The organism is Sphingomonas sp. BAUL-RG-20F-R05-02, assembly GCF_022662305.1.
Lineage (GTDB): Bacteria > Pseudomonadota > Alphaproteobacteria > Sphingomonadales > Sphingomonadaceae > Sphingomonas.
The window spans coordinates 912,886-968,113 of the sequence record NZ_JAKNQH010000001.1; the positions used below are offsets into that span (position 1 = coordinate 912,886).

Consider the following 55,228-nt stretch of genomic DNA (forward strand, 5'->3'; position numbering starts at 1 on the left):
TTCGCCGACCGGCTGACGCTTCGTCCAGGCACCACGCCGCTCAATCTGCTGGCGGGCGATACGCTGACCGGAGCGACCACGCCGCGAATCGCGGGCTATGGCTACGGCGGTCTGAATTATCTCGGCAATGGCGGCACGTTCGACTTTGACTGCCTTGGTGGTGGCCGTGTGCGCGGCGCCGTACCCGCAGCGGACCTGTCGTTTGGCGCATTGTGTCGGTTGAACGTCAGCGGATCGCTTAGCCTCCACCACGTCTTTTCGCACCAGACCTGGACGCGCCATTTCATCGTCAAGCTATCGGTCGATAATCTGTTCGATGCCCACCCGAGCGTTCGCGCCGCCGATAACACAACGCCTTATCGATATCAGGCCGACCTGCTTGATCCGGTCGGCCGGAGGGTCTCGCTTACGCTGCGCAAGGCGCTGTGACCCGCTTCGGGTGATCGCACGTGCCGCCACCGCCGCTTACGGACATCGGAGGATCCGATTTACCGCATGTCGGGCCAGATCCAGGAGCGAAATACGATGTTCGGACGCTGACGTTTTTTGGCTTAGGCGTTCCGACGATTGCCAACGGCCGCGCTGTTGAACGGCAAACCTAATTCGTTGCCCTGAGATTATCCCAGGTCTGCCAATCGATCGCCCGTCCGGGGTAAGCGACTTTCTTGAACGGCCAGGCTGTCTGCATCCAGTTGGTCAGCCAGGCGTAGAGTTCCGCATCCAACCCGGCGTCATACGCCTCCTTGGTCACCCACATTCGCACAACCGCATCATATCCCGCAACGTGACTTGGCGAGATATAGACGCTGCCGATCTCGCGGCTGCCGTCCGTCGTCAGCACGGCATAATCGAAGGATTGGCGCCTGGTGAACCGAGCCTGCTCGTTCTCCATATCCTTCACCGCATCGGCATGGGATATCCCCTCATGCGGCCACGTGGTGCTGCGCGAGAACGTCTTTTGGAGATGCTCGATCGAGGACATATACGCCCTATAGTCCCGGTCCACCACGGCAGGACCAAGCGGCACGATTTTGAACCGCGCTGTTTCGACCAGCTTCGGAGGATCGAAAGCCTCCGGAACGAAGGGCCGTATCTGCTCGGGTTTTACCCTGATCGCTGGTGCCGCCGGCTGCTGTTGAGCGGCAAGCGGAGAAGCAAAAGCTGCGAACGCCAGCACCCACCAAGGAATGAACTTCATCATACAGGCGATCTCCCGTCGCCCACATTCGGGACTCGGATGGCGGTGGCAATAAGGCGTCTGCCCTACCCTTCCGGGGGGATCTCCCGCCTTGCGACGCATCGGATACGCTAACGACTTGGCACGGCGGGCCACCTGCTCTAAGGGGCTGCAAAGTTTTACCCACTCTGAAAGCTACCTCATGCAGATCATCGTCCGTGACAACAATGTCGACCAGGCATTGCGCGCGCTAAAGAAAAAGCTGCAGCGCGAGGGCGTGTACCGCGAGATGAAGCTGCGCCGTCACTACGAGAAGCCGTCCGAACGTCGCGCACGTGAACGCGCAGCGGCGATCAGCCGGGCGCGCAAGGCAGACCGCAAGCGCGCCGAACGGGATCGCTGACCCGCGATTTTCCCTGCGGCGGGCAGAAATCGCCCGCCGCATGCCGAACCGAAGCCGGTTCGTGAGATCAACATGTCAGTAACACGCGCTCGCGTGGACGACATTTGTACTCTGATCCGGGAGGGTGCAGTCTTCTGTTACTGTAGACGCTCTGCGTGCAAGGGGCTGGACCACACGGCCTTGCCCGACCGGCACGCGAGCTGATTCGGCGTGGGCAGTTCAGGCGCCGCCGATACCGTGAATGACCTTGCCGCTGCCGCCGCAATTCGTGCAAGCGGCGTCGCCGATGGTGCCGGTGCCGCCGCAGACCGGACAGATATCCTCTCCGGTGCCAGGGGTGCCGGGGGCAGCGTCATCGCCGGGGTTGAGCGGTTCCTGATTCATTGTGGGTGCCTTTCGCGGTGGTTGTCCGTGTTCAACCCATGAACCGCCGCGCGGGTTCATCGTCCCCTTAGGCAAGTCGCCTACCAGAATTACTGCCGCCGATCTGGCCGTTCTTCAGTGACGGTGCGACCCCGTCGGTCGCGGCATCTTCGACTGCCGCGCGGAACGCTCGTCCTGCAAAGCCTAGGCCGCCACCCTGACCTCTGCGTCCACCCGCGCCAGCGTCAGTACCGCGATCGCGCCGCGCCCCCGGCCCTCGCTCTCCAGCCGTAACGCGCCCTGCATCGCCCCCATCGCATTCGCGCACCAGTGCAGGCCGAGGCCGCCCGATTTGTGCGCGCGCGTCGAAAAGCCGCGCTGAAAGAAGGTCGGCGCGTTCGCGGGGTCAAAGCCCTCGCCGTCGTCGCGGATGGCAATGCGGGTCTCGCCACCCTCTTCGGAAACGGTCGCGCTGATGGTCCCGCTGCGGGTGCCCTTGGCGGCGATCGCCTCCGCCGCGTTGCCGAGCAGATTGCCGATCACCTGGCTCAGGATCACGCGGCTCGCCATCACCAGATGCGCCTCGCCCGGAAAAACGAACGCGATCGACAGGTCGCCCGAATAGCGCGCGATCGTCGCATTGCGCGCCAGGATCTCGCTGACGTCGCACACCTCCAGGTCCGGCCGCTCGTGCGCGGCGCGTTGCTGTGCGCCGATGATCTCGAGCACATGCGCCATCGCCTCGCGGCCGATCTCGAGTTCGCCACGCCGGCGTGTGCGGTCGTTCGTGTCCGCCTCCACCGCCGCGGCCACGAAGGCGACGAGCTTACCGCGTCGTGCCGCCGGAAGATCCTCGCGCGCGAGTTCGGCGACCGCGCGATCGAGCATCGCGCGGTCGACCGGAGGCGCCTGCGCAATGCCCTGCGACAGGATCGTGCTGATCGGATTGAGCGCGTTGCGGACGTTGTGCATTACCGCCACCGCGCTTTCGCTGCGGCCGAGCGCGAAGCTCTGCGCCTCGATCTGTTCGCGCAGGTCCTGCAACTGGCTGAGCATCGCGTTGAAGCTCGCGCCGAGCGAGCCGATTTCGTCCTGCCGCCCATCCTCCGCCAGTTGCCCGAGCGAGCCGGACGCGCGCACCATCTGCATATGCCGTTCCACCCGCGCGAGCGGGCGCAGCACCAGCCGATCCATCATTCGTCGCAGCATCACCAGCACGATCAGCAACAGCACGGTCGACCCGCACACCGCCAGCAGCAGCATGCGCCGGCCCAGTATCGACAGGTCGCGCGGAACGGTGAAGGCGGCGCCCGCCACCGCGTGATGGTCCACGCCGTAGACCGGCACCGCGATTCGCGTCTTCGTCGCGCTGGACGTGATGCGGTCCTGATCCGCCACGTCAGTTAGATTGAGCTTGGCACCAAGCTGAAGCAGTCCGGACAACTGGCCGGAAGTGATCTGCCGCGCCATCAGCACAACCCCGCGCGGCTCGCCGCTGCCGTCACTGCGCCGCACCTCGGCGATGCCAATCGCGGCGACCACCTGCCCGAGTCGCACATAGAAGCTGGCGGAACTGCCCGCCTGCAAGGCCCGCCGAAAATCGACGCGCGCGATCTGTGCCACCAATGCCGCCCGCAACACGGCATCGTCGCCACGCGCTCCGCGCCAGCGCGCGATGACGATATGGCCGTCATTGGCGATATACGCCATGCCGTTGACGCCGAGATTCTCCATCGCCAGGGGCGAGAAGCTTTCCGCCTCGAATGCGCGCGTCGGGTGGCCCATATAGTCGTAGCTGGAGTTCCAGTCGCCGTAATCGCGCACCGCGCTTTCCACCTTGGAGGCGTATTCTTGCAGCGCCGCGCGCGTCCGCTCGATATGGCCGTCGACCGATTTCGCCTCGAGCCGGTTGAAGCTGGGGGTGATGACACTCGCCAGCAGCAGCGTGATCGCGATCGATCCGGCAAGCCCGATCGCGGTGAGGATCAGCAGCAATTTGGCGCCGAGCGAGCGCGGATTGCGCAGCGTGGTGACCTGCGTCTCGATCCGGCCGCGCGCCGCGCGGAACCGGGTGCGCATCAGCCGTGCGTCCCGTTTCCGGCGGTCGTCGCCGCTGCGAGGGTTTCATCGACCATAAAGCGTTGCTGCGCCAGCGCCTGCGCATCCTCGGCCGCCATCGGCCGCGCAAAATAATACCCCTGGAGGTGCGAAGCCCCCGCCAGCCGCAGCGCCTGCACCTGCGCCGCCGTTTCGACGCCCTCCGCGATCACGCCGAGGCCGAGCGAGCGGCCGAGGTGGACAATCGAATGGACGATCGCCGCGCTCTCGCGCTCACGCCCCATGCCGTCGATGAAGCTCTTGTCGATCTTGAGGCAATCGAGCGCGAACTTGCGGATGTTGTACAGGCTCGAATAACCCGTGCCGAAGTCGTCGAGTGCGATGCGGAAGCCCATCTGGCGCAGCTTGTACAGCGTATCCGCGGCGCGATCCGCATCGTCGAAGATCGCGGTTTCGGTAATCTCGATCTGTACGCGGTTAGGCGCGACCCCGGCGCGCTGCACGCATTCGACGACATGACCGACAAAATTATGCCGGCGGAACTGGCGCGGCGAGAAGTTGACCGAGACGTACTGCCCCGGCCAGTCCTTCAACACGCTCAGCGCCTCGTTCAGCACCCAGTCGCCGAGTTCGTGGATAAGATTGGATTCCTCCGCGATCGGGATGAACAGCGCCGGGCTTACGGGTCCGAACTCTGCGGTATGCCAGCGTAGCAGCGCCTCGAAACCAACCACTTCCAGCCCGTCGCGCGCAACGATCGGCTGATAGACCAGCTTCAGTTCATTGCGTGCGATCGACTGGCCGAGCCCGCCTTCAATCTGGCGGCGGAAGCGGATCGATTCGTCCATCGTGTCGTCGTACACCCGTACGGTGCCACGGCCTTTGTGCTTGGCGTCGTTCAGCGCGAGATCGGCGCGGCGGATCAGGTCGACCGACTCGCGGTGGCCATCACCGCGCTCGACGGTGCCGACATGGACAAGACCAACCGACGCGCCGGCCTGCACCGAGTGACCGAACAGCTTGAAGGTGGTCGAACAGTTGCGGATCACGAGATCGCACGCCATCGCGGCAGCTTCCGCGCCGGGCGAATCGAACAACAGGCCGAATTCGTCGCCGCCCAATCGCGCGACCAGCCCGCCTTCTGGCACCGACGCGTGGAGGATGCCACAAATCTGGCGGATCAGCTCGTCGCCGGCAAGATGGCCGAGCGTATCGTTGACGATCTTAAATCGATCGAGATCGACCATCGCCACCGCGAAATCCCCGCCGCTACGCGCACGGTCGGCGAGCGCGCGCATGAAGGCGAGACGGTTGGGCGCGTCGGTGAGCGAATCGTGGTTGGCGATATGGGTCGCCTTGCTTTCGTTGGCGGCGAGTTCGAGACCCTGCTCCTCCAGCTGCACCACTTGCCGCGCGAGCGCGCGGCGCATCTCGGCCATCTCGCGGTCGAGCTGCCAACGGTTCGCAAGCGCGGTCGCCATCTGTGTCACCTCGGCGACCTCGAACGGCTTGGCGATATAGAAGATCTTGTCGGCGGGGCCGGCCGCCCGCGAGATCTCCGCCGGCGAAAAATCCGAAAAGCCAGTGACGATGACGAGCTGGATGTCGGGATCGAGCGCGCGGATGCGAGTCGCGGTCTCCTTCCCATCGATACCCGGCGGCATTCGCACGTCGATGAACGCCACCGCAAACGGGTTGCCCGCCGCCTGCGCCGCCTCGATCTGTGCCACCGCATCCAGCCCCTGCAGCGCGTGCGTCAGCGCGAAATCGGCTGCGGGATCTGCATCGTTCGTCGTCGCATCATCGCCGAACAACTCGACGGCCATGGCATCGAGCGCGTCGCTTTCCGCAGCCGCGCTGCCTGCGAAGCTGCGCCGATAGCTGTCGTGCATTGCCGGTTCGTCGTCGACGATCAGAATCCGCATGTACCGCACCGCCTGAAGCTTGAAAGAAGGGAGCCTTCACTCCGTTGCACGGGCGTAAGCGGACAGGGTTAAAGCGCCGTAAATGCTTGACACCGCTTCGATGAAAACGCTGTCGGCGGTGTCAGGTTGACCCGGAATGGGGTGCGAAATGGCCGCCTCGGAAATATTCGTTACGTGCCCGATGAACTTCCCACCACCTTCGTGGGTTCTCTCCGCAACGCCACCGCTCAAATACAAGGAACCAGTCATGTTTAAGAAACTTGCCATGGCGACGCTGATTGCCACCGTCGCCCTCCCCACCACCGCATTCGCGGGGGTTCAGGATTACGACCACGGCAGCCAGTGGCAGCGTGATCAGGCCGATCGCGATTCGGCCTACAACAACGGCGGACGCCGCTACCGTGGTCGCGATTACCGGGATAACAACTACCGGAACAACAACTATCGCGGAAATGATCGCCGCTATTATCAAGACTGCAAGCGCAGCAGCGGTACCACCGGCACGATCGCCGGAGGCGCGGGCGGTGCGGTACTGGGTAGCGTGCTCGGCGGCGGTACGCTTGGCACGATCGCGGGCGGTGTCGGCGGCGCACTGGTCGGCCGTACGCTCGACAAAAATCATGATCGTGCGCAGAATCGCCGGAACGGCTGCTGATCCGCGAGCGGGAGGCTGTCGACCAGCAACAGCCTCCCGCTTGCTCAAGCTATAAGCGAAATAGCCACGTTACGTAGCGCATTAGCCGCCTCGTAGCGTGGCTGTTTTGTGTCGGTATGCCGCTACTCGACCGTGACGGACTTGGCGAGATTGCGCGGCTGATCGACGTCCGTGCCCTTCGCCACGGCAACATGATACGCCAGCAACTGCACCGGCACGGCGTAGACGAGCGGTGCGATCAGCGGGTGGACCTTGGGCATGGTGATTGTGGCGATGCACCCGTCGCCGGCCGCCTGCACCCCGTCATAATCCGAGATCAGCACAACCTTGCCGCCGCGTGCCTGCACCTCCTGCATGTTGCTGACGGTCTTGTCGAACAACGGCCCTGACGGCGCGATTACGATCACTGGCACAGCATCGTCGATCAGCGCGATGGGCCCGTGTTTCATCTCGCCCGCGGCGTAGCCTTCAGCGTGGATGTAACTGATTTCCTTGAGTTTTAGCGCACCTTCCAGCGCCAGCGGATAGTCCGTGCCACGTCCGAGATACAGCACGTCACGTGCGCTGGCGATGACATGCGCCATCGCCTGGATGGTTTCGTCATAGGCAAGCGCGGCGTTAAGCGCAGCCGGAGCCTCGCCGAGATGCCGTACGATCGCCTTCTCCTCGGCGGCATTGAGTTTACCCTTGGCACGCGCAAGGTTCGCCGCCAGCGCCGCCAGCACTGCGAGTTGGCAGGTGAACGCCTTGGTAGAAGCGACACCGATCTCCGGCCCGGCATGCGTCGGCAACAACAGATCCGCCTCGCGCGCCATCGAACTGGTCGGCACGTTGACGACGGCGGCGATCTTCTGCCCCTCGGCCTTGGCATGACGCAACGCGGCGAGCGTATCCGCCGTCTCGCCCGACTGGCTGATGACGATCATCAGACCGCCCTCCTCCATCACAGGCTGGCGGTAGCGAAACTCGGATGCGACATCGATATCAACCGGCACGCGCGCAAACTGTTCGAACCAGTATTTGGCGACCATGCCCGCATAGAAGCTCGTCCCACATGCGACGATTGTCACGCGCCTGATTGCGCTGAGATCGAAGTCCGGGATCGGCAGCGTGACCTTGTCCTCCATGCGCTGAAGGTATGAGCGCAACGTCTGCGCGACGACGATCGGCTGCTCGTAAATCTCCTTGAGCATATAGTGGCGATGATTGCCCTTGGAGATCAGCTCGCCGGTCACACCGGATATGGTGATCGCCCGCTCGACAGGGTTGTTGTCCTTGTCGAAGATCTGCGCGCCGTCGCGGGTGATGATCACCCAGTCACCTTCGTCGAGATAGGCGATGCGCTGCGTCAGCGGTGCCAGCGCCAGCGCGTCCGAGCCGAGGTAGGTTTCGCCGTCGCCATAACCGACTACCAAAGGCGACCCGAGCCGCGCACCGATGAGCAGATCGGGATGCTGCCGGAACAGGATCGCCAAAGCGAATGCCCCGTGCAGGCGCGGCAACACCTCACGCACCGCGTCGGCGGGAGCGAGCCCAGCCTCGACCTTCTCGCTCACCAGATGCGCGACGACTTCCGTGTCGGTCTCGCTGGTGAAGACGCGGCCGCGCGCGACCAGTTCGTCCCGCAGGGTCTTGAAATTCTCGATGATGCCGTTGTGGACCAGCGCGACCTCGCCGGTGGCATGTGGGTGCGCGTTGTTGGTGGTCGGTCCGCCATGCGTCGCCCAGCGGGTGTGCGCGATGCCGGTGTCGCCCGGCAGCGGATGCTCGGCGAGTTCGCGCGCGAGATTGACGAGCTTGCCCGAGGCGCGCCGCCGCTCGATCGCCCCCTCGAAATCGGTCGCGATGCCGGCCGAATCGTATCCGCGATATTCTAGCCGCCGCAAGCCATCGAGCAGACGATCCGCGACGGGCTCCTTACCGACAATTCCAACGATTCCACACATGGGTAACGTCCTTCAATGCTCAGTTCCGTTCGTGCAAGCAGGTCGCGCTACTTGCCGGCCTTTCTTGCCTTGGCCGCCGCGCGAAACCGTGGCGCCCAATCTTCTCGCGTTTCCTGTCGGCCGCGCGCAATCGCGAAGCCGTCAGCCGGTACGTCGTCGATGATGACCGAACCCGCCGCCACCAGAGCACCATCGCCGATCGACACCGGCGCGACCAGCGCGCTGTTCGAACCGATGAACGCGCCCGCGCCGATCCGCGTCAGCGACTTGTTGTAGCCATCGTAATTGCAGGTGATCGTGCCCGCGCCGATGTTCGCGCCCGCGCCGACCTCGGCATCACCAAGGTAGGTAAGGTGGTTGGCCTTGGCGCCCTTGCCTAGCACCGCCTTCTTCATCTCGACGAAATTGCCTACGTGTGCGTCTTCACGCACCACCGCGCCCGGCCGCAGCCGCGCATAGGGGCCGACGATGGCGCCGGTGGCGACGCTCGCACCCTCGATATGACTGAACGCCCGCAGCGTCACGCCATCGGCAATGGTCGTGCCGGGACCGAACACGACATTTGGTTCGATTACCACATCCCGGCCGATTACCGTGTCGTGCGCGAACCACACCGTTTCCGGTGCGATCAGCGTCGCGCCGTTCGCCATCGCATCAGCACGACGCGCCTGCTGCCAGGCGCCCTCCACCACGGCCAGTTCCGCGCGGCTGTTGACGCCGGCGACCTCGGCCGCGTCCGTTTCGATCACCACCGAGGTGCGGCCATCGGCGGCCGCCAGCATGACGATATCGGGCAGATAATATTCGCCCGCCGCGTTGTCGTTGCCGACGCGGGCGAGCAGCGCGAACAGATCGGCCGAGCGCACCGCCATAAGCCCCGAGTTGCACAGATCGACCGCCCGCTCTGCCGTGGAGGCGTCCTTATACTCGACCATTCTGGCGATGCGCCCCTCGGGCGAGGCGATGATGCGGCCATAGGCGGCGGGATCGGGGGGGCGGAAGCCGAGCACAACGCACGCCGGCGCATCGTCGCCAGCCAATCGGTCGAGCATCCGGCGCATCGTCGCAGTACCGACCAGCGGCACATCGCCATACAGGATCAGCACTGCGCCCTCGAAGCCCGTCAACGCCGCCTGCGCCTGCGCAACCGCATGGCCGGTGCCGAGCTGCTCAGCCTGAAGCGCGGTGACAGCACCAAGCGGCGTGACCGCCGCCTCGACCTGTTCGCGACCGGCACCCGTAACCACCACCACCCGTTCGGGCGCGAGCGCGTCTACGCTGGCGAGCAGGTGGAGCAGCATCGGACGCCCCGCGACCGGGTGCAGCACCTTATGCAGATCGGATTTCATCCGCGTGCCCTTGCCCGCGGCAAGGATAATCGCGGCGACGGCGGCGGCGGGGTTTTTCGCGTCCATGCGCACAGCCCTGCCACGACAGGGTTGCCAATTCCATAGCGCCGGTGCCAGTCGCGCCGACATGACAGATTTTTCCTTCGACCTGGTCGGATTCGATCTCGACGGCACGTTCGTCGACAGCAGCGGCGATCTGGCGGCGGCGGTCAACGTCATGCTGGCAAGCGACGGGCGCCGAACGCTGAGCGTGGCGGAGATCGTGGCGATGACGGGCGGCGGCGTGGCGCGGCTGGTGGCGCTTGCACTGGAGGCGACCGGGGGCGCGACGCCGGCGGAGACAGAGCATCTCAAGGGTGCGATGCTGGCATCCTACGCGGACAATATCGCGGTACTGACGCGGCCGTATCCGGGTGCGGTAGCGGCTATCGAGGGGTTACGGGCGCGCGGGGTGCGTACCGCGATCGTGACCAACAAATTGGCGGATCTGGCCGAAAAGCTCCTCGAATCGCTTGGGCTACAGCATCTTTTCGACACGCTGATCGGTGGCGACACGCTGGCTGGCGCCAGGCAAAAGCCTGATCCGGCGATGCTGTACGAGATGGTTCGGCGGCTGGGCGGCGGTCGCGCCGCGTTCGTCGGCGACACGATGTTCGACGTGACCGCGGCAAAGTCGGCAGGCATGCCGGTCGTCGTAGTGAACTTCGGTCGCGAGCCGGTGGGCGGGTTCGGGGCGGACGCGGTAATCGACCATTTCGACGCCTTGATCCCCGCCCTGGAGCGGCTGGCGTGAGCAAGCAGACGCTCATGCTCAGGTTGCTGTTCTGGGCGGCGTTGCTCTTCGCGGTGACGATGGCGTTGCTGCCGCAACCTCCGCACACCCCAGCGGACCAGTTCGGTGACAAGTTCGAACATATGCTCGCCTTCTCGACCATGGCGGCGCTGGCAGCGGCGGCTTACCCGCGCCTTCCGCTATTCCGCATCGGGGAGCGGCTGTCGTTCCTCGGCGCGATGATCGAGGTGGTGCAATCGATCCCTGAACTGCACCGCGACTGCGACGTCCGCGACTGGGCCGCCGACACGCTGGCGATCACGGTGGTGTTGTTGATCGCGGGGCTGTTCCGGCTGCGTTGGCGGCGGCGTTAGCCCGGTTCGACGCGTGGCGGGGAACATGCGCGGTCGCCGCTGATTATCTGCTGGTAACATCGGGAGATGACGAATGGACGACGACCGCCTGTGGAGCTTCGAGCAGAGCCTGTGGACCGAAGGTCCGGACAATTACCGTGAAAAGGTCGATGCCGAGGTGGTGATGGTGCTGCCGCACCCGCCCTTCGTCTATCGCGGCGACACGGCGATCGACGCCGTAGCCGCCACACCGGTGTGGGCGCAGGCGGACCTGACCGAGCGGCAGGTCTCCCGACCGCAGGAAGGGCTGATCGTGATCGGCTACCGCGTCAAGGCGAGCCGCGACGGCGAAGCCTATGAGGCGCATTGTACCTCCACGATCCGCCGGATCGAGCATGAGGTGTGGCGCGTCGTGCAGCATCAGCAGACGCCGGTTCTGGCCCAGACCGCCAGCAGCTAACCGCTCGGGGCCGGCCACGCGCAGTCGTGGCCGGCTTTAGCGCGCCGCCCCGCGCCACTTGGTCCACAAGTGCCGCGCGAGCATCGCCGACGGCATCCGTATCCAGTGCGAGCGGATGTAAAACCCCAGCCGCGTGAAGGGTCGGGTCGCCCTGCCCCAGCTGTCGCGCGCGGTTACGCGGCGCAGGCAGAGGCGATCGCCGGGCGAGAGCGTGGCACCATCACCGTAGAGCGCCGCGGCAAGACGGACCGCGCGGCTGACCGCGTCGGCGAGGCCGTGATGCTCGGCGCGCTCGACCAGCCCCTCGACCCCATAATCGTCAAGCAGGCAGTGCACGTCCCACAGGTTGCGCATTCCGCCCGCCAAATCGCCGTCGGCGAACAGGTGCGCGGCGGCGTGGACGATGACGTCGGCGCGCGAAAGCATCGCCAGACCCGGCCGCAGCGGCATTGCATCGGCCAGCAGTGCGTCGGCATCCGGGGTGACGAGAGCGGTGAGCGGCAGGATGGTGTGGTGAACGTCGATCATCCGGTCGCGGTCGCGGTGGATCAGCGGCGGCAGTTCGTGCATCCAGCGGCGATAATAGGCATCGTCATACGGGTCGGGCTTGACCCATTCCCACCCGGCGGCGAGCAGCGCCTGTTCGACCACATCCAGATGCGCGTGCGGCACGAGGATATCGAGATCGCCGATCGAGCGCCCCTGCCCGGCGTTAAGCCCGGCGGCGACGAAAGCGGTGCCTTTCAACAGCACCACCGGGATCCTAAGCGGTGCCAGTGCGCGCCGTGCCGCCTCCGCCTCCCACAAGGCGAGCGTGCGGCCGTGATCGTGCGAGGCACGCGCATCGGCGAGGATGCGCGCCACCGCCGGCGGCATTGCCGCGCCCTGCAAGCGCCACGCCAGCGTGCCGATCATCTGTTCCGCCCGCGCGATGGCGAGGAGTGCGGTCCAACCGTCCGCATCGAGCGTCGCCGCCTCAGCAGGTGTGCGCATCACGCGGGCGAGCAGCCAGCCGTCGCTCACCGCGCCGTTCATTGGGCGCGCCATGCGGCCTCGACCTGCGCGAGCGCGGTGGCGGTGTCTGGATAATCGATCGCCTGCGCGGGGATGCTCCGTACCAGCCGGGTAAGCGCATCGAACCCGCGCTCACCCATTGCCACGTAATTGGTCGATGCCTGGGTTAGCCGCACGAAGACCTCGCCTGGCGCGACCGGGCGCACATCCGGCGCGAAGCCGTAGCGCGGGAACAGCAGCAGCGCCGGCGTGCCGGGCGTGTCCATCGCCGCGACCGCGCGCGCATCGGGGACGAGGTGGCGGATCGCGCCCTTCGGCGTGCCCTCCAGCAAGGGGCCGAACCGCGCACCGGGCAGCGCCGCCTCGACCGCCGGGATCGCGGCGTTCTTCAGGCTGACGAGCCGCGGGAAGGCATGGACGGCGCCGGTCACCGGGTCGATCAGCGCGAACTCGTCCCCCATGAAACGCCAGCCGGCCTGCGACAGCAACGCCGCCAGCGTCGATTTGCCCGAGCCGGACTCGCCCGTCATCAGCAGCACGCGCCCGTCACGCTCAACAGCCGATGCGTGGAGCAGCAGATAGCGCCGCTGGCCGAGCGCCATTTGCAGGTTCATCGCCATCTCGGCGGCGAGCAACCCCTGCGCGAGCGGTAGCGGCGCGGCGTCGGGCAGCACGAAGTCGCCCCCCAGCATCACCGCCGGGCGGATCACCCGCCGCCACGGGCGCGCGGCGAACAGCCGCACGGTGAAATCGGGCACGCCGTCGTCGGGCTTCGGGTAGCCGGCATACAGCGTTTCAAGCTGGCGGATAGGCGCGCGCCAGTCCGAACCGACACGAAAGCCGACCGGGCCGATCCGCACCGTGAAGACATGCCTCACGCGGTGCTGACCAATCCGGCGGCGACGAGTTCGTCGAGCCGCGCGGCGAGTGCGTCTTCGTCCGCATCGAGCAGATCGTAGTCCTGCGCGAGCCGCACGATCAGCCCGGTAAGCGTCAGTCCGGCAGGTGCCAGCGCGGCCAGGATTTCGGGTGCCGGCGGTGCGACGAGGTGGGTAATGCCCGACGCGCGGTGATAGATCGCGGTGAAGGCGTCGAGCGGGACGATGCGCAGCACGTCGGGCGACGCGGCGTGGTAGACCGGATCGTGTTCGGCAGGACCAGACACGGCGTCAGCCGCGCGGCATCTGCAACGATGCGAAACAGGTGAAGCCGCTCGTTCCCGAATGAAGGTTGCGGACGTAGTTCATATATGCCTGGCTGCGTTCATACTCCACGCCGGGCAGGTTGCCGCCGGCCAACGCCTGCTTGACGTCCTGACCCTTGAGCGGCCGGGTCGGCGGGGCGAAGGCACCGGCGGTGCCGCTGTTCACCACCGAGCCATCCGCGGCGATCCAGCCGGCACGGCGGCTCGGATCGGGTACGGGGATCGAACAATGCACGATCGACACCGCCGTCGCGGCGAGCGCGGGGCGGATCGACACGATCGCGCTCGCGCCGACCGCGCCGATCATCAGCGCGCGCCGGCTGGTCGCGCCACCGCGCTCCGCGTCTTCGTTCCGCTGTTCCGGCTCTTCGCTCATCCACGATCCTTTATCCCGCAAGCCCTTTCACATTCGCAAAACGCTGGCAAGCAAGGCTATCGCGGTTAACGATGTTTAGACTAGGGCGACGTTCCGGATTGGGGCATGACGGGCGGGTGAGACGGGCAATGATCAACGGCTTCGGTCTCCGCACATTGGCGGCACTCGCGATCGTCCTCGTCGCGGCGTGCGCGGTGTTCCTGCTCGGCGACATACAGGCGACGCTGGTGATGCTGGTCGGCGGGGTTGCCGCCGTGCTCGCCGCCGTCGGCACGGGCGACGACGCGGACGGGGCGGAAGCGCCAGCCCCGCCGCTTGCGCTCGCCGACCCGATCCCGACGGTGATTGGCGCGATCGTCGAGCCGATCCTGATCGTCACCGGCGGTCAGGTCAGCCATGCCAACGATGCGGCGCGCGCGCTGCTGGGCGGGCATATCGTCGGGCAGGACGTGCGGCTGGCGATCCGGCATCCCGGCGCGGCCGAGCGGCTTATGAGCCCGCCCTCAGACGTGCGGCAACCCTCGGTCAATCTCGTCGGGCTTGGCGCGCGCGAACAGCGCTGGGAAATGCGGATCGGCGACACTCCAGACGGGCAGCGCATCGTCCACCTGATCGACCAGACCGGCAGTTACGCGGCGGAGCGGATGCGCGTCGATTTCGTCGCCAACGCAAGCCACGAACTGCGCACCCCGCTCGCCTCGATCCTCGGCTATATCGAGACGTTGGGCGACGAGGCGGGCGACGAGAAGGGCCTGCGCGACCGGTTCCTCAAGATCATGTTCGACGAGGCGCGGCGGATGCAGCGGCTGGTCGAGGATCTCATCTCGCTGTCGCGGATCGAGGCGGAGAAATACCGCCTCCCCGACCGCGCGGTCGATCTCGCCGGGCTGATCGCCGAGGTACGCGGCAGCATCCTCGACGCGCAGGGCGAAGGTGGCGCGCCGATCGTGGCGGAGGTGGCGGCGGACGTGCCGCCGGTGTCCGGCGACCGCGCGCAATTAAGTCAGGTGCTGCATAATCTGGTCGGCAACGCGCGCAAATACGGGCGCAAAGGCGCGTCCGTCACCATCCTGCTTGAACAGCACGCCACCGGCATGGTGCGCCTCGCGGTGCGGGACGAAGGCGACGGGATTGCGCCTGAACATATCCCGCGCCTGACCGAACGCTTCTATCGCGTCGACCCTGGCCGCAGCCGCGCGGCGGGCGGGACCGGGCTCGGCCTTGCGATCGTCAAGCACATCGTCGAGCGGCATCGCGGGCGGCTCGATATCGAAAGCGTACAGGGGCACGGCACGACGGTGACGGTGCTGATCCCGGCGCACGGAAACGCTGTCATAAAACGGTAACCGAACCGTCACACAGACGGGCCTCGCGGGTGCTAGCGCATCCGTTCGGGGACGATCAACGACCCGCTTGGGAGACGTCCTCATGCACGGAAGGGTTGCGATTGTCGCCGCGTCAGCGCTCGCGATCCTGCTGTACGGCTGTACCGACGAGGCCGATGGTGGCGGCATGGGATCGCGCGACCAGATCAAGGTGGTCGGTTCCTCCACTGTGTTCCCCTTCACCACCGTCGTCGCCGAACAGTTCGTGGAGCAGACGCCGGGCGTGAAATCGCCGGTGATCGAGTCGACCGGTACCGGCGGTGGCATGAGATTGTTCTGCGCGGGCATCGGTGCCGCGCATCCCGATCTAGAGGATGCCTCACGCCGGATGACCGCGGCGGAATATGCCCGCTGCAAGGCTAACGGCGTGAACGGCGTGATCGAGGTGCAGGTCGGCGTCGACGGCATCGCCTTTGCCGAAGCGAAGAACGGGCCGGGCCTGCGGCTGACGGTCGCCGATCTGTACCGCGCGATGGGGGCGGCCCCCGATGGCAAACCCAATAGCGCGCGCGTGTGGCACGACGTGAACCCGGCGCTGCCCGCCACGCCGATCCAGATCTACGGCCCGCCCGCCACGAGCGGCACGCGCGACGCGCTCGCCGCGCTGATCCTCGCGCGCGGTTGCGAGGGCGTGCACCCGGAACTGACCGCGTTGAAGCTGCGCGACCCCGATGCTTTCGCGCAACGCTGCACGCGCATCCGCGAGGATGGCGCCTATGTCGACGCGGGCGAGAACGACAATCTCATTGTCCAGAAGCTGCAGGCTAATCCCGATGCGATCGGCATCTTCGGCTATTCGTATCTGGAGCAGAACCGCGACAAGCTGAACGGCATCGCCATCGATGGCGTGGCGCCGACCTATGCGACGATCGCGCAGAACCGCTACCCCGGTTCGCGGCCGCTCTACCTGTACGTCAAGAAGGCGCATCTCGGCGCGATCCGGGGCTTGCGAGAATATCTCAGGCTATACGCCACATTGTGGAACCCGGATGGGCCGTTGATCGCCAAGGGGCTGATCGCCTCGCCTGCCGACGTGCGCGCCCGCGCCGCCGCGATCGTGGCGGGCGAGACGCCGCTCGATCCGCGCCAGTTGCACTGACCGGCCGTGTCGTTCCTCATCCTTTTCTTCTTGATCGCGGGGGTTGGCCTGATCGCCTGGCTGGCGGCGCGGATGCGCGCGACGCGGTTCCGCCGCGCGAGCAAGGCACGCTTCAGTTCGCTGCCGTCGCACCACGGCGGCTTCGTGGCGATCGCGACGGTGCTGCCGGCCGCGATCTTCCTGGCGGTGTGGGCGTCCTGCGCGCCCGGCCTCGTTACCGACCGGGTGGTGCACCAGCCCGCCGCCGTGCACCTGCCGCCACCCGGGTTTGAGCGGGCGGCGATCCTGTCGGAAGCGCGCGAACTGGCGCGTAGCAACGGCTTCGGCACGCCAAGCCCGCTCGCGGTGACGCTCGCCCCCGCCTATGCCGCCGCGCAAACGCGGGCGAACTGGATCGGCGGCAGCGTCGCGTTGCTGCTCGCCATCGCGTTCGGGCTGTGGGCGTTCACCCGCGTCGGCCCGAGGTTCGCCGCGCGCACGCAGATCGAGCGGCTCATCATGGCGCTGCTGCTCGCCGCCGCGCTGGTCGCGATCGTGACGACGATGGGGATTGTCGTTTCGCTGCTGTTCGAATCGGCACGGTTCTTCGGCATGGTGCCGATCGGCGACTTCCTGTTCGGCACGCACTGGAGCCCGCAGGTGGTCGACCCACGCGACCCGGGCGCCTCGCTCGGCGCGGTGCCGTTGTTCTGGGGGACGTTCTTCATCGGTGCGGTGATCGCGATGATCGTGGCGATCCCGCTCGGTCTGATGAGTGCCATCTACCTCACTCAATATGCCACCCCGCACGTGCGGCGCTGGGTCAAGCCGGTGATCGAGGTGCTCGCTGGCGTGCCGACCGTGGTGTACGGCTATTTCGCCGCGCTGACGGTGGCGCCGCTGGTGCGCGATGCCGCCGTCGCGATAGGCATACGCTGGGCGAGTTCGGAAAGCGCGCTCGCCGCCGGCTTGGTGATGGGGATCATGATCATCCCGTTCGTCTCGTCGATGGCGGACGATTCGTTCACCGCCGTGCCACCGGCGATGCGCGACGGCAGCTTGGCGATGGGCGCGACGCAATCCGAGACGATCCGCCGCGTGCTGCTGCCCGCCGCCCTGCCCGGCGTGGTCGGCGGGGTGCTGCTCGCCGTATCCCGCGCGATCGGCGAGACGATGATCGTGGTGATGGCGGCATCGGGCGTGGCGACGCTGACGCTCAACCCGCTGGCACCCGCCACCACCGTCACCAAGCAGATCGTCGACCTGCTCACCGGCGAGGCGGAGTTCGACAGCCCCAAGACGTTGGCCGCCTTCGCGCTCGGCCTCACGCTGTTCGTCATCACCTTCCTGCTCAACATCGTCGCGCTCACCGTGGTGAAGCGCTACCGGGAGGCATATGACTGAGCGCACGCCCCTGCCCGGCGTGCCCGCGCCGACCGACTGGCGTGGCGCGATGCATCAGCGCCGCATGGCGAAACGCTATGCCGCCGAACGGCGCTTCCGCCGGCTCGGGCTGGCGGCGGTGCTGCTGTCCGCCGGGTTCCTCATCATGCTGCTGGTGTCGATGCTGGCCGGCGGGCTGAACGGCTTCGTGCAGACCCAGATCGTGCTGCCGATCGACTTCCCCGCGACGCATCTGGCAGTGGATGCCGCCAAGCTGCGCGGACCCGCTGCCGATCTCGCGCTCGCCGCCGCCGATCTGACCGGCGCGACCGATGCCGCCGCGATCGCCGCTTATGGTCCGGGCGGCGAGACGCTGATCTCGGACGGTGCGTGGACGCGGGTGCGAGACCAGTTGAAGGCGGACCCGTCGCTGCTCGGCAAGCGGGTGCGGCTGTGGGTGCCCGCCGCCGACCGGATCGACATTGCCGCCAAGCGCGAGGGCGCGCCCGCCGACGAGGCGATCGTCGCCAGGCTGACGCACACCCACGCGATCACCACCAGCTTCAACCTGTTCTTCCTCACCGGCTCGGATTCGACCGATCCGACCATGGTCGGCATCTGGGGCGCGCTCAAAGGCTCACTGTTCACGATGCTGGTGACGCTGCTGATCGCCTTTCCGGTCGGGCTGTTCTCCGCATTGTACCTAGAGGAATATGCGCCGCGGAACCGCTGGACCGACCTGATCGAGGTGTCGATCAACAACCTTGCGGCGGTGCCGTCGATCATCTTCGGGCTGCTCGGCCTCGCGGTGTTCCTCAACACCTTCCACCTGCCGCGCTCCGCGCCGATCGTCGGCGGGCTGACGCTCGCGCTGATGACGATGCCGGTGATCGTCATCGCCAGCCGCAACGCGATCAAGGCGGTGCCGCCGTCGATCCGAGAGGCGGCGTTCGGGATCGGCGCGAGCCCGGTGCAGGTGGTGTTCCACCATGTCCTGCCGCTGGCGATGCCCGGCATCCTGACCGGCACGATCATCGGCATGGCGCGGGCGCTGGGCGAAACCGCGCCCCTGCTGATGATCGGCATGCGCGCGTTCATCACTGCGCCGCCGGGTGGCCTGCGTGATCCGGCGACGGTGCTGCCGGTGCAGATCTTCCTGTGGTCCGACCAGATCAACCGTGGCTTCGTCGAGAAGACCAGCGCGGCGATCCTCGTCCTGCTCGTCTTCCTGCTCGCGATGAACGGCGTCGCGATCTACCTCCGCAACCGATTCGAGAGCCGCTCGTGAACGCTGAAACCTCCATTACGCGGCACAAGATCTCCGCGCGCCACGTCAACGTCTTCTACGGCGACGCGCAGGCGATCCGCGACGTGTCGATCGATTTCGATCGCGACGTGGTGACCGCGCTGATCGGCCCGTCCGGCTGTGGCAAATCCACTTTCCTGCGCACCTTGAACCGCATGAACGACACCATTCCGACCGCGCGCGTAGAGGGCGAGATCGACCTCGACGGCGAGGATATCTACGCGCCCGACATGGACGTGGTGCAACTCCGCGCGCGCGTCGGCATGGTGTTCCAGAAGCCCAATCCGTTCCCAAAATCGATCTTCGAAAACGTCGCTTACGGTCCGCGCATCCACGGGCTGGCGGCGAACCACAACCAGCTTGCCGAGATCGTCGAACGATCGCTGAAACGCGCCGGTTTGTGGGACGAGGTGAAGGATCGCCTGTCCGACAGCGGCACCGCCCTCTCCGGCGGTCAGCAGCAGCGGCTGTGCATCGCGCGTGCGATCGCAGTCGACCCGGAGGTGATCCTGATGGACGAGCCGTGCAGCGCGCTCGACCCGATCGCCACCGCCCGCATCGAGGAGCTGATCCACGATTTGAAGGGCCGCTACGCGATCGTGATCGTCACGCACAACATGCAGCAGGCGGCGCGCGTCTCGCAGCGCACCGCCTTCTTCCACCTCGGCGCGCTGATCGAGACGGGCACGACCTCCGACATCTTCACCAATCCACGGCAAGAACGCACCAAGGATTACATCACCGGCCGGTATGGCTGAGGGACGGGCAATGGCGACCTACGAACATACCATCAAGATTTTCGACGACGAGATCGGCCAGTTGCGCGGACTGATCGCGCAGATGGGCGGCATGGCCGAACAGGCGATCGGCGACGCGATCGAGGCGCTGAAGAACCACGACCTTGAAACCGCCGCCGAGATCGTGCGGAACGACAAGAAGCTCGACGCGCTCGAACATCAGGCGGAGGAGCTGGCTGTGCGCATCATCGCGCTGCGCGCGCCGCTCGCCGACGATCTGCGCGAGGTGGTGGCGGCGCTGAAAATCGCCGGCGTGATCGAGCGGATCGGCGATTACGCCAAGAACATCGCCAAGCGCACCCCGCTGATCGATTCGCACGGCGATATCGAGCCGCTGTCGGTGCTGCCGGCGATGGCCGCGCTGGCGATCGAGATGGTGCACGACGTGCTCGACGCGTTCGCCGCGCGCGATGCCGCCGCCGCGCAACAGGTGTGCGCGCGCGACCGCGCGGTGGACGATTTCTACAACAGCCTGTTCCGCGTGCTCGTCACGCACATGATGGAGAATCCGGCGACGATCGGCCAGGTCACGCACCTGCTGTTCATCGCCAAGAACCTGGAACGGATCGGCGATCACGCGACCAACGTCGCCGAGATGGTCTATTTCGCCGCGACCGGCACGCACATGGCCGAGCGCGATCGCGGCGCCTTCGTATTGCAACAAGGGGAGTAAGCACATGGCTCGCGTCAAGATGTTGCTGGTGGAAGACGATGCCGCGCTCGCCGAACTGCTGATCTGGCATTTCAAGCGCGAGGATTTCGACGTGAAGCAGACGCCCGACGGTGAGGAGGCGCTGCTGCTCGCCAAGGAGGCGACGCCGGATATCGTGCTGCTCGACTGGATGGTGGAAAGCCTGTCCGGTATCGAGGTGTGCCGCCGGCTGCGCCGCATGCCGGAGACGGCGAACGTGCCGATCATCATGCTGACTGCGCGGGGCGAGGAGGAGGACCGCGTGCGCGGGCTGGAAACGGGCGCGGACGATTACGTCACCAAGCCGTTCTCGCCGCGTGAACTGGTCGCGCGCGTCGGCGCGGTGCTGCGCCGGGTGCGCCCGGCGCTGGCGGGCGAACAGCTCACCTATGCCGATATCGAGATGGACACGGTGGGGCATAAGGTGCGCCGCGCGGGCGAGGTGATCCCGCTCGGGCCGACCGAGTTCCGCCTGCTCAAGCATTTCCTAGAACATCCCGGCTGGGTGTTCTCGCGCGAACGATTGCTGGACGCGGTGTGGGGACACGACAGCGATATCGAGAGCCGCACCGTCGACGTGCATATCCGGCGGTTGCGGAAAGCGATCAACGGCGACGACCGGCAGGATATCATCCGCACGGTGCGTTCGGCGGGCTACGCGCTCGACTCGGGCGCGTAAGGGGCGCTAAGCGGCAGGGCGATGCATCTGTTTCCGCCCGCCACCTGCCCGCGCCTGATCGTCAAGATCGGATCGGCCTTGCTTGTCGAGAGCGCTGGCGGGGTGCGGCGGGCGTGGCTGGCCGGCATCGCCGCCGATATCGCCGAGCGGACCCGCGCCGGCCAACAGGTCGCGGTCGTGTCCTCGGGCGCGATTGCGCTGGGCGCGCGCCGGCTTGGGCTGGCGAAAGGTGGCCGCGCCAGTCTCGAGGATGCGCAGGCCGCCGCGGCGGTCGGGCAGATCGCGCTTAGCCAGGTGTGGGCGGAGACGTTGGGCGACGAAGGGCTGACTGCCGCGCAGATCCTCGTCACGCTGGACGATCTCGAGGATCGCCGCCGCTATCTCAACGCCGCCGCCACGCTGGACCGGTTGCTGTCGCTCGGGGTGGTGCCGGTGCTCAACGAGAACGACAGCGTGGCGACCGCCGAGATCCGCTTCGGCGACAATGATCGGCTCGCCGCGCGGGTCGCGCAGGCGGCCGGCGCGCAGGGCGTCGTGCTGCTGTCAGATATCGACGGACTCTACGACCGCAACCCTGCCCTGCCCGGCGCCGAGCATATCGCGCGGGTCGAACGGATCGACGATCGTATCGAGGGCATGGCGGATCGCGGCTCTGCCTCGGGCATGGGTTCGGGCGGGATGGTCTCCAAGATCGCCGCCGCCCGGATCGCCAATGCGGCGGGCGCGCACCTTGCCATCGCCAGCGGGCGGATCGAGCGGCCCTTGTCGGTCGAGGCGCGGCATACTGTGTTCGTGGCGGAGAAGTCGGCACCCGCACGAAAAGCGTGGCTGGCGGGCGGGCTGACCGCGCGCGGCACGATCCATGTCGATGCCGGCGCGGCGACTGCGTTGCGCAGCGGCGCGAGTTTGCTTGCCGCCGGAGCGACGCGGGTGGAGGGTCATTTCCGGCGCGGCGACCTGGTGGCGATTTGCGAAGCCGACGGGCGGGCGCTTGCGCGCGGCCTCGCCGAATATGATGCCGAGGAGGCCGGGCTGATTACCGGACGGCGCAGTGGCGAGTTGGCGGAGATCCTCGGTTATGCGCCGCGTGCCGCGCTCGTCCATCGCAATTACATGGCGCTGTTGTGACGCGCGCACCCCGCTCATCCGCTAGCACCTCCGCCCGGGAAGGACGCATCAGGCCATGACCACCCTCGCCATCACCGGCGGCACCGGCTTCGTGGGCAAGCGGCTGATCGAACGCGCGCTTGCCGACGGGCATCGGGTGCGCGCCCTCACCCGTCGTGCGCAACCACCGCGTGAGGGCATCGCGTGGATCGCGGGCGCGCTCGACGATGGCGCCGCGCTGTCGGAACTGGTCGCCGGCGTGGATGCCGTCATCCACGTCGCAGGCGTGGTCAACGCGCCAGACCGCGCGGCGTTCGCCGCCGGTAATATCGCCGGCACGCAAGCGGTGGTGGATGCCGCGCGCACGGCCGGCATAGGCCGTTTCGTCCACGTCTCCTCTCTTGCCGCGCGCGAGCCGCAGCTTTCCGCTTATGGATGGTCCAAGCACGGCGCGGAGGAGGTGGTCGCCGCCTCCGGATTAGACTGGACGATGGTGCGCCCGACCGCCGTGTTCGGTCCCGGCGACATGGAAATGCGCGAGATGTTCCGGGTGGCGAAGCTCGGCCTCGCGCTGTTGCCGCCGCCGGGCAGGCTGGCGGTGATCCACGTCGATGATCTGGTGCGGCTGCTGCTCGCGCTGGTCGCCCATGATCCCGGGCGCGTCATCTACGAGGCGGATGATGGCCGCCCGGGTGGCTGGACGCACAGCGCGTTCGCACGCGCGATCGGCACCGCCGTCGGGCGCAGGGTGCTGGCACTCAGCCTGCCCAAACCGGTGATGCTCGCCGCCGCGCGGATCGACCGGCTGACGCGTGGCACCAAGGCCAAGTTGACGGCGGATCGGGTCGGCTATTTCTGCCACCCCGACTGGACGATCGACCCGGCCCGCGCGCCTGATCCTGCGCTGTGGGTTCCGCAAATCGCCACGCCCGACGGCCTCGCCGCGACGGCGGCATGGTATCGTGCGCACGGCCTGCTATAGAATTGTCCGAATGCCGCCGCATTTGCTTGGCAACACCCGAGCGGCCACACTCCAAAGGATTTTCATGAGCGACCGCGCCCAAGTCTTCGAAACCGTCACCGCCCAGATCGCGCCATTCAACAAGAAGGGCGTCGCGCTGACCGACGCCACGACCTTTCAGGGCGATCTGGAGTGGGACAGCCTGACCGTGATGGACTTCGTGGCGGCGATCGAGGACGAGTTCGACATCATCATCACGATGAACATGCAGGCTGAGATCGAGACCGTTGGCCAGTTGGTCGACGCCGTGATGAGCCTCAAGGCCTGAACCTCTTACCCGTTCGTCCTGCTGGGGCGAACGGCCCGGGAAAGAATGACATGACCGAAGCCGCTGCCACCGCCGAAGCCCTGCCCGTCTCGCCTGCCGCGGTCGCGCCGGAACACGACCTGTTCGCGAAATTCGACGCGCTGATCGCCGAACGCGAGGCGTTGATGGCGACCGGTGTGCGTGACCCGTTCGCGATCGTGATGGACGAGGTGAAATCGCCGACGCAGGCGATCATCAAGGGCAAGGAAACCATCCTGCTCGGCACCTATAATTACATGGGCATGACGTTCGATCCCGACGTGATCGCCGCCGGCAAGGCCGCGCTCGACACGTTCGGCGCGGGCACCACCGGCAGCCGCGTGCTCAACGGCACCTACTCCCCGCACAAGGATTGCGAGGATGCGCTGAAGGAGTTCTACGGCACCGACCACGCCATGGTGTTCTCGACCGGATATCAGGCCAATCTCGGCATCATCTCGACGATCGCCGGCAAGGGTGAGTACATCATCCTCGATGCCGACAGCCATGCCTCGATCTACGATGGCTGCGCGCTCGGCAATGCCGAGATCGTTCGCTTCCGCCACAATTCGGTCGAGGACCTCGACAAGCGGCTCGGCCGTCTGCCGAAGGAGCCGGGCAAGCTGGTCGTGCTGGAGGGCGTCTATTCGATGCTCGGCGATATCGCACCGCTGCCGGAGATGGTCGCGGTCGCCAAGAAGCACGGCGCGATGGTGCTGGTCGACGAGGCGCACGGCATGGGCTTCTTCGGGCCGAACGGACGCGGCGTGTACGAGGAACAGGGCGTCGCTGACGACGTCGATTTCGTGGTGGGCACCTTCTCCAAGTCGGTCGGCACGGTCGGCGGGTTCTGCGTGTCGAACCATCCGAAGTTCGACGTGATGCGGCTGGTGTGCCGCCCCTACGTCTTCACCGCCTCGCTGCCGCCATCGGTGGTGGCGACCGCCGCCACCTCGATCCGCAAGCTGATGCACGCCGGCGAGAAGCGCGCGCACCTGTGGCGCAACTCGAAGCGGCTGCACGGCGGCCTGAAGGATATGGGCTACACGCTCGGCACCGACACGCCACAATCGGCGATCATCGCGGTGATCCTCAAGGACCAGACGCAGGCGGTGGCGTTGTGGCAGTCGCTGCTGGAGGGCGGCCTGTACGTCAACATGGCACGCCCGCCCGCAACGCCGGCCGGCACGTATCTGCTGCGTTGCTCGCTATGCGCGGAACATAGCGCGGAGCAGGTCGAGACGATCCTCACGATGTTCCAGACCGCTGGCCATGCGGTCGGCGCGCTTGCCTAGGGGGAAGTCGTAGCTTTCCCCAGAGCGCGCGACAGGGTAAATACCAACGCCATGAGTGGGACCGAAGCCTATGCGACGCCCGACTTCGGGGTGGAGCAGAGCTCTGCCGCGGCGTGGCGCACCGTCACGCTGGCGGTCATCGCGCTGCTCGGGGTGTCGGTGCTGGTCGGGCTGATCCTCACGCTGTCCAACGCCAACCGCCAGCGCGACGAGGCGCGACAGCGGCAGAGCGACAGTTACGAGGTGATGATCCTCACCCGCACGCTCGCCGGTACCATCGCCGATGCCGAGGCCGCACTTGGCCGCTATGTCATCAGCGGCGATCGCAACTGGGGCGCGAAATATTCCGAACGCTGGCAGGTTGCCGGTTCGCAGATCGAAAAACTGCGCCGCGATACGATCGACAATCCCGATCAGACGCAGACTATCGCTCAACTCGACACCGCATATCAGGCGCGCGGGGCGGAGCTTGATCTTATCGCACTCAGCACGCGCTACAAGAAGAACAATCAGGCGCTCGGCCTGTTCTACCGCGCCGGCACCGCGCCCTCGCTTGCCCAAATCACCGCCTCGCTCGACCAGATCTCCGCGCGCGAACATGCGCTGCTCGACCGGCGGACCACGGGGGCGATGCAGGCAGTCGCACGCTCCAATGACGTCGCCAAGGTGCTCGCAATGTTTGGCGTGCTGATCGTGATCGGGGCCATCGTGCTCGGCTGGCTGATGGTGCAGGCGCTGCGGTTCGAGGCGATGGCGCAGTCCGAGACCGCTGCTGAACGCGCGCGGGCCGAGGAACTGGAGATCGCGGTCGCGGATGCCACCGCCGAGTTGCGTGCGCAGGAGGCGCGGCTGCGGCAGGTCCAGAAAATGGAAGCGATCGGCCAGCTTACCGGTGGAATCGCGCATGATTTCAACAACATGCTCGCGGTCGTTCTTGGCGGGCTGGAACTCGCGCGGCGGCAGATCGCCTGCGATAGTGAGGCCGCCGTCCGCCACATCGACAGCGCAACCGAGGGTGCTCACCGGGCCGCGGCATTGACCAAACGCCTGCTCGCCTTCTCACGCGAGGAGGCGCTGCGGACCGAAGCGGTAGAGCCGGGCGCGCTGGTGGCCGGCATGTCCGACCTGCTCGACCGCACGCTGGGCGATGCGATCAGGGTGGAAGTCATCGACGCGGGCAGCGGCTGGCACACGCGGATCGACCGGCACCAGCTTGAGAATGTGATCCTCAACCTCGCGGTAAACGCGCGCGACGCGATGGACGGCCGCGGGCAACTCACCATCACCACCGCCGGCACCGCACTGTGCGCCGGTGCGGTCGGCGCATGTGCTGCCGGCGAGTATGTCAGCATCGCCGTGTCGGACAGCGGCTCGGGGATGACGCCTGCGGTCATGGAGCGCGTGTTCGAGCCGTTCTTCACGACCAAACCGATCGGCAAGGGTACTGGGCTTGGCCTGAGCCAGGTGTTCGCCTTCGTCCGTCAGGCCGAAGGGGAAGTCGCACTTCGCTCCGCGCCCGGTGAGGGCACGACCGTGACGCTGTACCTCCCGCGCCACGCAGCCGAGCCTGTGCCGGCCGTAGCCGCACCTGCCGCGCAAGATGCGACTCCGGCAGCGACACTGGACATTCTGGTGGTGGAGGACGATCCACGAGTGTTGGCCGCGACGATCGGTGCGCTCGAGGAACTCGGCCACCGCACGATCGCGTGTGACGATCCGCTTGTCGCGCCGGACGTGCTCGCCGGCAACCCTGCGCTCTCGCTGGTCATTTCCGACGTGCTGATGCCGGGCCGCACTGGTCCTGAGATGGTCGCCGGCCTGCTACGGCAACGGCCCGATCTCGCGGTGCTGTTCGTGACCGGCTTCGCGGGAGAGGCGAACGAGGCGGAGTTCGGCGGCCATGGCATGTTGCGCAAACCCTTCACCATCGCGGCACTGGAAGCCGCCATCCATGCCGCCGCCACCGCGACACGTGCAGGCGCGGAGGCGAACGCCGAACAGGACATTGCCGCCGAGTGATTTCGTAGCTGACGCGCACGCGATAGGCCGATATAGCCCGGCGCTTCCGGACCCCTCGGTTCCTCTGCACTCCCTCTTTTTTGCAAAAGGCGTCGCAGCCCGCCCCATGAAGTCCATCGACCGCTACATGGCCCGGCTGATCGCAGTGCCGCTGTTCTCGACGCTCATCATCTCCGCGATGCTGCTCGTGCTCGACCGTATGTTGCGGCTGTTCGATTTCGTCGCGACGGAGGGCGGCCCGATCAGCGTGGTGTGGCGGATGCTCGCCAACCTGCTGCCCGAATATCTGGGCCTCGGCATTCCGATCGGGCTACTGCTCGGCGTGCTGCTCGCATTCCGCCGGCTCGCCACCACGTCCGAACTCGATGTGATGCGGGCAGTCGGCATGAGCTATCCGCGGATGCTGTTTGTGCCGTTCCTCTACGCCATCGCACTGGCGGCGGTGAACTTCGCGATCGTCGGCTTCATTCAGCCGGATGCGCGCTACTCCTACGAAAAGCTGCGGTTCGAGCTGCGCACGGGTGCGCTCGGTGCGTCGATCAAGGTGGGTGAATTCACGCACTTTCCCAACGGCGGCACGGTACGGATCGAGCGTAGCCGGGAGGGTGGACGCAAGCTGTCGGGTATCTTCGTGCAATATGCCGACAAGAAGGGCGCGTGGTATGCGGTCACCGCGAAATCCGGACAGTTCCTCGCCACCGACAACCCGGACGAGATCATATTCCGGCTGACGCAGGGCACGATGGTCAACAAGGCGGCCAATTTCGCAACGCCGCGCGTGCTGACCTTCACCTCGCACGATCTGCCGATCGCGCTGCCGAAAATGGAGAATTTCCGCAGCCAGGGCAGCAGCAACCTGGAGATGACGCTGCCGACCCTGGCGCATAACGGGCACGATCCACGCGCCGACAAGCAGGTACGCGACACCAGTCGAGCCGCGTTCCACTTCCGCATCGTCGAGGTCTTCACGATGTTCCTGCTGCCGCTGCTCGGTCTTGCGCTGGGCGTGCCACCAAAACGGTCGTCCTCCGCGCTCGGTGTGATCCTCGGCATCGTGATGATCGTGGCGTATCACAAGGTGAACGAATACGGCATGGCGGTCGGCGGGCTTGGCAAGATCGACCCGGTGATCGCGTTGTGGGGACCGTTCCTGCTATTCGCCAGCCTCGTGCTCTGGATGTTCTATACGATCGCGTTCGTGCCGGGCGGACAGCCGATCGGCGCGCTTGAGCGTGGCGCGTCCAAAGCGGCCAAGGCGATCCGCCGGCTGCTGCCCAACCGCCGCCGGGGGGCAAAGGCATGAAAGCGTCCTCGCTGTTCCCGTCGCGGACGATCGCGATCTACATGGCGAAGTTGTTCCTGGTACGGACCTTCGCCATCCTCGGCGTGCTGGTGCTGATCCTGCAGTCGCTCGATCTGCTCACCGAATCCGGCAAAATCCTCGCCTACCATGGCAATGGCGATGCCCAGATCTGGCATTATGTCGGGTTGCGTATTCCACAGATCCTCTCGACCTTCCTGCCCTATTCGGTGCTGCTCGGCGCGATCATCACGCTGACGACGCTGAACCAGAACAGCGAGGTCATCGCGTTGAAGGCCTCCGGTTTGTCGGCGCATCAAATCCTCGCGCCGCTGATCGTGGCGAGCTTCGGTGTCGCGATCCTGTCGTTCGGCTTCAACGACCGGATCGTCGTGCGCGCGACCGCCACGCTGGACCAATGGCAGAAGGTCAACTACGGCCCGCTGCCGATCGACCGCGGCGACCGGTCGAACGTATGGGTGCGCGATGGTGACGATCTGATCCAGGTCGGCCAGATCAAGGGGCGCGGCAACGCGGCGATTCTCGGCGATGTTACGCTGTTCGATCGTGAGGGCGGCTCGCTCGAGCGGATCATCAAGGCACCGCATGGCAAGCGCGAGGGTGACGGCTGGCGGGTGTGGCCGGCAACACGGTTCGACATCGCTGCGGACAAGGCGGTCGCGGTCGGCTCGATCGTGATCGGACACGGCGTGCGGCCGGATCAATTCTCGCTCGCCAGCGTCGATGCGGACGGCCTTTCCTTTGCCGATCTGCATTCCGCCATCGACGACCTGAACGCCGCTGGCCGGCCAACGGCATCGCTGGAGGGCACGTTGTGGCACAAGCTGTCGGGACCGCTTTCGGCGATGCTGATGCCGCTGCTCGGTGCGGTGGCGGCGTTCGGCATCGCGCGATCGGGCAAGCTCTTCGTGCGTGCGGTGATCGGCATGGGCCTCGGGTTTCTGTACTTCGTCGCCGATAATTTCGCGCTGGCGATGGGCAATCTCGGCGCCTACCCGCCGTTCCTCGCGGCCTGGGGTGCGTTCCTGCTGTTCCTGATGATCGGCGAGACTGTGCTGATCCGCACCGAGGAATAACGGCAGTGCTGCTCATCATCGGCACGATCCGGCTGCCGGCGGAGAATGTCGCCGCCGCGCGAGGCGCGATGACGGCAATGGCGACGGCGTCACGGCGTGAGGATGGCTGTATCGAATATGGCTATGCCGAGGACGTGCTCGATCCAGGCCTGATCCACGTCAAGGAACGCTGGCGCGACCGCGCCGCACTCGACGCGCACTTTCAGGCGCCACACATCGCGGCGTGGCGCGCAGCCTGGCCGACATTCGGCATCGGTGAGCGGTCGCTGACCTTATACGAAATCGACGCAGGCCGGGCGATCTGACCTGAACGCTCGGACGCTTTAGCGCCGCCGCATCGTGCTGCGCACCAGTCTCGGCACCAGCACGCCGAGCCCTGTGTGGTTCGCGCCGTGATATGGTGATGCCTCGCCAACGACAGCAACCAGGCGCCGATGCGCCTCGCCGAGCGCGTGGTATGGCACGCTCGGCACGAGATGGTGCAGCGCATGGTAGCGCAAGCCGACCGGCGCCCACAGGAACGGCAGGTAGCTGGGCGGCGGCACGTTGACGCTGTCGAGATATTGCGCGGTGACGCTCATCGCCTCGCCATCGTTCTCCCATAGATGGGCAACGAGCGTCCGAACCTGATTGAGCAGGGTCGACATCGCATAAATGCCAAGAAAAATCGCAAACGCACGAAGCGGTATCACCCCCGTTGCCACCATCGCTACCAGCGAGACAGCCCAAACGCTGGCCGCACCCTCCATGCACAGCCAGCGCGTACGCGCATCACCCTCCGCCGGACGACGCCGGAACGCCGGATTGATCGCCAGCGACGATGCCTGTTCGACCAACCACTTGCGCAAGCGCGGTAACACCAGCGCCAGCGGCACCAGTACCGCGTAGCGCAGGACCAGCGCGACCGGCGCGAGCAGCGCGGTCAGCACGAACAGCGGCAGCGTCCAGGGCTTCATCAACGCGAGGGGAAGATATTCGGGATCTTCGACGGTGCCATAGCGCGTGCGCGCGTGATGGAGGTTGTGGACACCCTCGTACATGAACGACGGCACCATCATGGGGATGCCGAACAGCAGGTTCCAACCCAGCCGGAAGCCGGGAACGGCGCTAGCCTTCATGTGCGTAATCTCGTGAACGAAACTGCCCGCGCGGTACAGCGCAAGCACCGCGACGACACCGGCAAGGATCGCCCAAGGCGACACCCACAGGATCGCCACCGCCAGCGCCGCATATCCGACCGCCGCCGAGCCGAGGAAATCGGTCCAGTAAATCGCCGGGTTGGGCGTGTGCAGCTCGCGTGTGAGATCGGCGGCGGCGCGCAGCATCGCCTTGTCGTCCAGCGTGCGGCCGGGAACTGTGCGCATCACGGGTGCCACGTCGGCGGTGTCGCGTGGCGCGAAGGTCGTGCTCGTCATGGGTGTATCCATTGGCCCAACATAGTGGCTTTATGGTGGCAGTGACAGGGGCAGCCGGTAACCGCTTGACGTAGCGCGCGCGCTGCGGCTTGTGCAGCGCGCGCGACGGGAGTGCGCGACGCTGCAGCGAGAGGGACTACCGTGGCTACACGAGATTTCAAGATCCGGCCGATTGACAGCAAGGCCGATCGCAAGAAATTCATCGACCTGCCCTTCCGGCTGTACAAGGACGATCCCAACTGGGTGCCGCCGCTGAAAGGTGAAGCGCTCGGGCTCATCACGCCCGCGAAGAACGGCTGGTTCAGCCACGCCAAGGCGCAACTGTTCCTCGCCGAGCGCGGCGGTACCGTCGTTGGCCGCATCTCCGCGCATATCGACACGCTCGCGCTGGAGATGCCGAGCGATCAGGGCTTCGGCCCGGGCTGCGGTCAGTTCGGCCTGCTCGATGCGGAAGACGAAACGATCGCCGCAGCGCTTATCGAGACGGCGGAGGACTGGTTGCGCGGGCAAGGCATGAACCGCGTGCTGGGACCGATCAGCATGTCGATCTGGGAGGAGCCGGGCCTGCTGATCCAAGGCTACGACCATCCGCCGACGATCATGATGGGCCATGCCAAACCCGAATATCGCGGCTGGATCGAGCGGGCGGGCTATCATTCGGTCAAGCAGTTGCTCACCTACGAGCTGGACATCCGCAAGGAATTCCCGCCGATCGTGCAGCGCATCATCAAATCGGGCGAAAAGAACCCGCGCATCGTCGTGCGCGAGGTGAACAAGAACAAATTCGATGAAGAAGCGGCGATCATCCTCGCCATCCTCAACGATGCATGGTCGGACAATTGGGGGTTCGTTCCCCTCACCCCGCCCGAAATCAAGGACGTCGGCGTCAAGCTGAAGCCAATCGTGTTCAACGACCTGATCCGCATCGCCGAGCTGGATGGCCGGCCAGTGGCGTTCATGATTACGCTGCCGGATCTCAATGAGGCGATCGCCCCGTTCAAGGGCAATCTGTTCCCGTTCAACGTCATCAAGCTGCTGTGGTGGCTGCGCAAACCCAAGGTACGGACGATGCGCGTGCCGCTGATGGGTGTTGTGAAGGAATTGCAGGCATCGCGCATGGCGAGCCAGCTCGCCTTCATGATGATCGAATATATCCGCCGTACATCGGTGGCGAACTATGGATCGACCCGCAGTGAGATCGGCTGGATCCTCGACGACAATCAAGGGATGCGGTCGATCGCCGAGACGATCAACTGCGACATCAACAAGATCTATCAGGTCTACGAAAAGGCTCTGTGAGCCGGGGCGCGGCGCCCGGAGCGAGCCGGGCGCCGCAACAACATCCCTGCGCCCTCAGTTCTTGGCGAGCGGGTCGATGCCGGTGAGGTCGATCCAATCCTTGCGGGTGCGGCATTCCTTGTGCGGAATGATCGAGCCGGTGACCGTCGCGATGATGCAGTAGCGGGTTTCGCGAACGCGCTGCGTGGTTGAAGCAGGGGTCGCCGGAGTGATGACGGGAGCGCCGTCAATCAGGTTCGCACCGGCGCTGACGGGGGCGGCGATCGAGGGTACTGCAGCGAGCGAAGCGACGGCGGCAGCGGCGAGCAAGGTAACTTTGAACATGACGTTTTCCTCCGTGTCGTGGCAAATTGCGCCACGACATGGGATTTGCACGCACCGTGCCAATTTTCTGTATCGAGTAACTTCAGAGACTTAGCTTTGCACACGCTTGTGACTACAGGTGTAGGCGGCGAATCAGTAGCGTTTTTCGCTAAATGTTGGCTGGTCAGCAAATTAGGTTGGCTGCCGTCGTCGTAAGCCTGACACGGTACGATCATAATGCGCTCGGGTCATCTGCGCGGGCCAGCTTGCGGTGCTAGGTTCTAAGGTGAGACGACGGCACTCGACCGAACAGCCGTCGGATCACGAGTTGCGCTAACCATTTTGAAACCCTCGAAGAGCCGGCTTTACGTAGCCCGCTCTCGCGGCTGAAGTATCAACCGCCGTTAGCGAAACCGGACTTTGATGAGATGGCTCGATCCGCCGCGCACGACCGTCAGGATCGTACTGTAACAACGGGTATCTTTTCGGTTTGAACCTGGACAAGATTTGACTTGGTCATGCGCAACGGCAGACCGGATCCCCACGGAACGTGGACTGAAGTATCAAATCTGCGCGCACCGAAGCGCACTCGGCGACGGCACACGAAACGGGATCGCCGCAGGGAATGCGGTGATCCCGTATGCAATTCAGCGAACGCGCGGGCCACCGAACGGCAGCGGCGGCGGGGGGCGGCGATCACGGCGCGGGAGCTGCGCCTGATACGCATGGCCGCAATGCGCCACACAGTACGGAAAACCAGGATTCACCTTGTCACCGCAGAAGTGGAAGTCCGGTTCGCCGGGGTGTCCGAGCGGCCATTTGCAAATTCGGTCGCTGAGATCGAGCAGGCTTGTCTTGCCTGCCATGTCGGCGGAGGGCTTGGCGGGCACCAGCCGGCGCGGCGGCGCGGGCGTGATCGGCGCCTGCTGTTCGCCGGGCGACTGACGTAGGAACCCGCCGGGGCCAACCGACCGTAACACCGGCTGCGGGGCTGCGACGGGCGCTGGTGCGGCAGTGCGCTCCTCGATCTCGTCCTCGTCGTCGGCCTCATCCGTGTCGACCGGCAGCACAGCAGGCTCCGGCGCGACTTCGGCGGGTCGCGGCGGCGGTGGTGGTGGTGCTGGCGGCGCAGCGACGACCGGTTTCGGCGTGGGCGCCTCGGCGGCCGGCTTGGGCGCAGCTTCGACGGCGGCAGCGGCGGGCTCGTTCGGCTTTACCGGCGACGGGCGCGATTGCAGACCAAGGCGATGTGCCTTGCCGATCACCGCATTGCGGCTGACCTGGCCAAGCGCTTCCGCGATCTGGCTGGCGGTCTGGCCGTCTTCCCACATCTTTTTCAGCGTATCGATCCGTTCGTCGGTCCAGGCCATTCAACAATCTTCCCTACGTGCCGGGTTGCGGGCAGTGGCGGCAGCGACTAACCGATCGCGCCATGAGCAGCCAGCCCCCAATCGGTGAAATCCAGTCGGCGGTTCGCAACGCTCCCGGCGTTCCCGTCATCAAGGACGTGAACTGGGGCGGCCTGCGAACGCTCTATATCAAGGAGGTGCGCCGTTTCTTCAAGGTCCACCTCCAGACGATCTGGGCGCCGGCGATCACGTCGCTGCTGTTCCTCATCGTCTTCACCATCGCGACCGGCGCGAAACGACCAGTGCTGGTCGGTGGAGTCACCGTTCCGTTCGCCGATTTCATCGCCCCCGGCCTCATCATCAGCCAGGGAATGATGGGCCCCGCCTTCGCCAACGCGAGCTTCTCGCTGCTCGCGGGCAAGATCCAAGGCACCATCGTCGATTACCTGATGCCGCCGCTGTCGACGCTGGAGGTGCTTGCCGCGCTGCTCGGCGGCGCGATGACGCGGGCGTTCATCGTCGGTTTCGTGGTGTGGTGCGCAATGGCGCTGTATCCAGGTGTGCACGTCACCCCGTCGCACCCGCTGGCGGTGTTGTGGTTCGGCTTTCTTGGCGCCGGCTTCCTCTCGCTGCTCGGCGTGCTGACCTCGATCTGGGCGCAGAAGTTCGACCATGCCGCCGCCGTGACGAACTTTGTGGTGGCGCCGCTGTCGCTGCTGTCTGGCACGTTCTACTCGGTCGACCGGCTCGCCCCAGCCTTCCGCGCGTTCAGCCACGCCAACCCGTTCTTCTACCTCATTTCCGGCTTCCGCTACGGCTTCCTCGGCACCGCTGATTCGCCGGTGTTGATCGGCAGCGTCGTGGTGTTCTGTGTTGACGCTGCGCTGTTCGTGCTGTGCTATCAACTGCTGGCACGCGGCTGGCGGCTGAAGAGCTGAGGCGGTTCACCGGTGTTGACGGCTTGGGGGCATGCCAAGTAAATGCCCTCTCCGGCGGCCCTGTTGGGGCCGCCTTTTTCGTTTCAGGAGGTCGTCGCCATGACAGTCACCCCACTCATGCCCGTGTACCCGCGCTGCGGCGTGCGCCCGGTGCGAGGCGAGGGCTGCTATCTGATTGGCGAGGACGGCACGCGCTATCTCGACATGGCGGCGGGCATCGCGGTCAACGCGCTCGGCCATGGGCACCCGCATCTCGTCAAGACGATCGCGGATCAGGCGGCGACGCTGATGCACGTCTCGAACCTGTACGGTAGCCCGCAGGGCGAACACCTGGCGCAACGCATCGTCGACAACAGCTTTGCCGATACGGTGTTCTTCACCAATTCGGGAACCGAGGCGGTGGAATGCGCGATCAAGACCGCGCGGCGCTACCATTTCGTCAACGGCAATCCTGAGCGCACCACGCTCATCACCTTCAACAACGCGTTCCACGGCCGCACGATGGGCGCGATCTCCGCCACCAACCAGCCGAAGATGCGCGACGGATTCGAGCCGCTGCTGCCAGGCTTCGCCTATGCGCCGTTCAACGATCTCGAAGCAGCGCTCGCGCTGATCGACGAGACCACCGCCGGCTTCATGGTCGAGACGATCCAGGGCGAAGGCGGTGTGTCGGCCGCCACGCCGGAGTTCCTGCAAGGTTTGCGCAAGGCGTGCGACGAACACGGCCTGCTGCTGGTGCTCGACGAAGTGCAGTGCGGATATGGCCGCACTGGCAAAATGTGGGGCTACGAGCATTACGGCATCACCCCCGACATCATGTCGTCGGCCAAGGGGATCGGCGGCGGCTTCCCGCTCGGCGCCTGCCTCGCCACCGAGGAGGCGGCGAAAGGCATGGTATTCGGCACGCACGGCTCGACTTACGGCGGCAACCCGCTGGCGATGGCGGCGGGTGAAGCGGTGCTCGACGTGATGCTCGAACCCGGTTTCCTCGAGAACGTCACCGCGATGGGCGAGCGGCTGCGCGGCGCGCTCGAACAGATGATCCCCAACCACGACGGCGTATTCGACAGCGTGCGCGGCAAGGGGCTGATGCTCGGCCTCAAGCTCAAGGATGCGGTGTTGGCACGCGATTTCGTTGCGCACGCCCGCGATCAGCACGGATTGCTGACGGTGTCGGCGGGCGAGAACGTCGTGCGCGTGCTGCCCCCGCTGGTGATCGAGGAAAGCCACGTTGCGGAGGCGATCGAGAAACTGAGCGAAGCGGCACGCACCTACGTGCCGGCAAGCGACGACTGATCTCCCCCTCGTTCGCCCGGGCGCGGTAGCAGCCCCTGCCCTGAACGGTTCAAGGCCGATAGAAAGCGTGACGCAATGACCATACGCCACTTCCTCAGCCTCTCCGATGCGGGCGCAGATGGTATCGCCGCGATGCTGGCCGACGCGCTCGACCGCAAGGCGGCGCGCTCCGGTTGGCCGAAGGGCAAGGCCGATGCCGACGCCCCGCTCGCCGGCCATACGCTGGCACTGGTGTTCGAGAAGAGTTCGACCCGCACCCGCGTTTCGTTCGATGCTGCCATTCGTCAGCTCGGCGGCGCGCCGGTGGTGCTCGATTCAGGGACTACGCAACTCGGTCGCGGCGAGACGGTGGCCGACACCGCGCGCGTCCTGTCGGGCTACTGCGACGCGATCATGCTGCGTACCGACGACCCCGCCAAACTCGAGGAAATGGCGCAGTATGCCACGGTGCCGGTCATCAACGGCCTCACCGATGGATCACACCCGTGCCAGATCATGGCCGACCTGTTGACGATCATCGAAAGCGGCAAGGCCCTGCCCGGCCTCAAGGTCGCGTGGCTGGGGGACGGCAACAACGTGCTCGCCTCCATCATCGAAGCGGCCGGATTGATGCAGTTCGACCTCGTCGCCGCCTGCCCGCAGGGTTTCATGCCGCCCGAGCGTGATCTCGCGCTGGGGCAAGGTCGTGCCCGCGTGGTCGCCGATCCGCGCGAGGCGGTGGAGAATGCCGACATCATCGTTACCGATACCTGGATCTCGATGGGACAGCTTCACGCCGAGACCAAGCTCGCCGCGATGATGCCGTATCAGGTTACTGCCGCGTTGATGGCGCGCGCCAAACCCGATGCGAAGTTCCTCCATTGTCTACCCGCGCACCGCGGCGAAGAGGTCACGGCAGAGATCATCGACGGTCCACAATCGCTGATCTGGCCAGAGGCGGAGAACCGGCTGCACGCGCAGAAGTCGATCCTGCGCTGGTGCTTCGGGCAGATCGGTTGATCGCAGCGAGCGGCTACCCCACATAGCCGTCCACACAATCGTCACCCCGGCGTCGGTCGGGTCTTCGCGGCCAGGGCACTCACGACTTCGGGGGACCTCAGCTTGCGCTGGGGTGACGCGGTGGCTGGCGGACGGCGTTGTCGCAGCCAGTTCGCCTGCGATGACGAAAGACCATGATGACTGACCAGACCTCCCCCGATCTCGACCTCGCGCTCGGTTTCACCATTCCCGCTCGCCATGCCCGCGGCCGCATCGTGCGGCTCGGGCCGGTGCTGGAGCGTATCCTTTCGGCGCACGCCTACCCCGCGCCCATCGAAGCCCTGCTGGCGGACGCGCTGACGCTGACCGCGCTGATCGGCTCCACCCTGAAGGACGCAGGTGGGCAGCTTACGCTGCAGGCACAGACCGACAACGGTATCGTCAGCCTGCTGGTATGCGATTATCGCGGCGGTGAACTGCGCGGCTACGTGCAATACGACGCCGGCCGGCTGGCCGACGCGCCGGTGGACCCGAGCCTGTTCGCGCTGTTCGGCAGCGGCTACCTCGCGATCACGTTCGATCAGGCGACGACGGGCGAGCGCTACCAGGGCATAGTCCCGCTCGACGGCGATTCGATCGCGGATGCCGCCGCCAACTATTTCGTTCAGTCCGAGCAAATCCCGACGCTGATCCGGCTGGGTCGCGCAGCGAGCGGTCGCGTGACCGGTGGGCTGTTCCTGCAGCATCTGCCCGAGGGCGAGGAAGGCCGCGAGCGGTTGCATGTCCGGCAGGACCATCCCGAATGGGAGCATGTCGCACTGCTCGGCCAGACGATGGGCGCCGACGAGCTTACCGACGCAGCGCTGCCGCTGGAAACCTTGGTGTGGCGGCTGTTCAACGAGGAGCCGGAGGTGCGCACCCTAACCGCGCAGCCGATCGTGCGCGGCTGCCGCTGTTCGCCGGATTACATTGCCCAGGTGCTTGGCAAATTTCCGGTCGAGGAACAGCGCGAAATGGCCGACGAGGCCGGTGTGATCACGGTGGATTGCGCGTTCTGCGCGCAAAAATTCCCGATTATGATCGAAGATCGTTGCGAAAGCTGAACGACATTGAAACCTGCCACACAAAACCCTAAGTTCTGTACCAAGCGGTAGCGCCTGCGGATGCGCAGGGGGTTTTGGGGTTATGACGATGCGAAAGTGGCGGGTTTTGAGCGCAGCCGTGGGCGCGCTGCTGGTGAGCGGCGCCACAATGGCGGCAGCGCCTCAAAGGACAGCATCGACCGCGCTTTCGCGGCTCCAGACCGGTCGGTACGAGTTGAAGGAGGTCGGCTCGCTGGCTGAACCTCGTGTGGTTTGTTTGGCCGACGCGGCCATGCTGATCCAACTTCAGCAACCCGACACGCAATGTTCACGCCTGATCGTCGCGGATGGCGCCGACAGCACCACGATCAACTACACGTGCGTGAGTGGCGGCCATGGCCGCACGGTCGTGACGATCACCACGCCCAGATCCTTCGACCTGCAGACACAGGGAATCTCAAGCGGCGCACCCTTCGACATCGATTATCAGGGGCGGCGGGTTGGCGCGTGTGGGCCGCGGTCTACTGCCGCACGTTAAAGCTTTGGTGACGCGTTTCGTTTAGCAGGGTGCGGTATGCTTCTGGCATGCTTTTTCCCATAGCGCCCGACCTAGGGCACTCCTTGGGCCGCCTTCGGGCGGCCCACTTTTCATGCGCGGCATTGCGCCAAATGGCGCCGTGTCGTAAATCGATGGGATCATGACAGACGGTAAGACTTTGGCGGTCGCCCTGATCTCGGGCGGCCTCGACTCGATGGTATCGGCCGCGCGTGCGCGTGAGGACGGGCACCGGCTGCTGGCATTGTCGATCGATTACAACCAGCGCCATCATATCGAACTCTCGGCTGCCCGGGAGATCGCAAGCGCGCTGGGCGCGGAACGTCACGTCGTGCTGCCGCTCGATCTGTCGGCGTTCGGTGGCTCCGCGCTGACAGCGGATATCGACGTCCCGAAAGACGGCGTCGGCGACGGCATCCCCGTTACCTACGTGCCGGCACGCAACACGATCTTCCTCAGCCTGGCGCTTGGTTGGGCGGAGGCGGCGGGCGCGCGCGACCTGTACATCGGCGTCAACGCGCTGGATTATTCAGGCTATCCGGACTGCCGCCCCGAATTCATCAAGGCGTTCGAGGACATGGCGGAGCTCGCGACCAAGGCCGGGGTCGAAGGCTCGCCGTTCCGCATCCAGGCCCCGCTGCAACACATGACCAAGGCCGATATCGTACGCGAAGCAAACCGGCTCGGGCTGGACGCGGGGATGAGTTGGTCGTGCTACGATCCCGCGCCGGGCGGTTTGCACTGCGGCCGGTGCGACAGTTGCCGGCTGCGCTCGAAGGGGTTCAGCGACGCGGGGCTGCCCGATCCCACCGCCTACGCCGCCTGATGTCCTACGCCGTCAAGGAGATGTTCCTCACGCTGCAAGGCGAAGGGGTCAATGCCGGCCGTCGCGCCGTGTTCGTGCGCTTCGCGGGGTGCAACCTCTGGTCAGGGCGTGAAGAAGACCGGGCGAGCGCGATCTGCAAATTCTGCGATACCGACTTCATCGGGATGAACGGGCTAGGCGGCGGGCGCTTTGCCGATGCGGGTGCGCTCGCGGCGGCGGTTGCCGCGTTCTGGGGAGAGGGTGCGGAGGCGAGGTTCGTGGTACTGACCGGGGGTGAGCCGATGCTTCAGGTCGATGATGCGTTGGTGGCGGCGCTGCACGCGGCCGGTTTCACCATCGCGATCGAGACCAATGGAACACTGCCGGTGCATCCGGGTGTGGATTGGGTCTGCGTCAGCCCCAAGGCCGGTAGCGATGTCGTGCAGCGCTCGGGCGACGAATTGAAATTGGTGTGGCCGCAAGCCGGCAGCGACCCGCTCGCGATGGAAAACTGGAACTTCGCGCATTTCCTCGTCCAGCCGATGGACGACGTGCGTGCGGCGGAAAACCAGGCAGAGGCGATCGCGCTCGCGATGGCCCGCCCGAAGTGGCGCCTTAGTCTCCAGACCCACAAATATCTCGGCCTCCGCTGAGCGTCAGCCGGCGGGTATACTCCGCTCTCCAGCTTCGATTCTGATCGCGTCGTGTCGTGTAGCGTCAGCGCGTCGTGCAATCGGCGCTCGCATGTGCGGCACGGCCTCACGTAATCAATCAATGTCTGGCCACTGATCGCTTTCTTCGATCGTGCCGAATGAACATCCCAATTTCTGCACCGCAGCATCCCGCCCTATATCAGCCGGGTCATTGCAAAGGAGCATGCGTATGTCGATTATCGGCAAGACGATTAAACCGTTCACCGCGACCGCGTACAAAGAAGGCAAGTTCGTCGACGTCACCGATGCCGACGTGAAGGGCAAGTGGTCGGTCTTCTTCTTCTATCCGGCCGATTTCACCTTCGTCTGCCCGACCGAACTCGAAGACCTCGCCGACATTTACCCGACGCTTCAAAAGATGGGCGTTGAGGTTTACTCGGTGTCGACCGACACGCATTTCAGCCACAAGGCATGGCACGACACGTCGCCGGCCATCGGCAAGATCAACTATTACATGCTGGGCGACCAGAACCACACGATCTCGAATAACTTCGACATCCTGCGTGAAGGCGTCGGCCTGGCCGATCGCGGTACGTTCGTCGCCGATCCCGACGGCGTCGTGCAGCTCGTCGAGATCACGCCCGAGGGCGTGGGTCGCAACGCCGCCGAACTGCTCCGCAAGATCAAGGCCGCGCAGTACTGGGCTTCGCATCCCGGCGAAGTGTGCCCGGCCAAGTGGGAAGAGGGTGAGACCACGCTTGCCCCATCGTTCGATCTCGTAGGCAAGATCTAACCAATAGCCCCTCGGGGTCGCATGTGGCCCGGGGTGGATCAACCTCCGCCCCGGGCCATTTTATTGTAAACACTTGAGGATTTCACCCATGCTTGATGCCAATGTGTCCCAGCAGCTCAAGACCTATCTGGTCAACATCACGCAGCCGATCGAACTGGTCGCGTCGCTCGACGACTCGCCCAAGTCGAAGGAAATGGGTGCCCTGCTGGACGATATCGCCGCGCTGTCCGACACGATCACCGTCGTCACCGCCGACAATGCGCGCAAGCCGAGCTTCATGATCCGCCGCACCGGTACCGATATCGGCGTGCGCTTCGCCGGCCTGCCGATGGGGCATGAGTTCACCAGTCTGGTGCTGGCGCTGCTGCAGGTCGGTGGGCATCCGTCGAAGGCCGCCGCAGACGTGATCGAGCAGGTCAAGAACCTAGACGGCGACTTCACCTTCGAGACGTATTTCTCGCTCACCTGCCAGAACTGCCCGGACGTGGTGCAGGCGCTTAACCTGATGGCGGTGCTGAACCCGCGCATCAAGCACACCGCGATCGACGGCGGCCTGTTCAAGGCCGAGGTCGACGAACGCAAGATCATGGCGGTGCCGACCGTGTACCTGAACGGCGAACCGTTCGCGAGCGGCCGCATGGAGCTCGAGCAGATCGTCGCCAAGATCGACTCCGGCGCGGAAAAGCGCGCGGCCGAGAAGATCAAGACCAAGGCACCGTTCGACGTGCTGATCGTTGGCGGCGGTCCCGCCGGCGCGGCGGCAGCGGTCTACACCGCGCGCAAAGGCATTCGCACCGGCATCGCCGCCGAACGCTTTGGTGGTCAGGTGATGGACACGATGGGGATCGAAAACTTCATCTCGGTGCCGCAGACCGAAGGTCCGCGTTTCGCCAACGATCTGGAACGACACGTGCGCGACTATGACGTCGACATCATGAACCTTCAGCGTGCCGAGAAGATCGTTCCCGCCAGCGAAGTCGGTGGCCTGCATGAGGTCCACCTTGCCAACGGGGCGATGCTGAAGACGCGCACGCTGATCCTCTCGACCGGCGCGCGCTGGCGGCAGATGGGCGTGCCGGGCGAGGAGCATTATAAGAACAAGGGCGTGGCCTATTGCCCGCACTGCGACGGCCCGCTGTTCAAGGGCAAGCGCGTCGCGGTGATCGGCGGCGGTAACTCCGGTGTCGAGGCGGCGATCGACCTCGCCGGCATCGTCGGCCATGTCACGCTGATCGAATATGACAGCGATCTGCGCGCGGACGCGGTGTTGCAGCGCAAGCTCGCCAGCCTGCCCAACGTCAAGATCATCACTTCGGCGCTGACCACCGAAGTGATCGGTGACGGCGAGAAGGTTGCAGGCCTGACCTACAAGGATCGCAATCACGACACGCTTCACCAGATCGAGTTGGAAGGCATCTTCGTGCAGATCGGCTTGGTGCCCAACACCGAGTTCCTGCGCGAGACGGTGGCACTTTCCCCGCGCGGCGAGATCGAGGTGGATCATCGCGGCGAGACCTCACGCCCCGGCATCTTCGCGGCGGGTGACGCGACCACTACGCCCTACAAGCAGATCGTGATCGCCGCCGGAGAGGGCGCGAAGGCGGCGCTGTCCGCGTTCGACTTCCTGATCCGCAACGAGCCGGTCGATGCCGCCGAGCAGGAACTGATCGCAGCCGAGTAAGCACCCGACCCGTCGGGGACCGACACCGCCGCGTCGGCTTTGGCTGGCGCGGCGGTTTGCGTTACAAGGGCATACCTGAAACAACGGAGCGAAGCCGCTGGCCGCCACCTACCTTCCTACGCTGAAACAACTGCAATATCTTGTCGCATTGCAGGATCACGGCCATTTCGGCCGGGCGGCGGATGCGTGTTACGTTACCCAGTCGACGTTGTCGGCCGGCATTCGCGAGCTGGAGACGCTGATCGGCGTGGTACTGGTCGAGCGGACGCGGCGGGTGGTGCGCTTCACGCCGCTGGGCGACCGGATCGCTGACAAGGCACGGCGCGTGCTGCGCGAGGCGGAGGAGCTGGGCGACATGGCGCGCGCCGCCGGCCGTCCGCTGTCCGGCGACATGCGGATGAGCGTGATCCCAACGATCGCGCCCTTCATGCTGCCACGCATCCTGCCGCGCCTGCGCCGCGATTATCCCGAACTGCGCCTGTTCCTGCGCGAGGAAGCCAGCGGCCAAGCGTGCGAGGGGCTTAGCCACGGTCGCACCGATTGCGTGCTGTTGGCGCTGCCCTATGCGTGCGGTGAGGTGACCTCGCAGGTGTTGTTCGAGGATCGGCTGTTCCTGGCGGGTCCGGAAAGCGAGATCGGCAAGAGCGGCGTCAGTGTCGGTGCCGACGCAATCGACGAAACACGCCTGCTGTTGCTTGAGGACGGGCATTGCCTGAAAGACCATGCGCTCGCGGCGTGCAACCGACCGGAGTTGCGCGCGGAGGCGACGATGCTCGGCACGTCGCTGCATACGATCGTGCAGATGGTCGACAATGGTCTCGGCGTGACGATGTTACCGGAAATGGCGCTTGCCGCGGGTATTCTCGATCATACCGGGCTGGTCGCGCGGCCTTTGTCTGCGGCCAATCCATCCCGCAAGATCGCGTTGGTCTGGCGGCGTGCTTCACCACGCGAGAAAGACTTCCAGTTGCTTGCCGATGCACTGGCGGAGTCACATTGATCTACATTGCGAAGAAACCATTTCGGCCCTGATCCGTATTTCCTGTGAGCGCCCACAACGGCGCTACCGTTTTTGTATGGAGAAACCGATGATCCGCACCACCACGCTTAGCCTCGCCGCGATCAGCGCACTGATGATGGCCACGAGCGGCACCGCGCAGATGGCGCCCCAGACCGGCGCGCCCGCCACGGGTCAGGCCACCACCGGCACCGCTACCACGGGCACCGCTCAGACCGGCACGGCGATGCCGGCAGCCCCCGCGACCGGCACCGCCCCCGCCGGCCAAACCGCGCCGAACCCGATGGTCGGCGGCGTCGCGATGGACGCGACCAAGACGATCGTTGCGAACGCCAGCGTTGCGCCGAACCTGACCACGCTGGTCAAGGCCGTCACCGCCGCCGGCCTAGTCCAGACGCTGTCCGGGCCGGGTCCGTTCACCGTGTTCGCACCCACGGACGCTGCCTTCGCCCGCCTTGCCCCAGGCACCGTCGACACGCTGATGAAGCCGGCGAACAAGGCCACGCTTACCAAGGTGCTGACCTATCACGTCGTGCCCGGCAAGATCACCATCGCACAGTTGACCGCGCAGGCCACTGCCGCCGGCGGCACCACCACGCTGACCACGGTAGAGGGTGAACCGCTCAAGGTTACCGTCAACGGCAACGTCGTCGAATTGTCCGACGTCAACGGCAACAAGAGCTACATCTCGACCGCCGACGTGATGCAGTCGAATGGTGTTGTCCATGTCGTCAACGGCGTGTTGCTGCCCAAACTGGGCTAATCACCGGACGGGTGACTGGCTAAAGATCGGGGCGCGTGTCGGGTGGCATGCGCCCCGATCTATTTTGGATGAGAGCAACGAACCCCTTTCTGCTCGCGGGGCGGATCGACGTCACGTAAACTGCCCTTTCGAGCCACGTCTCGACACCGGCACCCCGGCACTTCACCCGGAGCGAACGATGTGCTGGCGGTGAGGCTTAACCGATCCACCGCGCCGCGGCCGCATCGTCGCTGCCGCGTGGCTCGACCCATCGTTCTCCGGCAGCGAGCGTTTCTTTCTTCCAGAACGGCGCCTCGGTCTTGAGCCGGTCTATCAGGAACGCGCACGCCTCCAGCGCGGCCGCGCGGTGCCGCGCCGCAGTTCCGACGAACACCACCAGATCGCCAGGCACCATCCATCCAACGCGGTGCGTCACACGCACGCCGGTCAGCTCCCAACGCGCCGCAGCGGCCTCGGCCAACACGTGCAGAGCCGCTTCCGTTGCGCCGGGATAATGTTCAAGCGTCAGCGCCGCCACGCCGTCGTCGGCACGCACGATGCCGGTAAAGGTGGCGATGCCCCCTGCCCCGCTTGCTGCAATCGCGGCATGTTCCGCGCCGATTTCGATCGGCGCGGGATCTACGGTCACGGCGATCATCCGCCCGTCACCGGCGGAAAGATCGCGATTTCGCGCGGCTGGCCGAGTGTTGCCTCAAGCGGGACGAAAACCTGGTCGATCGCCGCACGCAGCCGCGCCGGTTCCGCAAACGCCTCGGCATGGCCATCGCTGCGTCCGGCAAGCCACCCGACCAGGTCGGCAACGGTCGAAAGGCCGTCCGGCAGGTTCAGCGTTTCCGCGCCCACGCCGATCTTCTCGCGAACCCACGCGAAATACAGAATCTCGGTCGCCATGCTCAGTCCATATGCTTCAAACCGACGCGGAGGTAATCCCAGCCGGTGATGAGGGTAAGTGCCGCCGCACCCCACAATGCGACGAGGCTGATAAGGTGCAGCACCGGCCATTCCGGCAGTGCACCCGCCAGGATCAACCCGCCGAGCGCGATCAGTTGCAGCGTCGTCTTCCACTTGGCGAGCCGCGACACCGGCACCGACACCTGCAACTGCGCAAGGAACTCGCGCAGGCCCGAAACGGCGATCTCGCGCAGCAGGATGATGAGGCCCGCGATCAGGTTGCCACCGGCGATGTCGCGATCCGCGACGAGCAACAGGATGACCGCCGCGACCATGATCTTGTCCGCGATCGGATCGAGAAAGATACCGAGCTTCGACACGGCACCCTGCGCACGCGCGAGATAGCCGTCGAAATAATCGGTGATCCCCATCAGGCAGTAGAGCGCGAAACCGATGCCGTAACCCGGCGTCCATGCCGGCCACCAAAGCGCCCAGACGAGCAACGGCACGGCGACGATTCGCGACAAGGTAAGCAGGTTGGGTAGCGTCAGCATCCCCCTCCCTAGCCTTGCCGCGCGCCCTGCGAAAGCCGCCGCGCATGAACGGCACATGACAAGCGGGTTGCCGCTGCCGTGCGCGCTCGGCTATGCGTTGCCATCTTTTCGCTATTCACAGACCACGGACCCCTACATGCTCAACGCGCTCGGCTTACTGAAGGAGCGCCGATTCCTCCCACTTTTCGCAACGCAGTTTCTGGGAGCCTTCAACGATAATCTTTTCAAGACCGCGATGGTCCTGTTCGCGACATACCAGATTTATCACAATCCGTCGGGCGAACAGAATTTCAATGCGCTCGCCACCGCGATCGGCATTATCCCGTTTTTCCTGCTGTCAGCCTTGTCCGGGCAATTGGCGGACACGCACGACAAGGCAACGATCATCCGCATCGTCAAAACGGCGGAGGTCGGCATCATGCTGCTCGGCGCGGGCGGGTTGCTGGTGGCCTATTCCGGGCTGACCACGCTCGGCATGGTGATGATGCTGTCCGCCGTGCTGTGCCTCGGCGTCCACTCCGCGTTTTTCGGGCCGATCAAATATGCGATCCTGCCGCAGCATCTCGACGATCACGAGGTGTTGGGCGGTACCGGACTGGTCGAGGCGGGCACGTATCTTGCGATCCTGATCGGCACCGTCGCCGCCGGGCTGCTGTCTGTGCGCGGCACCGCGATCACCGTTCTGGTGGTCGCGGGCGTGGGCTGGCTGATGGGATTGCTGGTGCCGACCGCGCCGCGACAAGGGCCGGCGCTTAAGGTGAACTTCAACCCGTTTACGTCGTCATGGCGGCTCATCAACGCGACCATGCACGTCCCGCGACTGTTCATGGCGATCTGCGCGATCAGCTTCTTCTGGACGATGGGCGCAATCCTCATCATCATCTTCCCGCCGCTGGTCAAGAACGTGCTGACCGCCGACAAGCAGGTTTCGACCTTCGTGATCGCGTTGTTCTCCGTTGGCGTGGCGATCGGTTCAGTCGCAATCAACGCGATGCTCGGCGGCAAGACCTCGGCCAAGTTCGCGCCGTTCTGCGTGCTGGCGATGGGCGGGTGCATCGTCGTGTTTTCGCTACTGACGCGAACCTTCCCGCATGCGCCTGACGGCACGCTTTACGGCCTCACCGCGTTTTTGGAGACGCCGCACGGCGTGTTGATCGTAATCGCGCTGATGGCGGTGGCGGTGACCGGCGGAATGTTCGTGGTGCCGCTCTACGCGTTCCTCACGACCACCGTTGCCAAGGACCAGACCGCCCGAACCGTCGCCGCGAACAACGTCGTCAATTCCGGCGCGATGGTGGTCGGCGCACTGCTGGTGCAGGCGTTGACCCTAACCGGGATCACACCGGAAAACATGCTGTTCGTGGTCGCGGCGATGTCGCCGATCTCGGCGCTGCTCGCGTACAAGCTGCACCTCGCCTGCGACTGAGCGAAACCGCTCAGTTGGTCAGAAGATGAACGTATAGAAGCAAATGAAGAACGCCGTGAAGCTCAACACGAAGAGCTTCAGGTCGGTGTCTTCGCTACGCCGCGCCTCGAGGGCGTGTGCGATCGCGAGCGACTGGCGGAGGGGGTGGCGTGGCGCCGGGGCGGGAAGGCTGTAGCGAGTCTGCATTGCGAAGTGTTAACGCGCCGTTTACTCTTTCGGCCATCACAACTTGCGGTTAATACCTATCCCGTTTTGGAGCACTTCCCGCGCGCTCCCCTCGCCATGCGCTACAATTAGCGCGTCACCGCTTCGAGCATGTCGGTGAAACGCCGCCGCCACCAGAACACGTCTTCCTGCTCGATATTGTCCATCAACTTGCGCCACCGTGCCTTACGCTCCGCGAGCGGCATGGCGAGCGCGGTGGCGATCGCGTCGGACACCTCCTCCGGACTGTGCGGATTAACCAGCAACGCGTCGGTCAACTGCTCGGCGGCACCTGCGAAGCGCGACAGGATCAGCACGCCGGGATCGTCCTCGTCCTGCGCGGCGACATATTCCTTGGCGACGAGGTTCATGCCATCGCGCAGCGGCGTCACCAGAGCGACCCGTGCCGCCCGGTACATGCCGGCAAGCTCACCGCGCGGATAGCCTTTGTTGACGTAGCGGATCGGCACCCACTCCACGTTCGAGAACTCGCCATTGATGCGCCCCGACAAGGAGTCCAGCGTCGCGCGGATCTCCTGATAGCTCTGCACTTCCCCACGCGAAGGTGGCGCGATCTGGAGCAGGAAGACGTGGCCGTGCTGTTCGGCATTGGCACTCAGGAACCGTTCGTAGCCGAGGAACCGCTCCTGCAAGCCCTTCGAATAGTCCAGCCGGTCGACGCCGATCATCATGGTGCGGCCATCGGCACTGTCGCGCATCCGCTTGAAGCGCACGCGAGCGGTTTCGCTGGTGGCGCTGTCTCGGAAATCCTTGGTGTCGATACCGATCGGGTCGGCGATCAGGCGGACGCTGTGGCCGTCATACGTCATCACGCCGCCTTCATCGATCTCCGCACCGAACTGCGAGCGCGCATAATCGCGGAATGCGTCGAGCGAGTCCTCGGTCTGGAAGCCGATAACGTCGTAGGCGAACATCGACTCGACCAGCTGCCGGTGGCTCGGCAGCGACAGCAGCAACCGCGTCGGCGGCCAGGGTATGTGGAGGAAGAAGCCGATCCGGTTCTTGCACTTGCGTGCCCGCAACTCGCGGCCGAGCGGAATGAGGTGGTAATCGTTGACCCACACGAGGTCATCGCGTTCGATCAACGGTGCCACCGTCTCGGCGAAGCGGGCGTTGACGCGTTCGTACCCGCCGGCGAACCCACGTTCATACTCGGCAAGGTCGATGCGGTAGTGGAACAGCGGCCACAAGGTGCGATTGGCGAAGCCGTTGTAATATTCGTCGACATCTTGCGCCTCCAGGTCGATCGTCGCGGTAGCGACCCCCTGGTTGCGCTGGAAGTTGATCTGGCCGGTGAAGACGTCGGTCTCCTCGCCGGACCAGCCGAACCACAGCCCTGAGCTTTCGCGCAACGCCGAGGATAAGGCTACGGCGAGGCCGCCCTGCGCGCCACCGCCGCTTGGTGCGGAAACGCGGTTCGAGATAACAATCAGGCGGCTCATCGCACAGAACTCCAAGGTTTACTGAGCAACCCGGCACAGTTGATTAACCCGACCAACGAATAGGTTTGCGGGTAGTTTCCCCACAACTCGCCGCTGGTCGGATCTATGTCTTCCGAGAGCAGGCCCGCGGCGGTACGACGCGATACCATCTCCTCGAACAGCGCACGCGCGTCGGCGTCGCGGCCGGTGGCGTGCAACGCCTCGATCAACCAGAACGTGCAGACGTTGAAGGCGGTTTCCGGCAGGCCGAAATCGTCCTCCGTTGCGTAACGCAGCATGTTCGATCCACGCCGTAGCCCCGCCTCGACCGCCTCCAGCGTGCCGCGAAAGCGCGGATCGTCAGGCGCGAGGAAGCGCAGGTCGAGCAGCTGGATCAGACTTGCGTCGAGATCGTCGCCGCCGAACGTGGCGGAGAGATGCCGCCTGTCCTCACGCCAGGCCGCGCTCTCGATCCGCTCGCGCATCGTCGCGGCGCGCGCGCACCAGAAGCGTCGCCGCTCCTCCAGCCCGAGTGCGAAAGCGGCGTTGCCGAGCCGGTCGCATGCCGCCCAGCACATCGCGGCGGAATAGGTGTGGACGTGGCTGCGCGTGCGCAACTCCCACAGGCCAGCGTCCGGCTTGTCGTAGACCGCCCAGGCCCGTTCGCCGATCGCCTCCAGCGCGCGGAAATCCTCGACCGTGGCTGTGCGGAACAGCCGCTTGTCAAAAAACGCTTGCGCGTTGCACAGGATGATCTGGCCATAAGCGTCATGCTGGATCTGTTCGTATGCCTGATTACCGACGCGGACCGGGCCCATACCGCGGTAGCCGTTGAGCGCGGGGGCGAACCGCTCCTCGAGCGTCGCCTCGCCCCCCACGCCGTATAGCGGCTGGATATGCCCACCCTTCGCACTGTCGACGATGTTGCGGAGATACTCGAGATATCCCTCCAGCACATCGAGCGCGCCGAGCCGGTTCAGCGCCTGCACCGTGTAATAGGCGTCGCGGATCCAGCAGTAACGATAGTCCCAGTTGCGCTCGCTATTGGCGTGCTCGGGGATCGAGGTGGTGAGTGCCGCCACGATCGCGCCGGTTTCCTCGTGCTGGCACAGCTTCAGCGTGATCGCGGCGCGGATGACAGCCTCCTGCCATTCGAGCGGCGTCGCAAGGCCACGCACCCAGTGTCGCCACTCATCGGCAGTACGCTCGAGCATCACCTCGATCGTAGCCGGCAGTTCCCCTGCAAAACTCTCGTCCGGGCCAAGAAAGAAGTAGATCGGGCGCTCCACCCGGAACAGCCGCTCCTCGCGTACCCAGTCGACCGGGGCGTTGGTGGAGAGCCGCAGCGTCATCTTGTCGTTGAGATAGCGGACGTGGTTGGAACCTTGCGTCTGCTCGACATCGGCGCCGCCCCAGTCGCGCGCCGGGCGCAATCGGGTGCGCATACGCGGGCTACCCGCAACGGGCCGCACGATCCGTGCGAACGCAACGGGGCGATAGGTGCGGCCGTGACGCACGTAGCGCGGACAGAAGTCGGTGACTTCGATCGCGTTGCCCGCATCGTCCTCGTGCCGCGTTATCAGGATCGGCGTGTTGTGGACGTAGCGTTGCGTGGTGGTGGTCGCACCGTCGAGGTCGATCTCCCAGAAGCCACGCGCGCCCTCGCCGCTACGTGGGGCATCGTCAAGCAGCGAACAGAACACCGGATCGCCATCGACGCGCGGCACGCATCCCCAGGAAAAGCGACCCATCCGATCGACCAGTGCGGATACCTGACAATTCCCGATCGGCCACAGATCAAGCGACGCGGTCATGCCCCTCCACCGTTAAGCCATGCCCGCACCGCCGCCGGATCGGGAAGGCCATAGTCGGCCGCCGTGGCGCGCGGAGGCCCGACCAGAATACCGTGCCCGCCCGCCGCACGCGCTGCCACGAAGGCACTTTCGTCGGTCACATCGTCGCCGATGAACAACGGCGTCGTGCCCTGCATCTCCGGCCGCTTCATCAGCCGGGCGACCGCAATGCCCTTGTCACTACCGGCCACGCGCAACTCGACCATCATCTTGCCATGCTGGACGGCAAGTTCATGCTCGGCGCCGAGCCTTTCGGCGAGCAGCAGCGCGCGTGTCTCGAACTCGGGCGCGAGGCGAAAGTGCAACGCGACACCGAAGCTCTTCTCCTCGATGATCACACCCGCCTGGCCTGCACTTGCCGCCCGCATCTCGGCAGCAACGTCGAGCAGGCTATCCGGTCGAACCGGATGTGCGGAAATGCCGTGCCAGCGATGTTCGCAACCATGGCTTCCCGACAGCGCAATCATCTGCGCGACAGGCCCGAGGAGCGTATCGAGCTGGGCAATCGAGCGCCCGCTGATGATGGCGATACGTCCACCCATCTGCCTGGCCAGCGCGGTCAGCAGCTCGGCAAGCGCGGCATCGACCGTGACGTCGTCCGGGCGATCGGCAAGATCGACGAGCGTGCCATCGAAATCGAGGAGAAGACTTGCGGAATCCAGCAGATCGCGCGGCGGGGTGGGCAAAAGCGTTGCGTCCGTGGCGGCGGACATCCGTTTCTCCTTCGGTGATGATCCGTGCGGTCTGCGACGCGTCGTTACGGATCAGGTATGATATGGCCTTCATTGGACGAGTGGCGGCGCAAAGGGTTCCGCTGCGCTGCTGCAAAAGACAGCGTGCGGGGCCTGCCGCCTTGACGCAGCCGCGCTTGCGGCTGAAGCCGGTGTGCACCCGACCTTCGCCTCGTGCACACCAATAGGCGCGCAGCTGGCACGGCAAACCTGGCTCCGATCAGCCTCGGCCGCCCGCACACGTCAGTTGGTGATCGGCACCTTCGGCACGAGCACGGGGTCTGCCAGCGATTGCGCCTGCTTCAACACGCGCAGCGCATTCCCACCCCAAACTTTGCCGATGTCCGCCGGGCTGTAGCCTGCTTTCAACAGGGCCGCAGTCACCTTCGGGTAGGCGGTGATGTCGTTCAGGCCATCCACGCCGCCGCCGCCATCAAAGTCGCCGCTGATCCCGACATGGTCGATGCCGACCAGTTTGATCGCGTGCAGCAGATGCGCCATGAACATGTCAAACGTCGCGCGCGTTACCGGGAACTGCATCTGGATCGCCTTGCGGCGCGCGATGAGCGCCCGGCGTTCCGTGACCGTCATCGTGTCGGCCTTTTCATAGCCGGTCATCAATTCCTTCATCGCCGCGTCCCGCGCGGCACTCGCGGCCGGTGCATCGACCATGTAGCCGCTGTACGCGTTGATCTGGATGACGCCGCCCTTCGCCGCGACCAGCTTGGCATCATCATCCGACACATTGCGCGGGTTGTTATGGACCGCGCGCATGCCGGAATGCGACAGGATGATCGGTGCGCTCGACAATTGCGCGACTTGGCGCAGCACGTCGTCCGACGCATGGCTGACGTCGAGCACCACACCGAGCCGGTTCGCCATCGCGACGGCATCCTTGCCTTTGGGCGAAAGGCCGTGCCACTCGGGGGCGTCGGTTGCGCTGTCGGCAAGATCGTTGTTCTTGAAGTGGACGAGCCCCATCATCGTCACGCCGAGGCCGCGAAACGTGCGCATCAGCGTGAGATCGCCTTCGAAGGGATAACCGTTTTCCATGCTCATGAAAACGAAGCGCTTGTGCGCGGCAACCGCACGCGCCGCATCGTCGGCATTCAGCGCGAGCGAGAAGACGTCGCTGTGCTTGGCAACCATTTCGCGGATCTGCACCGCGCGCTGTATGCCGAAATCGCGCGCGGCGATGTCTCCCGCCGGCGTACGTGGGCCGGACGGCGTGTAGATCGCGAAGAACCCGCCATCCACGCCACCCTGCACCATGCGCGGGTAATCGACCTGATCGCCGTCGATATCGGTGGCGTGCCGCTCCATGATACTCCAGCCCGGCCGCCCGAGGTTGGCGGGCGTATCGAAATGCGTGTCGAGCACGACGAGTTGTTCGTGAATTGCGCGCGCCGGATCGACAGCGGCCTTTCGGGCGGTGACGGAGCCGGTTGCCGCAAGAGTGAGCGCCGCGCCTCCGCAAAGCGCGATCACGTGTCGAGTCCGTCGATTGAGCACAGCACCACCCCTTTTTGTTTGCAGGTGCAGCATCGAGTGCGGCGCAGGGTTCGTCAAGCTGAGCGGCTTTAGTCGGCTCATTCTCGGCTTTGATCATGCCGCACCGCAACCAACGGCGCCGCCAATTCACGACCGTTATCAAGGTGCGGAGTAGACACATGTCGCGCTCGGCCGCACCAAGACCAGCGGGCGTTACGGCGATCTTGACGGTGACGGCGCAACCCTCTGCGCGTCGCCTCCCAAACCCAGGCGCGGCGCTTCAAAAGCTTCTGTTTGTTGCGGGGTCGCGATCGGCAGTGCATGCCGTTACGGATGGCAAGCGCGATCGCAACAGAGGCTTTTGAATGATTCTCGCCGGTTATAATCCGCTTTACTCGGTGGCGGGCCTCATGATCGGCATGCTGGTCGGCCTGACCGGGGTTGGCGGCGGATCGCTGATGACACCGCTGCTGGTGATCTTGTTCAACTTCCACCCGGTGACCGCGGTTGGCACCGACCTGCTTTACGCCTCCGCCACCAAAACCGTGGGTACGGGGGTTCATGGTCTCAACCGCACGGTCGATTGGCGCGTGGTACGCCTGCTTTCGATCGGGAGCATGCCCGCCACCATCATGACGTTGCTCGTGCTCGGTTTCGCCGGATCGCATTATCAGCAAACCGGCAAAGCCGTGACCGTAATCCTCGGCGTAACGCTGATCCTCACGGCGATCGCCATGGTGTTCCGCCGTGTGATTGTCGCTCGGTTCGCGCCGGTCATGGACCAGATCCAGCCCGGGCGCATCGCCGCGCTGACGATCAGCCTCGGCGTGTTGCTCGGGGTGCTGGTGGCGTTGACCTCGGTGGGTGCGGGCGCCATCGGCATGACGGCACTGCTGGCCTTGTACCCGAAGCTGCCGACCAACCGGCTCGTCGGATCGGACATCGCGCACGCGGTGCCGCTGACACTCATCGCCGGAATCGGTCACTGGCTGATGGGCGCGGTCGATTTCAGCCTGCTCGGCGCGCTGTTGGTCGGATCGGTGCCCGGCATCATTATCGGCAGTCTGCTGTCGACACGCGTACCGGACGGTGTGCTGCGCGCGATCCTGGCGGTGACGCTCATCATCGTTGGCGCCAAGCTGCTGTTCTAACACGGCGCGCCGTGGTAGCGCCCGGACCTGGCGCGGGGGCGGAGAGGTTCGTAACGATCATGCGCTTCCAACATCGCGCGGTGCCGATCGTACTGGCGGCCGTGTTGATCGACACGATCGGCTTCGGCATCGTCATGCCGGTATTGCCGACGCTGATCGTGCAGTTGAAGGGCGGCAGCCTCGCCGATGCGGCGCGAACCGGTGGCGCGCTGCTGATCGCGTTCGCCGCCGCGCAATTCTTCGCCGGCCCCATCTTCGGCAATCTTGGCGACCGGTTCGGGCGACGACCGGTGCTGCTGATGGCGATGGTGGCTTTCGCGATTGACTATGCGCTGATGGCGTTCGCGCCGACGATCGGCTGGCTGTTCCTTGGCCGCATTATCGCCGGCGTAGCGGGTGCGATCTACGGCCCCGCGAACGCCGTTCTGGCGGACGTGACGCCTCCGGAGAAGCGTGGCGAAACGTTCGGGCTGATGGGCGCGGCGTTCGGTACGGGCTTCATCATCGGCCCCGCGATCGGCGGGTTGCTCGCCGGCTTCGGGCCACGTGCGCCGTTTCTCGTCGCAGGAGCGCTCGCCGTGTTGAACGCGTGCTGGATGGCGGCCGCGATGCCGGAGACGCTCGAGGCCGCCGATCGTCGCCCGTTCGCGTGGCGGCGCGCGAATGCTTTCGGGGCGTTCAAACCGCTGTTCCACGCCGGCGGCGCCGCGCCCTTGCTGATCGTCGCGTTCTGCTGGCAGCTTGGCCAAATGGTCTATCCCGCAACCTGGGCATTCTGGTGCGAGATCCGCTTCGGCTGGAGCCCGCACCTGATCGGCCTGTCGCTCGCGGCTTCAGGCGTGACGATGGCGCTGACGCAGGTGTTCGTCACCGGACGCGCGATCCGCCGCTTCGGCGAGTTGGGCACGGTCATGATCGGCATTTCGGTGGCGGTCGCGACGTTCACCGCGATCACCTTCGCGACCACGGGGTGGATGGTCTTTGCACTGATCGCGCTTGGTTCGCTGACGGGACTGGTGTTTCCAGGCATCAACGCCTTGCTGTCGAACGGTGTGGA

At 65.4% G+C, this 55,228-nt stretch carries 58 protein-coding genes (2 of these 58 running past the window's edge); 36 read left to right on the forward strand and 22 right to left on the reverse strand.

What is annotated here, in order from left to right; all coding sequences use genetic code 11:
• Positions 1-429: the 3' portion of a TonB-dependent receptor gene (locus L8F97_RS04340; protein ID WP_242146802.1), read on the forward strand. Its footprint begins 2,094 nt before the window's first position; the window shows 429 of its 2,523 coding nt (coding positions 2,095-2,523); the start codon falls outside the window, past its left edge; its stop codon occupies positions 427-429.
• Between the two features lie 169 nt (positions 430-598).
• Here the strand turns inward: L8F97_RS04340 and L8F97_RS04345 are convergent, their stop codons facing one another.
• Entirely contained in the window at positions 599-1,201 is a 603-nt protein-coding gene (locus tag L8F97_RS04345; protein ID WP_242146804.1) for a twin-arginine translocation pathway signal protein, read from the reverse strand.
• A 178-nt stretch (positions 1,202-1,379) separates the two neighbouring features.
• Here L8F97_RS04345 and rpsU point away from each other — a divergent pair, with 178 nt between their 5' ends.
• Positions 1,380-1,580, forward strand: coding sequence for a 30S ribosomal protein S21 (rpsU, locus tag L8F97_RS04350; RefSeq protein WP_130159038.1), 201 nt, complete (start codon positions 1,380-1,382; stop codon positions 1,578-1,580).
• Between the two features lie 219 nt (positions 1,581-1,799).
• Here rpsU and L8F97_RS04355 read toward each other — a convergent pair whose 3' ends face one another.
• The 4 genes from L8F97_RS04355 to L8F97_RS04370 all read right to left on the reverse strand — a co-directional run bounded on the left by L8F97_RS04355 (position 1,800) and on the right by L8F97_RS04370 (position 6,211).
• Complete coding sequence (locus tag L8F97_RS04355; RefSeq protein WP_242146805.1) at positions 1,800-1,964, reverse strand: hypothetical protein; 165 nt, start codon at positions 1,962-1,964, stop codon at positions 1,800-1,802.
• A 183-nt stretch (positions 1,965-2,147) separates the two neighbouring features.
• Positions 2,148-4,022 (reverse strand): CHASE4 domain-containing protein, encoded by a 1,875-nt coding sequence (locus tag L8F97_RS04360; RefSeq protein WP_242146808.1) that lies wholly within the window; start codon positions 4,020-4,022, stop codon positions 2,148-2,150.
• On the reverse strand, positions 4,022-5,926 hold the full coding sequence (locus L8F97_RS04365) for a putative bifunctional diguanylate cyclase/phosphodiesterase (protein ID WP_242146810.1): 1,905 nt from the start codon (positions 5,924-5,926) through the stop codon (positions 4,022-4,024). The genes L8F97_RS04360 and L8F97_RS04365 overlap by 1 nt, the downstream gene beginning before the upstream one ends.
• Positions 5,927-5,962: 36 nt before the next feature.
• A complete protein-coding gene (locus tag L8F97_RS04370; RefSeq protein ID WP_242146812.1) occupies positions 5,963-6,211 on the reverse strand; it encodes a hypothetical protein in 249 nt (82 codons plus the stop codon).
• Here L8F97_RS04370 and L8F97_RS04375 point away from each other — a divergent pair.
• Positions 6,192-6,581, forward strand: a complete 390-nt coding sequence (locus L8F97_RS04375; protein WP_242146814.1) for a hypothetical protein — start codon at positions 6,192-6,194, stop codon at positions 6,579-6,581. The genes L8F97_RS04370 and L8F97_RS04375 overlap by 20 nt on opposite strands.
• A 122-nt stretch (positions 6,582-6,703) precedes the next feature.
• Here L8F97_RS04375 and glmS read toward each other — a convergent pair whose 3' ends face one another.
• Positions 6,704-8,527 (reverse strand): glutamine--fructose-6-phosphate transaminase (isomerizing), encoded by a 1,824-nt coding sequence (gene glmS, locus L8F97_RS04380; protein ID WP_242146816.1) that lies wholly within the window; start codon positions 8,525-8,527, stop codon positions 6,704-6,706.
• 47 nt (positions 8,528-8,574) lie between these two features.
• Entirely contained in the window at positions 8,575-9,942 is a 1,368-nt protein-coding gene (gene glmU, locus L8F97_RS04385; RefSeq protein WP_242146818.1) for a bifunctional UDP-N-acetylglucosamine diphosphorylase/glucosamine-1-phosphate N-acetyltransferase GlmU, read from the reverse strand.
• A 61-nt stretch (positions 9,943-10,003) separates the two neighbouring features.
• Between glmU and L8F97_RS04390 the strand changes: the two genes are divergently transcribed.
• The 3 genes from L8F97_RS04390 to L8F97_RS04400 all read left to right on the forward strand — a co-directional run bounded on the left by L8F97_RS04390 (position 10,004) and on the right by L8F97_RS04400 (position 11,461).
• The gene (locus tag L8F97_RS04390) at positions 10,004-10,669 is read left to right on the forward strand and encodes an HAD-IA family hydrolase (RefSeq protein WP_242146820.1); all 666 of its coding nucleotides are present in this window, start codon (positions 10,004-10,006) and stop codon (positions 10,667-10,669) included.
• Positions 10,666-11,022, forward strand: a complete 357-nt coding sequence (locus L8F97_RS04395; protein ID WP_242146822.1) for a hypothetical protein — start codon at positions 10,666-10,668, stop codon at positions 11,020-11,022. The genes L8F97_RS04390 and L8F97_RS04395 overlap by 4 nt, the downstream gene beginning before the upstream one ends.
• A 73-nt stretch (positions 11,023-11,095) precedes the next feature.
• Positions 11,096-11,461 (forward strand): DUF4440 domain-containing protein, encoded by a 366-nt coding sequence (locus tag L8F97_RS04400; protein WP_242146824.1) that lies wholly within the window; start codon positions 11,096-11,098, stop codon positions 11,459-11,461.
• 36 nt (positions 11,462-11,497) lie between these two features.
• Here L8F97_RS04400 and L8F97_RS04405 read toward each other — a convergent pair whose 3' ends face one another.
• The 4 genes from L8F97_RS04405 to L8F97_RS04420 are packed head-to-tail and all read right to left on the reverse strand — an operon-like array spanning position 11,498 to position 14,055.
• On the reverse strand, positions 11,498-12,508 hold the full coding sequence (locus tag L8F97_RS04405) for a nucleotidyltransferase family protein (RefSeq protein WP_409928995.1): 1,011 nt from the start codon (positions 12,506-12,508) through the stop codon (positions 11,498-11,500).
• The gene (locus L8F97_RS04410; protein ID WP_242146825.1) at positions 12,493-13,353 is read right to left on the reverse strand and encodes an HprK-related kinase A; all 861 of its coding nucleotides are present in this window, start codon (positions 13,351-13,353) and stop codon (positions 12,493-12,495) included. The genes L8F97_RS04405 and L8F97_RS04410 overlap by 16 nt, the downstream gene beginning before the upstream one ends.
• Complete coding sequence (locus L8F97_RS04415) at positions 13,350-13,640, reverse strand: HPr-rel-A system PqqD family peptide chaperone (protein WP_242146827.1); 291 nt, start codon at positions 13,638-13,640, stop codon at positions 13,350-13,352. Before L8F97_RS04415 ends, L8F97_RS04410 begins: the two co-directional genes overlap by 4 nt.
• A 4-nt stretch (positions 13,641-13,644) precedes the next feature.
• On the reverse strand, positions 13,645-14,055 hold the full coding sequence (locus L8F97_RS04420) for a hypothetical protein (RefSeq protein WP_242146829.1): 411 nt from the start codon (positions 14,053-14,055) through the stop codon (positions 13,645-13,647).
• Positions 14,056-14,183: 128 nt separating this feature from the next.
• On the opposite strand from L8F97_RS04420, the gene L8F97_RS04425 reads away from it, so the two are divergent.
• The 15 genes from L8F97_RS04425 to L8F97_RS04495 all read left to right on the forward strand — a co-directional run bounded on the left by L8F97_RS04425 (position 14,184) and on the right by L8F97_RS04495 (position 29,804).
• Positions 14,184-15,401 (forward strand): ATP-binding protein, encoded by a 1,218-nt coding sequence (locus L8F97_RS04425; RefSeq protein ID WP_242146831.1) that lies wholly within the window; start codon positions 14,184-14,186, stop codon positions 15,399-15,401.
• Between the two features lie 82 nt (positions 15,402-15,483).
• Positions 15,484-16,539 (forward strand): substrate-binding domain-containing protein, encoded by a 1,056-nt coding sequence (locus L8F97_RS04430; protein WP_242146833.1) that lies wholly within the window; start codon positions 15,484-15,486, stop codon positions 16,537-16,539.
• A 6-nt stretch (positions 16,540-16,545) separates the two neighbouring features.
• On the forward strand, positions 16,546-17,922 hold the full coding sequence (gene pstC / locus L8F97_RS04435; protein WP_242146835.1) for a phosphate ABC transporter permease subunit PstC: 1,377 nt from the start codon (positions 16,546-16,548) through the stop codon (positions 17,920-17,922).
• Positions 17,915-19,189 carry a phosphate ABC transporter permease PstA gene (gene pstA / locus L8F97_RS04440; RefSeq protein ID WP_242146837.1) on the forward strand — a complete coding sequence of 425 codons (1,275 nt, stop codon included), beginning with the start codon at positions 17,915-17,917 and terminating at the stop codon, positions 19,187-19,189. Before pstC ends, pstA begins: the two co-directional genes overlap by 8 nt.
• On the forward strand, positions 19,186-19,965 hold the full coding sequence (gene pstB, locus L8F97_RS04445) for a phosphate ABC transporter ATP-binding protein PstB (RefSeq protein ID WP_242146839.1): 780 nt from the start codon (positions 19,186-19,188) through the stop codon (positions 19,963-19,965). The genes pstA and pstB overlap by 4 nt, the downstream gene beginning before the upstream one ends.
• A gap of 10 nt (positions 19,966-19,975) precedes the next feature.
• The gene (gene phoU / locus L8F97_RS04450; protein ID WP_242146841.1) at positions 19,976-20,677 is read left to right on the forward strand and encodes a phosphate signaling complex protein PhoU; all 702 of its coding nucleotides are present in this window, start codon (positions 19,976-19,978) and stop codon (positions 20,675-20,677) included.
• Positions 20,678-20,681: 4 nt separating this feature from the next.
• Entirely contained in the window at positions 20,682-21,374 is a 693-nt protein-coding gene (gene phoB, locus L8F97_RS04455) for a phosphate regulon transcriptional regulator PhoB (protein ID WP_242146843.1), read from the forward strand.
• Between the two features lie 21 nt (positions 21,375-21,395).
• On the forward strand, positions 21,396-22,502 hold the full coding sequence (gene proB / locus L8F97_RS04460) for a glutamate 5-kinase (RefSeq protein ID WP_242146845.1): 1,107 nt from the start codon (positions 21,396-21,398) through the stop codon (positions 22,500-22,502).
• A gap of 55 nt (positions 22,503-22,557) precedes the next feature.
• A complete protein-coding gene (locus L8F97_RS04465; RefSeq protein WP_242146847.1) occupies positions 22,558-23,463 on the forward strand; it encodes an NAD-dependent epimerase/dehydratase family protein in 906 nt (301 codons plus the stop codon).
• 64 nt (positions 23,464-23,527) lie between these two features.
• Positions 23,528-23,770, forward strand: a complete 243-nt coding sequence (locus L8F97_RS04470) for an acyl carrier protein (protein WP_242146848.1) — start codon at positions 23,528-23,530, stop codon at positions 23,768-23,770.
• A 50-nt stretch (positions 23,771-23,820) separates the two neighbouring features.
• Positions 23,821-25,083, forward strand: a complete 1,263-nt coding sequence (spt, locus tag L8F97_RS04475) for a serine palmitoyltransferase (RefSeq protein ID WP_242146850.1) — start codon at positions 23,821-23,823, stop codon at positions 25,081-25,083.
• A 51-nt stretch (positions 25,084-25,134) separates the two neighbouring features.
• Positions 25,135-27,102 (forward strand): ATP-binding protein, encoded by a 1,968-nt coding sequence (locus tag L8F97_RS04480; RefSeq protein WP_242146852.1) that lies wholly within the window; start codon positions 25,135-25,137, stop codon positions 27,100-27,102.
• Positions 27,103-27,208: 106 nt separating this feature from the next.
• Complete coding sequence (gene lptF, locus L8F97_RS04485; protein ID WP_242146854.1) at positions 27,209-28,405, forward strand: LPS export ABC transporter permease LptF; 1,197 nt, start codon at positions 27,209-27,211, stop codon at positions 28,403-28,405.
• Positions 28,402-29,499, forward strand: a complete 1,098-nt coding sequence (gene lptG / locus L8F97_RS04490; RefSeq protein ID WP_242146855.1) for an LPS export ABC transporter permease LptG — start codon at positions 28,402-28,404, stop codon at positions 29,497-29,499. Before lptF ends, lptG begins: the two co-directional genes overlap by 4 nt.
• Positions 29,500-29,504: 5 nt before the next feature.
• Entirely contained in the window at positions 29,505-29,804 is a 300-nt protein-coding gene (locus L8F97_RS04495; protein ID WP_242146857.1) for a putative quinol monooxygenase, read from the forward strand.
• An 18-nt stretch (positions 29,805-29,822) separates the two neighbouring features.
• On the opposite strand, the gene L8F97_RS04500 is transcribed toward L8F97_RS04495, so the two are convergent.
• Positions 29,823-30,914 carry a fatty acid desaturase family protein gene (locus tag L8F97_RS04500; RefSeq protein ID WP_409928996.1) on the reverse strand — a complete coding sequence of 364 codons (1,092 nt, stop codon included), beginning with the start codon at positions 30,912-30,914 and terminating at the stop codon, positions 29,823-29,825.
• A 141-nt stretch (positions 30,915-31,055) separates the two neighbouring features.
• On the opposite strand from L8F97_RS04500, the gene L8F97_RS04505 reads away from it, so the two are divergent.
• Positions 31,056-32,213 (forward strand): N-acetyltransferase, encoded by a 1,158-nt coding sequence (locus L8F97_RS04505; protein ID WP_242146859.1) that lies wholly within the window; start codon positions 31,056-31,058, stop codon positions 32,211-32,213.
• A 54-nt stretch (positions 32,214-32,267) separates the two neighbouring features.
• Here the strand turns inward: L8F97_RS04505 and L8F97_RS04510 are convergent, their stop codons facing one another.
• Together L8F97_RS04510 and L8F97_RS04515 are read right to left on the reverse strand one after the other, a co-directional pair.
• On the reverse strand, positions 32,268-32,537 hold the full coding sequence (locus L8F97_RS04510) for a hypothetical protein (RefSeq protein ID WP_242146861.1): 270 nt from the start codon (positions 32,535-32,537) through the stop codon (positions 32,268-32,270).
• A gap of 626 nt (positions 32,538-33,163) precedes the next feature.
• Positions 33,164-33,886 (reverse strand): GcrA family cell cycle regulator, encoded by a 723-nt coding sequence (locus L8F97_RS04515; protein ID WP_242146863.1) that lies wholly within the window; start codon positions 33,884-33,886, stop codon positions 33,164-33,166.
• Positions 33,887-33,948: 62 nt separating this feature from the next.
• Between L8F97_RS04515 and L8F97_RS04520 the strand changes: the two genes are divergently transcribed.
• From L8F97_RS04520 to L8F97_RS04570, 11 genes are all read left to right on the forward strand, one after another.
• On the forward strand, positions 33,949-34,803 hold the full coding sequence (locus tag L8F97_RS04520) for an ABC transporter permease (RefSeq protein ID WP_242146865.1): 855 nt from the start codon (positions 33,949-33,951) through the stop codon (positions 34,801-34,803).
• Positions 34,804-34,902: 99 nt separating this feature from the next.
• Positions 34,903-36,099 carry an aspartate aminotransferase family protein gene (locus tag L8F97_RS04525; RefSeq protein ID WP_242146867.1) on the forward strand — a complete coding sequence of 399 codons (1,197 nt, stop codon included), beginning with the start codon at positions 34,903-34,905 and terminating at the stop codon, positions 36,097-36,099.
• Positions 36,100-36,174: 75 nt separating this feature from the next.
• On the forward strand, positions 36,175-37,098 hold the full coding sequence (argF, locus tag L8F97_RS04530; RefSeq protein WP_242146869.1) for an ornithine carbamoyltransferase: 924 nt from the start codon (positions 36,175-36,177) through the stop codon (positions 37,096-37,098).
• A 176-nt stretch (positions 37,099-37,274) separates the two neighbouring features.
• Positions 37,275-38,180, forward strand: a complete 906-nt coding sequence (locus L8F97_RS04535; RefSeq protein WP_242147174.1) for an Hsp33 family molecular chaperone HslO — start codon at positions 37,275-37,277, stop codon at positions 38,178-38,180.
• A 118-nt stretch (positions 38,181-38,298) separates the two neighbouring features.
• Positions 38,299-38,697: a DUF3617 domain-containing protein gene (locus L8F97_RS04540; protein WP_242146871.1), complete on the forward strand. Its 399-nt coding sequence runs from the start codon at positions 38,299-38,301 to the stop codon at positions 38,695-38,697.
• A gap of 160 nt (positions 38,698-38,857) precedes the next feature.
• Positions 38,858-39,541, forward strand: coding sequence for a 7-cyano-7-deazaguanine synthase QueC (gene queC / locus L8F97_RS04545; RefSeq protein WP_242146872.1), 684 nt, complete (start codon positions 38,858-38,860; stop codon positions 39,539-39,541).
• On the forward strand, positions 39,541-40,173 hold the full coding sequence (gene queE, locus L8F97_RS04550) for a 7-carboxy-7-deazaguanine synthase (protein WP_242146874.1): 633 nt from the start codon (positions 39,541-39,543) through the stop codon (positions 40,171-40,173). Before queC ends, queE begins: the two co-directional genes overlap by 1 nt.
• 229 nt (positions 40,174-40,402) lie before the next feature.
• Complete coding sequence (ahpC, locus tag L8F97_RS04555) at positions 40,403-40,966, forward strand: alkyl hydroperoxide reductase subunit C (protein ID WP_242146877.1); 564 nt, start codon at positions 40,403-40,405, stop codon at positions 40,964-40,966.
• 88 nt (positions 40,967-41,054) lie between these two features.
• Entirely contained in the window at positions 41,055-42,647 is a 1,593-nt protein-coding gene (gene ahpF, locus L8F97_RS04560; protein WP_242146879.1) for an alkyl hydroperoxide reductase subunit F, read from the forward strand.
• Positions 42,648-42,744: 97 nt separating this feature from the next.
• Positions 42,745-43,647 (forward strand): hydrogen peroxide-inducible genes activator, encoded by a 903-nt coding sequence (locus tag L8F97_RS04565; protein ID WP_242147176.1) that lies wholly within the window; start codon positions 42,745-42,747, stop codon positions 43,645-43,647.
• A 160-nt stretch (positions 43,648-43,807) separates the two neighbouring features.
• A complete protein-coding gene (locus L8F97_RS04570; RefSeq protein WP_409929004.1) occupies positions 43,808-44,428 on the forward strand; it encodes a fasciclin domain-containing protein in 621 nt (206 codons plus the stop codon).
• A 196-nt stretch (positions 44,429-44,624) separates the two neighbouring features.
• Here L8F97_RS04570 and L8F97_RS04575 read toward each other — a convergent pair whose 3' ends face one another.
• Genes L8F97_RS04575 through pgsA form a run of 3 tightly spaced genes read right to left on the reverse strand, consistent with a single transcriptional unit; the run spans position 44,625 to position 45,873 of the window.
• Positions 44,625-45,065, reverse strand: a complete 441-nt coding sequence (locus L8F97_RS04575; protein ID WP_242146882.1) for a molybdenum cofactor biosynthesis protein MoaE — start codon at positions 45,063-45,065, stop codon at positions 44,625-44,627.
• On the reverse strand, positions 45,062-45,319 hold the full coding sequence (moaD, locus tag L8F97_RS04580; RefSeq protein ID WP_242146884.1) for a molybdopterin converting factor subunit 1: 258 nt from the start codon (positions 45,317-45,319) through the stop codon (positions 45,062-45,064). Before moaD ends, L8F97_RS04575 begins: the two co-directional genes overlap by 4 nt.
• A 2-nt stretch (positions 45,320-45,321) precedes the next feature.
• Entirely contained in the window at positions 45,322-45,873 is a 552-nt protein-coding gene (gene pgsA, locus L8F97_RS04585; protein ID WP_242146885.1) for a CDP-diacylglycerol--glycerol-3-phosphate 3-phosphatidyltransferase, read from the reverse strand.
• Between the two features lie 136 nt (positions 45,874-46,009).
• On the opposite strand from pgsA, the gene L8F97_RS04590 reads away from it, so the two are divergent.
• The gene (locus tag L8F97_RS04590; protein ID WP_242147178.1) at positions 46,010-47,299 is read left to right on the forward strand and encodes an MFS transporter; all 1,290 of its coding nucleotides are present in this window, start codon (positions 46,010-46,012) and stop codon (positions 47,297-47,299) included.
• 18 nt (positions 47,300-47,317) lie between these two features.
• Here the strand turns inward: L8F97_RS04590 and L8F97_RS04595 are convergent, their stop codons facing one another.
• From L8F97_RS04595 to L8F97_RS04615, 5 genes are all read right to left on the reverse strand, one after another.
• Positions 47,318-47,485 carry a hypothetical protein gene (locus tag L8F97_RS04595; RefSeq protein WP_242146887.1) on the reverse strand — a complete coding sequence of 56 codons (168 nt, stop codon included), beginning with the start codon at positions 47,483-47,485 and terminating at the stop codon, positions 47,318-47,320.
• A gap of 107 nt (positions 47,486-47,592) precedes the next feature.
• Positions 47,593-48,966, reverse strand: coding sequence for a trehalose-6-phosphate synthase (locus L8F97_RS04600; protein WP_242146889.1), 1,374 nt, complete (start codon positions 48,964-48,966; stop codon positions 47,593-47,595).
• Positions 48,963-50,759: a glycoside hydrolase family 15 protein gene (locus L8F97_RS04605; protein ID WP_242146890.1), complete on the reverse strand. Its 1,797-nt coding sequence runs from the start codon at positions 50,757-50,759 to the stop codon at positions 48,963-48,965. The genes L8F97_RS04600 and L8F97_RS04605 overlap by 4 nt, the downstream gene beginning before the upstream one ends.
• Positions 50,756-51,511 carry a trehalose-phosphatase gene (gene otsB, locus L8F97_RS04610; protein WP_242146892.1) on the reverse strand — a complete coding sequence of 252 codons (756 nt, stop codon included), beginning with the start codon at positions 51,509-51,511 and terminating at the stop codon, positions 50,756-50,758. Before otsB ends, L8F97_RS04605 begins: the two co-directional genes overlap by 4 nt.
• 261 nt (positions 51,512-51,772) lie before the next feature.
• Complete coding sequence (locus tag L8F97_RS04615; RefSeq protein WP_242146895.1) at positions 51,773-53,017, reverse strand: dipeptidase; 1,245 nt, start codon at positions 53,015-53,017, stop codon at positions 51,773-51,775.
• Positions 53,018-53,385: 368 nt separating this feature from the next.
• Between L8F97_RS04615 and L8F97_RS04620 the strand changes: the two genes are divergently transcribed.
• Positions 53,386-54,171, forward strand: coding sequence for a sulfite exporter TauE/SafE family protein (locus L8F97_RS04620; protein WP_242146897.1), 786 nt, complete (start codon positions 53,386-53,388; stop codon positions 54,169-54,171).
• A 59-nt stretch (positions 54,172-54,230) separates the two neighbouring features.
• Positions 54,231-55,228, forward strand: partial view of an MFS transporter gene (locus L8F97_RS04625; RefSeq protein WP_242146899.1) — the 5' portion only. Its footprint extends 223 nt past the window's final position; 998 of the gene's 1,221 nt are visible here — the first part of the coding sequence; it begins with the start codon at positions 54,231-54,233; the stop codon falls past the right edge of the window.

Excerpts from the sequence above, each read along its gene's own strand:
- L8F97_RS04345 (WP_242146804.1), bottom strand. The coding sequence starts at position 1,201 with ATGATGAAGTTCATTCCTTGGTGGGTGCTGGCGTTCGCAGCTTTTGCT.
- rpsU (WP_130159038.1), top strand. The coding sequence starts at position 1,380 with ATGCAGATCATCGTCCGTGACAACAATGTCGACCAGGCATTGCGCGCG.
- L8F97_RS04355 (WP_242146805.1), bottom strand. The coding sequence starts at position 1,964 with ATGAATCAGGAACCGCTCAACCCCGGCGATGACGCTGCCCCCGGCACC.
- L8F97_RS04360 (WP_242146808.1), bottom strand. The coding sequence starts at position 4,022 with ATGCGCACCCGGTTCCGCGCGGCGCGCGGCCGGATCGAGACGCAGGTC.
- L8F97_RS04365 (WP_242146810.1), bottom strand. The coding sequence starts at position 5,926 with ATGCGGATTCTGATCGTCGACGACGAACCGGCAATGCACGACAGCTAT.
- L8F97_RS04375 (WP_242146814.1), top strand. The coding sequence starts at position 6,192 with ATGGCGACGCTGATTGCCACCGTCGCCCTCCCCACCACCGCATTCGCG.
- glmS (WP_242146816.1), bottom strand. The coding sequence starts at position 8,527 with ATGTGTGGAATCGTTGGAATTGTCGGTAAGGAGCCCGTCGCGGATCGT.
- glmU (WP_242146818.1), bottom strand. The coding sequence starts at position 9,942 with ATGGACGCGAAAAACCCCGCCGCCGCCGTCGCCGCGATTATCCTTGCC.
- L8F97_RS04390 (WP_242146820.1), top strand. The coding sequence starts at position 10,004 with ATGACAGATTTTTCCTTCGACCTGGTCGGATTCGATCTCGACGGCACG.
- L8F97_RS04400 (WP_242146824.1), top strand. The coding sequence starts at position 11,096 with ATGGACGACGACCGCCTGTGGAGCTTCGAGCAGAGCCTGTGGACCGAA.
- L8F97_RS04405 (WP_409928995.1), bottom strand. The coding sequence starts at position 12,508 with ATGGCGCGCCCAATGAACGGCGCGGTGAGCGACGGCTGGCTGCTCGCC.
- L8F97_RS04420 (WP_242146829.1), bottom strand. The coding sequence starts at position 14,055 with ATGAGCGAAGAGCCGGAACAGCGGAACGAAGACGCGGAGCGCGGTGGC.
- L8F97_RS04425 (WP_242146831.1), top strand. The coding sequence starts at position 14,184 with ATGATCAACGGCTTCGGTCTCCGCACATTGGCGGCACTCGCGATCGTC.
- L8F97_RS04430 (WP_242146833.1), top strand. The coding sequence starts at position 15,484 with ATGCACGGAAGGGTTGCGATTGTCGCCGCGTCAGCGCTCGCGATCCTG.
- pstA (WP_242146837.1), top strand. The coding sequence starts at position 17,915 with ATGACTGAGCGCACGCCCCTGCCCGGCGTGCCCGCGCCGACCGACTGG.
- phoU (WP_242146841.1), top strand. The coding sequence starts at position 19,976 with ATGGCGACCTACGAACATACCATCAAGATTTTCGACGACGAGATCGGC.
- phoB (WP_242146843.1), top strand. The coding sequence starts at position 20,682 with ATGGCTCGCGTCAAGATGTTGCTGGTGGAAGACGATGCCGCGCTCGCC.
- proB (WP_242146845.1), top strand. The coding sequence starts at position 21,396 with ATGCATCTGTTTCCGCCCGCCACCTGCCCGCGCCTGATCGTCAAGATC.
- L8F97_RS04465 (WP_242146847.1), top strand. The coding sequence starts at position 22,558 with ATGACCACCCTCGCCATCACCGGCGGCACCGGCTTCGTGGGCAAGCGG.
- L8F97_RS04470 (WP_242146848.1), top strand. The coding sequence starts at position 23,528 with ATGAGCGACCGCGCCCAAGTCTTCGAAACCGTCACCGCCCAGATCGCG.
- spt (WP_242146850.1), top strand. The coding sequence starts at position 23,821 with ATGACCGAAGCCGCTGCCACCGCCGAAGCCCTGCCCGTCTCGCCTGCC.
- L8F97_RS04480 (WP_242146852.1), top strand. The coding sequence starts at position 25,135 with ATGAGTGGGACCGAAGCCTATGCGACGCCCGACTTCGGGGTGGAGCAG.
- lptF (WP_242146854.1), top strand. The coding sequence starts at position 27,209 with ATGAAGTCCATCGACCGCTACATGGCCCGGCTGATCGCAGTGCCGCTG.
- lptG (WP_242146855.1), top strand. The coding sequence starts at position 28,402 with ATGAAAGCGTCCTCGCTGTTCCCGTCGCGGACGATCGCGATCTACATG.
- L8F97_RS04500 (WP_409928996.1), bottom strand. The coding sequence starts at position 30,914 with ATGACGAGCACGACCTTCGCGCCACGCGACACCGCCGACGTGGCACCC.
- L8F97_RS04510 (WP_242146861.1), bottom strand. The coding sequence starts at position 32,537 with ATGTTCAAAGTTACCTTGCTCGCCGCTGCCGCCGTCGCTTCGCTCGCT.
- L8F97_RS04515 (WP_242146863.1), bottom strand. The coding sequence starts at position 33,886 with ATGGCCTGGACCGACGAACGGATCGATACGCTGAAAAAGATGTGGGAA.
- L8F97_RS04520 (WP_242146865.1), top strand. The coding sequence starts at position 33,949 with ATGAGCAGCCAGCCCCCAATCGGTGAAATCCAGTCGGCGGTTCGCAAC.
- L8F97_RS04525 (WP_242146867.1), top strand. The coding sequence starts at position 34,903 with ATGACAGTCACCCCACTCATGCCCGTGTACCCGCGCTGCGGCGTGCGC.
- argF (WP_242146869.1), top strand. The coding sequence starts at position 36,175 with ATGACCATACGCCACTTCCTCAGCCTCTCCGATGCGGGCGCAGATGGT.
- L8F97_RS04535 (WP_242147174.1), top strand. The coding sequence starts at position 37,275 with ATGACTGACCAGACCTCCCCCGATCTCGACCTCGCGCTCGGTTTCACC.
- queC (WP_242146872.1), top strand. The coding sequence starts at position 38,858 with ATGACAGACGGTAAGACTTTGGCGGTCGCCCTGATCTCGGGCGGCCTC.
- queE (WP_242146874.1), top strand. The coding sequence starts at position 39,541 with ATGTCCTACGCCGTCAAGGAGATGTTCCTCACGCTGCAAGGCGAAGGG.
- ahpC (WP_242146877.1), top strand. The coding sequence starts at position 40,403 with ATGTCGATTATCGGCAAGACGATTAAACCGTTCACCGCGACCGCGTAC.
- ahpF (WP_242146879.1), top strand. The coding sequence starts at position 41,055 with ATGCTTGATGCCAATGTGTCCCAGCAGCTCAAGACCTATCTGGTCAAC.
- L8F97_RS04570 (WP_409929004.1), top strand. The coding sequence starts at position 43,808 with ATGGCGCCCCAGACCGGCGCGCCCGCCACGGGTCAGGCCACCACCGGC.
- L8F97_RS04575 (WP_242146882.1), bottom strand. The coding sequence starts at position 45,065 with ATGATCGCCGTGACCGTAGATCCCGCGCCGATCGAAATCGGCGCGGAA.
- moaD (WP_242146884.1), bottom strand. The coding sequence starts at position 45,319 with ATGGCGACCGAGATTCTGTATTTCGCGTGGGTTCGCGAGAAGATCGGC.
- pgsA (WP_242146885.1), bottom strand. The coding sequence starts at position 45,873 with ATGCTGACGCTACCCAACCTGCTTACCTTGTCGCGAATCGTCGCCGTG.
- L8F97_RS04590 (WP_242147178.1), top strand. The coding sequence starts at position 46,010 with ATGCTCAACGCGCTCGGCTTACTGAAGGAGCGCCGATTCCTCCCACTT.
- L8F97_RS04595 (WP_242146887.1), bottom strand. The coding sequence starts at position 47,485 with ATGCAGACTCGCTACAGCCTTCCCGCCCCGGCGCCACGCCACCCCCTC.
- L8F97_RS04600 (WP_242146889.1), bottom strand. The coding sequence starts at position 48,966 with ATGAGCCGCCTGATTGTTATCTCGAACCGCGTTTCCGCACCAAGCGGC.
- L8F97_RS04605 (WP_242146890.1), bottom strand. The coding sequence starts at position 50,759 with ATGACCGCGTCGCTTGATCTGTGGCCGATCGGGAATTGTCAGGTATCC.
- otsB (WP_242146892.1), bottom strand. The coding sequence starts at position 51,511 with ATGTCCGCCGCCACGGACGCAACGCTTTTGCCCACCCCGCCGCGCGAT.
- L8F97_RS04620 (WP_242146897.1), top strand. The coding sequence starts at position 53,386 with ATGATTCTCGCCGGTTATAATCCGCTTTACTCGGTGGCGGGCCTCATG.